A 57,671-nucleotide genomic window follows, 5' to 3' on the forward strand; every position below is an offset into this window, starting at 1 on the left:
CGGGGGTTGAGGTGACCCGGAGGGAGCGAGTCTTACGAGCGACCGTTCGCGGCCCGTCTCGCGTCCGAGTCGTCGAAGCGCATGCGACGCAGTCGCGAGTCTCGACGGCTCGGACGCGAGACACCAGGGGGCCGCGAACACGCCGCGCCGCAGGCGCGGCCAACATCACAGCCGGCGCTGTTCGAATTCCTTCTCGAATTCGGCATCATCGGCCTGCGGTTTGCGGAAGAGGAAAGCGATGACGATCCAGCCGATGATCGCGACCAGGACGAAGCTCACCAGGCGGTAGACGAAGGCGGCGGCGACGGCCTGGGAGGCGGGCAGGGCCGCACCGGCGGTCAGGCCGTAGATGAGCGTCGCATCGACGTAGACGATGCCGCCGGGTGCGAACGGGATCGAGCCGACGGCCTTGCCCACGGTGAAGGCGATCAGCAGACCGGCCAGCTTCGGATCGGCACCGACCGCATAGCAAGCCGCACCCAGACAGGCCACGTCGGCGAAGCGGTGCACCAGCGCCCAACCCGTGACCATTGCCCCGTCGCGCTTTCCGAGATCCACCGATTCCAGCTGCGTGAGCATATCGGCGAGCTTGTTCATGCCCTGCTTGGCGGGGCGTTTGCGGATCCGGTTGAGCAGCGCGAGTCCGCGGCGCAGCACGGTCTCCAGCGCGCCCGGATTCTTTGATAGATGGTTGCCCGCCCACACCAGCGTGACCACACCGGCCAGCGACAATATGAGCTTGAATGGCCCGACCCGGTCGCCGACCAGCAGTGCACCACCGACGCCGAGCAGTGCGAGTCCGGCGGTCGCGATCACACCGGACATCACCAACTGCCAGGAGGCGACGATCGGATTCGCACCCCATCGGCGGGTCTGGCGATAGGTGAAGGCGGTGGAGAACACCTGTCCGGCAGGCAGCGTCACCGACATTGCGGTGGCGCCGTAGACGACGGCGACGGATTTGTGCTGGCGGACCTCGACACCGCCCGCATGCAGCAGTTGTTTCTGTACCCGGCTGAATCCGCTCATCGACATTGCCTGCAGCCAGATACAGGCCGCGACCCAACCCCAGTGAATTTCGGTGAGCTTATTCCAGGAATCGTGTAATCGTGGCCAGAGGTAGTAACCCTCGCCGATCAGCAATGCCAGCAGGGCGATGCCCGCAACCCATTTGAGCCACCAGAATTTGCTCCGGCGACCACGTCTCGCCGGTCTGTCGGTGGGGTCGTCGGACGGCTGCGGCGCAGGCTCGCCGGCTAGTTCCCCATTGGCCGTCACTCGGTCAGCCTAACGAACCGACTGATTCGCTGTCTGCATCGACGTGCGGAGCCAGCATCTAATCGGCGGTGCTCCCGGGGCCCTCCGTGGTTACGCAGGCTGCCTCCTCCGTGCCCGTCGTCGCTCGCACCGCGGCCCCATCCTTCGGCCAGGCCAACATGGTCTTTCGTCGCCGCCCGCGCAGCTGGACTTCCTCGCCCGTCAGCCAAAACTCCTGCTCACTCTCGTCGGCGAAATACAGCGCGCTGCCCGAGGTGAGTACGCGGCCGGGTTGATCCTTGGCCAGTTCGGTCAGGCGCGACGCCTCGTTCACCGGATCGCCGATCACGGTGTATTCGAAACGGTTTGCGGCGCCGATATTTCCGGCGACGGCCAGGCCGGCCGAAACTCCGATTCCGATATCGAGTCCGGGCACCTCGCGCAGGGCTTCGCGCAGTTCGCGGGCGGCGGCCAAGGCCGCGGTCGGCGCGTCCGGGCGGTCCAGCGGTGCGCCGAAAATCGCCAGCGCGGCATCGCCGACGAATTTATTGACGAAGCCGTGATGTCGATCGATGACATCGACCACGATCCGGAAGAACTCGTTGAGCAGGCTGACCACCTCGGTCGGCGGTCGCTCCGCGGCGGTCGCGGTGGAGCCGACCATATCGACGAACAGGACGGCCACGAATCGGGTCTCGCCGCCGAGTTCGGTGCCGTAGTCGAGTGCCCGCTGCGCCACTTCCTCGCCGACATGCTGGCCGAACAGTTCCTGGAGCTGGCGGCGCTTGGCGGCTTCTTCCATCATGCGGTTGAAGCCGACCTGCAGCAGTCCGATCTCACTGCCGTCGAACACCTCGACCTGCACGTCGCGGGCGCCCTCCTGTACCCGGTCGATGGCCTGGCTGAGCTGGCGCACCGGGTCGGAGATGCTGGAGCCGGTCAGCATCGATAGCGCCAGCGCCTGCATGATCACCACGCCGCACAGCAACAGAATCGAAATGGCCAGCGATTGCGCGGAGAACTTCACATCCGAGGAGATCTGGGTGACGCACAGCAGCACGATGGCGATGGTGGGGGCGAAGGTGCCCATCCCCCAGGTCATCCCCATCCTGGTGCCGACGCCCGGCGTCAGCGTGTGGTCGAACGAGCCCTCGGTGAGGGCTTGTGCGGCGACCGGGCGCAGAATCCGCTCGCCGAGCATGTAGGTGAAACCGAAGACGATCGTCGCGGCCATACATTCGGTGACGATGACCGCGCCCGCCAGCTCGGGCGCGTCCGCGATGATGGTGGCGGCAAGAATGGCGCCGCCGATCAGCCACAGCACCAGATGCAGGATCGCCTGGCGCAGCGGCGCGTGTAGTGCCGCCATCTGTTCTTGGTGGCTCGGCGGCCCACCACGCATCTGCCAGCGCATGACCGGACGCAGCATGAGCGCCGAAGCGGCAAGGCTCAGCAAACCGCCCGTGGTGAAAACCAGACCCGGAATCAACAGGCCGGTGCGTCGCGCACCGGCCGCCTCACCCTCGGGAACCGGGAGTCCATATTGGATGAACGCCCACACCAGGACCGCGCCGAAGGCATTGGCCAACAGCATCGATGTCAGGTACAGCGGCCAGCGCGTTCGCATGGTCTGTTTGACCGCTTCCAAGGGCGCTGACACGATGACCAATCTAGCGTTCAGCTCAATCGAGCATGTCCGCGGCGCTCTGCGGCCATTAGGCTCGCGGAGGTGACCGACCAGAAGGTAAGTGCTCTCGGAAAAGCCAATGCTGCACGGTCGGCTGCTGATTCTGTGCACCCGTTCGTTCGAGTTTCCGCCGAGTGGGCGTGGCGGCTGCTGGTGATGTTCGCCGCACTGATCGCGAGCTCTATGGTGGTGCAGAAATTGGCGACGGTGGTCATCCCGCTCGCCATCGGCATGCTGGCCGCCGCATTGCTGGCGCCGCTGGTGGATTGGATGCAGCGGCTCGGGGTGCCGCGGGCGGTGGGGGTCTTCGTCGCGCTGGTCGGATCACTCGGGGTGGTCGCGGGGATCATGACCTTTGTCATCGAGCAGTTCATCGAGGGCGTACCGCAGTTGTCCGATGAAATTACGCACAGCATTCACGAAATTCAGGACTGGCTGATCAACGGTCCACCGCATCTGAGCGATGAGCAGATCCGCAGTGCGGGGGACACGATCGTCAAGACGATCCGGGAGAATCAGGACAGTCTCACCAGCGGTGCGCTGACCACCGCGACGGTCATCGGTCACCTGCTCACCGGCGCCTTCCTGACCCTGTTCATTCTCATCTTCTTTCTCTATGGCGGAGACCAGATCTGGCACTTCGTGACCCGGATCGTGCCGACCCCGCATCGGGAAAAGGTGCGCACCGCAGGGCAACTCGGCTTCGGCACGCTGGTCGGGTTCGTGCGCGCGACCGTGGTGGTGGCGCTCGTCGATGCCATCGGCATCGGTGCCGGCCTAGCCATTCTCGGGGTCCCGCTGGCATTGCCGTTGGCCTCGCTGGTGTTCATCAGCGCGTTCATCCCGATCGTCGGTGCATTCCTCGCCGGGACCATCGCGGTATTCATCGCATTGGTGACCAAGGGCTGGGTGACCGCGGTGATCGTGCTCGGCATCATCATCGCGGTGATGCAGCTGGAAAGCCATGTGCTGCAACCATTGCTGCTCGGACGGGCGGTGAGCATCCATCCGCTCGCGGTGGTGCTGGCCATTGCCGCGGGCATTGTGCTCGGCGGGATCGCGGGCGGCCTGTTGGCGGTGCCGTTTGTCGCGGTGATGAATACCGCGATTCGGTCGCTGCTGTCGGAAGGTCCGGAGGAGGCGTTCGAGGAACTGCATACCGGCGACGGTGGTCGATTTGCGGTGGAGCCGGATAAACCGGAGCCCGGCCGGTTCGATGTGGATGCGGTGCTGACCAAGGAGATGCATCGGGAGGACCGCTCGGATGACTCGACCGGTCCAGGCTGAGGTCAGGGCAGCCGAGCTGAGCGCGGCCGATGCGGCGACCGCGCCGCTGTGGCGTGCGGTGCAGGCATTGCGGCTGGTCACGCTGCTCTATGCGGTCGGCCAGCAGATTGCCTCGGTGCAGTACTACCAGAGCCGGCAGCTGAGCTGGGTACTGATCGCCGTGATGGCGGTGTGGTCGGGTGCATCCGCATTCATGTTGTCGCAGTGGCACTTTCCCGATGTGGCGCGGCTGCGGTCGTGGGTGGTGATCGGGGATCACCTGATGGTGATCGCGCTGATCGCCTCGACCCGGTTGGTCGCCGATTACGGCTGGTACCACGGGCATCAGACGCTGCCGACCACGCTGTGGGTCGCCAATGCCGTTGTCTCAGTGGCGATTCTGCGTGGACCGCTCGCCGGTGTGCTGTCCGGACTTTTGATTGCGGCGGTGATCGTGACGGTGCGGCAGCAGTGGGGTCAAGACGTGTGGGCCGATGCGACCGCGCCGGTGCTCGTCTCCATCGGGCTCGCGCTCGGGCTCGCGGCCAATACCGCGCGTCGGGCACAGGGACAGCTGGAACGGGCCGTTCGCTTGACCGCGGCGACCGAGGAGCGGGAGCGGCTGGCTCGTGAGGTGCATGACGGCGTGCTGCAGGTGCTCAGCTATATAAAGCGGCGTGGCAACGAGATCGGCGGTGCCACCGAGGAATTGGCGCAGCGGGCGGCGGAACAGGAAGTGGCGCTGCGGGTTTTGATCTCCGAGCAGGGAAGGCACGGGGATACCGGTGGCGCGGATGTCGACCTGCGGCCGCTGCTGACTGTGCATGCGACGCCATCGGTCTTCGTTTCGACGCCGGGCGAGCCGGTTCGGGTCGGGCGATGGATGGCGGGTGAGATTGCGGCGGCGGTGGCGAATGCACTGTCCAACGTCGCGCTGCATGCCGGGCCGGATGCAAAAGCCTATGTGCTGCTGGAGGATACCGGTGATGAGCTGATCGTCAGCCTGCGTGATGACGGTGTCGGGATTGCGCCGGGGCGTTTGGCGGAGGCGGAGGCCGAGGGGCGCATGGGGGTTTCGCGATCCATTATCGGTCGTATCGAGACGTTGGGGGGAACGGCGGTATTGCTGACCGAGGAGGCTGGTGGGGTTGGGTTCGGTACCGAGTGGGAGTTTCGGGTGCCGCGTTCGGGAGGGGTGGGGTGAGTGCGCGACAACATCTCGCTGGCGCAGGTTTCGTCGTGAATGACGACCGGCGTGCGGACGCTGCCGCGTGAACTCCCGCAGCGGCCAGAGGCCGGTGCATACCGGTGTTCGAGTGTGCAGGAGGACACTATGGCCAGTGGTGATGCTTCCGAAGCGATCGGGTCATCGATTGCCCCTAGCGACCAGGAGCTCGAGCGCGCAGGAGGGCCTTGTGACCAGTGGTGATGCGGCCGAGGCGATCGGGTCATCGGTTACCCCTGGCTGCCTGGGTATCCGTGTGCAAAGGAGGACCTTGTGACCAGGGACGAAGCGGCCGAGGCGATTTCGGTGATGGTGGTGGACGACCATCCCATGTGGCGCGACGGGGTTTCCCGTGATCTGGCCGAGGCCGGGTTCGTGGTTGCCGCGACTGCGGATGGGGTGGGGTCGGCTACTCGGCGGGCGGCGGCGGTGCGGCCTGCAGTGGTGTTGATGGACATGCAGTTGCCCGATGGGAATGGGGCGCAGGCCACTGCGGAGGTGCTACGGGTGTCGCCGGAGAGTCGGGTGCTGGTGTTGTCGGCCTCGGCCGAGCGCGGTGATGTGTTGGATGCGATCAAGGCGGGGGCCTCGGGGTATCTGGTGAAGAGTGCATCGGCTAGCGAGTTGATCGAGGCTGTGCGGGCCACCGCGGCTGGGCAACCGGTATTCACGCCGGGCCTGGCAGGGTTGGTGCTCGGTGAGTATCGGCGGATGGCGACCGCGCCTACCGAACCGGATGAACCGCATCGTCCCGCGCTCACCGAGCGGGAGACCGAGGTGCTGCGGATGGTGGCGAAAGGCTTGTCCGCCAAGCAGATTGCGTCGCGGCTCGGGCTCAGTCATCGAACGGTGGAAAACCATGTGCAGGCGACTTTGCGGAAGTTGCAGTTGGCCAATCGGGTTGAACTGACTCGCTATGCCATCGAGCAGGGACTGGAATAGGTGCGCAACGGTTCCCGAGTAGATGCGTAGCGGTTCTCGAAGTAGGTGGCGCAAGGTTCTCGAGCAACTGCGTAACGGTTTCGGCCACCTCGAAGGCTCCGGGTGCGGCCCGATCGTCCTGCGGGGGGATACCGAACATGTCGCGGACGGCGCGTGGGAAACATTCACCGTGCCACACCGGTTCCACTAGCGAGCCCCCACATGAGGTGCCCGGCGGAACGGTGCCGAAAACGGGAGATCGGGCCGAGGGGAGCGGGAACTCGGGGATTGCCCTGATGCGTCGGGTGCGCTGGGCTCGGTAATCTCGAATTCATGGGTGGCCCCGAATCGGTATCCAACGGTGTCGGCTCCGGTGACGTGGTCGGCGACCGTGAGTTGCGCGTTTCCGATGCCGAGCGCGAACATGTCGGTCAACTGCTGCAGCGCGCCGTCGGGCTCGGCATGCTCTCCCTCGGGGAGTTCACCGAGCGGATGGATACCGCGCTGGCCGCCAAGACCCGTGGCGAACTCAATGCCGTACTTGTCGACCTGCCGGGCGTGCGACTCATCGGTCAGCCCGCCGCACCGCCCTCGACCTTCGTGAACGCTTCGCCGGCATTCACGAAGCGGGTCTCACCGCCGCCCTCGGTCCCGACACAGGTCACGCCGGGCAATGTGATCCGCAGCCGCCTTTCCGGCGTCAATCGCCGCGGTCCCTGGCAGGTGGCGCCCGCGCTGCAGCTGAACAACTGGCTCTCCGGCGTCACCCTCGATTTCACCGAGGCGATCATGTCCACTCAGGTCGTCGAGGTGCATGTCGACGACTACCTCAGCTCACTCACCCTGATCGTCCCCGCCGAGGCCACCGTCGACCTCAACGCCGTCGACCTCATCGGCTCCAGCGTCAACAACAAGGTCCGCACCGGACCACCCCTCGGCCCACTGCACGTCGTCGTACACGGCCGAATCCGCTTCGGCTCGATCACCGCCAAGCACTCCCTGCGCGCCCAGTGGCGCAAGTTGATGGGGGGTTGATCGTGTGCACAATTGCGGCCCTCGGATGTTCACCTCGCCATCGAGGTCGTTTCTTCCGGAACGAAAACCAGGGAGCGAGTGCTTCGCCCCGCGCAGTATGCCGAAGCGGGCATCAAATGCTTCTGGCGCGTGGAGAATGAAGAGAACGCGATCGTCATCTACGTGTTCGAGCTGTTACCCGAGGGCGGATACGCGCCGACGGGGGCGTGCACCGGACCCGGGTGCAGGTCGATCGTCGTTTCCCGCTCGATATCGAACTGCCTGAAGTCACCTGGTAGTCAGCATATTTCGGAGCCGACCGGGTCAGGTGTTGACGCCGATGCGGCGGGCGAAGGTACGCAAGGGAACTCGGCGGTCGTGGTCCAGTAGTTCGGAGACGATGTGCCGGGGCAGCGACTGGTATTTGATCCAATCGGCACCGCCGACGCGTTCGGCGTCGAGCAGGGCGGCGAGGGCGCGCTTGTGCTGGCCGGTGCGGGCGAAGGCGACGGCCGTATCGGTGAGGTGCCGGGCGCGCGAGGCCTGGGGCAGACCGCAATTCGCGGGCATGTCCTGTGCGGCGGTCAGCGCCTCCGGATAGCGTTCGGAGCTGATATTCACATCGACTGTCTGCATGACGACTTGCGAAGGGCCGAAATAGGTTTCGTAGTCGTGGCGATCGGCGCCGATGCGCAGCGCGACCTCAGCCGCCGCTTGAACCAGCGACAACGCCTCGGGAACGTCCTGCGATCGACCGGCCGCGGTAGCGCCCTGCAAAATCAGCGATCCGTACGCGGACAGATGCGCCGGGGTCTCGTCACCGTCGGGCTCCAGATTCGCCGCCGCCCGCAGCGCGACCTTGCGCGACTCCTCGTAACGGCCCTGCACCAATAGCTGCCAGGCGACCGAGCCGCGAATGGTGGCCAGCAGCAGCGGATCGTTGCCGAGCTCGGCGGCGGCGAGTGCCTGGCGGATCGCGAGGAACGCCGGGTCGGTCTGCCCGAGATGGACCAGGGTGCAGCCGGTGACCCAATACATCCGTGCGAGTAGTTCGTTCGCGGATGCGACGGCGCCGTTGCGGGCGGTGTGCACCGTTGCTCGCAGCTGGATGAGCCCGGTCGGCAGGATCGAGGTGAGCAATTCGTAGTGACCGGTCCAGTAGGCGCCCCACGCGTAATCGACGGCCCGACTGCCCTCGTCGAGGCCGATCGCATCCTCGTCCGGGATCTCGCCGAGCAGATCGTCGACCGGGGTCAGTGCGCGTCGGATGGCGACGATACCGGCATCGGGATTGCCGGAGGGGATACCGTGTCGCTTGCCCACCAGGTCGGAGATGTCGACATCCAGTGCGCGCGCGAGTTTTTGCAGACTGGCGATCGACGCGGTCTGGCGGCCACCCTGTTCCAGTTTGCGCACCAGGTCAACGCTGACACCGGCTTGGTCGGCGAGTTGGCGCTGCGTGAGCGCCTTTCCGCGGAACAGTCTTATCCGCACGCCGATCGACGAATCGTCCATTTAGCCAAGTCCTTTGTTACATCCTTGTTTCAGCGTACGACGTTAAGTGATCGCGCTCACCGGAAGTGGGACATTACGTACGACTCGTTCCTGCTCAGTTGGAATACCGTTGCCTTTCTGCAACTTTGAGAATGCAAAGGGCGGCGGCAATGATCACCATGCCGAATACCACCGTGCGAGCTCTTCGCGCCGACCGCGCGCTCGAGCCGGGTGTCCAGACCAGTCGATTCGCGCGCCACACCCACCGCGTGCGCGAACAGCACGGTCCGCTACGCAGAGGGGGCTGCCCGGTCTGTGGACGAGGGGAGGCGTAGGCCATGTTCGAGCGCTGTCACTCCCCTCACGAAATCGCGCATATGCTGCGACATCGGTACGGGCTGCCGGTCCAACTGTTGGCCGGTCGCCCGATGATCACCACCGGCTCCATCCTCGGCGCCCTGGTGATGCCACCGGATCTGGGCCAGAAAGTCCTGGCCGCCCTCGACCGGACGTTCACGGCCCCGGTGGTTGCCGAACCCGGCGAACGCACCTGGACTTTCCTCGTCGCACCGCCGAGCCCGGCCGTACCGGTCGAGATCAGCGTGCGCCGTTGCCTGGCCGGACACTACGTAACCGTCACCCCACCCGGCCGCCACGTCCTGCTCCCCACCACCGACTCCCCACTCGGCTGGCACTGGGCGGGCGAACCAACCCCCGGCGTTCTGCGCATGCCACCCCGCTCCGCGGTGATCAATGCGGTCTACCAGGTCACCAACATGCGCTCCCACACCCTGTAATCAGCGCCGACCCCCGCCCTGCCACCGGCGGGCGGGGGTTGATCGGCAGGGGTGACTCAGCGATCAACTGTGGGTAATGACTACGTCGGCTTGGCCAGGCTGTTGAAGGTGGTTCGGGTGTAGCGGCCGCAGTAGCGCTGCGGCGCAGCTCGGTACTGGGTGACTGGTTCGCGCTGCTGGAATTCGAGTAGATCCCGGATGAGTACCAGTGGTTTCTACTCATGTTCCGGTGCGCTCGAGAAATCAGCATTGGGGATATGACTACGTCTATCGATCCCGCGCTGATTTCGCGGTTGTCCGGGGAGTTCGCTGCGTTGGGAACGCAGATGGGCGTCCTCGGCCGAGATTTGGATTTGTTACGAGCGCAGATCATCGCGGATTCAGTTGCGGCACCTGCGGTTTCGAAGGACTCGACCGGGTTCTCGGTTCGCGGGGAGTATCCGCTCGGTCCGATCCCGGTGCCGCTCGGCGGCAGCGGCGAGCCTGTGTCCGGACCCCCAGAGGCGGTGGGTGGCCAGCAGGTTGGTGCTCCGTTGGCTCCGACGGCCGAAGCGATCTCTGGTGACTCCGCTGCGCCTGGGACAGGTGCGGCGCCGGGTGTTCCGGCCTGGCCAGCGGGGGGTGCGGCCGTCGAGGACGCGGCCTCGGGTACTCATGGTGTGTCTGCAGAGGCTGCGGTGTCGGGTGTGCGTGCGCCGGTTGTACCTGCAGGTGGTGCGGTGCCGCGGCAGTCAGCTTCTGCGGGCGTTCCCGTTGCGCCTGGGACGGGTGGGGTACCGGGTGTTCCGGCCATGCCTCCGGCGTCGGAGGGTGCGGGATCGCCCCCGGGGACTGGTGCCATGCCCGCGGCAGGTGCGTCGGCGGCGGCGTCAGCCCAGGGGCCCGCAGCGGGTGCGGCACCGGGTGTACCTGCCGCAGGGGCGGTACCTGGCGCAGGGGCGGTGCCTGGCGCGCCGATGGCGGGTGCGGTGCCGTCGGCACCAACTCCTGGCGAGGGAGGGCGGATTCCGATGCCGCCGGTTGCGCCTTCGGGGTGGACGCGGCCGGTGCCTGGATATGGACAGGCGGGCGGTGTTGGGATGTCCGGATGGGCTGCGGCGCCGGGCGGGGTGCCCGGTGGGGTGCTAGGACCTTCGGGCGTGGGCGGTGGGTTCGTGCCGCCGCGGGCGGCTGGTGGGGCGGTTCCGCCGGGGGTGCCGCCGTGGCCGCCGCGGCGGGGTGCGGCGAAGACGCCGTGGTGGCAGCAGGAGGGGATGATCAGTCGGGTGCTGGCGGTGGCCGGGGTAGGGGTGACGCTGATCGGGGTGGTGATGCTTTTGGTGCTTGCCGCGCAGGCGGGGTTCTTCGGGCCGGTGCCGAGAGTTGTGGCTGGAGCTGTGTTCTCGGCGGCACTGGCCGGGGCCGGGGTGCGGGTGTTCGGGCGGGCGGGTGGCCGGGTTGGTGGAATTTCCTTGGCTGCCACAGGTATTGCCGGGATGTATCTGGATGTGGTTGCGGTGACGGCGATCTACGACTGGCTACAGCCGGTGGTCGGGCTCGCGGTGGCATTAGGTGTTGCGGCGGGTGGGGTCGGGTTGGCGATGCGGTGGCAGTCGCAGCCGCTTGCGGTGCTCGTGGTCGCGGGAGCGGCGTTGTTGTCGCCGTTCGTCACTTCGGAATTGGTGCTGCTCGCATTCCTGATCGTGTTGCAGTTGACATGCGTGCCGGTGCAATTGGTCCGCGATTGGCCGTTCCTGCATGTGGTGCGCACGGTGCCCGCGATATTGGCGACTTTGCTGGCGATTGCCATTGCCGCCGTGGATAATCCGGCGCCGAGCCGGGTGTACTGGCTGCTCACGGCCGCGGTGGCGATTGCGGTGATCGGGCTCGTCGGCGGTTTTCTGGTGGTGCGCAGGCGATCCGGTGATATCGTCGCCGCGCTGACTTTCGCGCTGTCCACAGTTCCGCTCTTGGCCGCACCCGTAATGTTCGAGCGGCATTCGGCGACGTTGGTCGCGGCGGCTTATGGGGCGGTGCTGCTGGCCGTGGCATCGCTGCACAGCGTGCCGAAATTGCGTGAGCTGGTGCGGATTCCGGGTTCGATCGCCTTCGTCGCCGCGATCGCCGGTTCATTCGCGCTGTTCGAAGGATGCGTCGGCGTGACGCGAGTGCAGACCCTGCCGATCGCACTGCTCCTGGTTGCGCTTTGCTACCTCGGTTCAGCCGGACAGCAGCGCTCACGCATCACCGCCGCCATCGGCGCGGCGTTCACGCTGCTCGGTTCGGTAGTGTACTTCGCCACCGTGAGTCCGGAAGCGCTTGCGACACAACGGCTTGCGCACCTGCGCTTGGGTATCTCGACCGCACTGGACGCCGTCCTCGCGCTCGCAGTGATCGTTGTGGGCGTCTGGTGCGCTCGGAGACTCCCCGGCATGACCAAGGGCGGAACCGACGAATCGACGCTGTTCGTCGTCGCGAGCATTGCGGGCCTGTATGCCATAACTGCCGCCGCGGTCTCGATCGGCATCGCGACGGGCAGCGCTGACGGCTTCATTATCGGCCACAGCGCCGCCACCATCCTGTGGATGGCCGCTGCCACCGCCGCACTGTTCTTCGGCCTGCGCAACCTGTCCCGCTCGGCCGCCGTCGCCAAATTGGCCCTCGGTTCCGGACTTCTCGTCACCGCAGCCGCTCTGGCCAAACTGTTCTTCTTCGACCTCGCCACCCTCGACGGTCTGGTCCGAGTAGCGGCCTTCCTGGTAGTCGGCGTCCTGCTGCTGCTGGCGGGTACCCGCTACGCCCGCGCCTTCGCCGAAGCCGGTGCCACAAACCCGGATTCAGCAGAATCCCGCTGACACCTGTGTTAGCGGCAACGAAAGCCACAGCCGTACAACGTATTACTCGCGATCCCGCCGCCGCAGCAACTCGTTCACGCTGACCGTCCGCCCGTCCGCGCTGTGATGGCGACCTTCGTCGGGCTTGCCGATGCGGCGCCGGTTGGACCTCAGCTCGGCCATCCAGTTTTCGATGCTGCTGCGGTTCTCTTCAGGCGCATCGTCATTCGAAGTGCCGGGCAGCTGCGGTGCCGCGTGGTGGGACGGATGGTCCGCGGTCGGGATCGGCGTCGGCTGAGCGGGCGGCGGGGGAGGCGTGGGCGTGGGTGCAGGCGGAATCGGACGAGTCGGCTCGGACGCCCCCGAAATCGTCGGAACCGGCCGCGGCCGAATGGGCTCGGGCGGCGCCGACTGGCCGAGCGGTGTGGGAGGCGCCGACTGGCCGAGCGATGCGGCATGCGCGGACGGCAACCGCGGCGCGGCTGGTGCGGATTGCCCCGATGGCGATCCCGGCGCGGACGATGCAGGAGGTCCGGATGGCGGCCCGGATGGGGGCACCGGCGGTCCAGGCGGTGGCGTATGCAACGGCGAACTCGCGCGCGGCCGAGTCGGATCATGCGGCGTGACCGGCCGCGGTGGCACCGGCGGGTCTGCCGGAATTTTCGCGAAATGCTGTGTCGGCGCCTCCGCCTCGATCTCCTCGACCGTGCGCGGCCGCCGCGGTGACCGCGACCGAGTACTGACGTTATCGGTGAGCGCGGGCATCTGCATCGTCACCGGATCGGTTATCGGCGTGGTCTTCACCAGGTCGACGACCTCGCCCCCGCCGGGACGCTCGTCGTCCAGAATCGGCTCGCCGAGCCCGACCTTCTGCTGTACCTTCTTCATCCACGCCGGCGCCCACCAGCAGTCGTCGCCGAGCAGCTTCATGGTGGCCGGGACGAGCAGCATGCGCAGAATCGTCGCGTCGATGAACAGCGCCGCGATCATGCCGTAGGCCAGATACTGCATCATGACCAGATCGGAGAACGCGAACGCGCCGGTCACCACGAGCAGGATGAGCGCGGCGGCGGTGATGATGCGCCCGGTCTGCGCGGTACCGATGCGCACCGCCTCGGTCGTCGAAGCCCCCTGCGTGCGCGCTTCGACCATGCGCGACAACAGGAATACCTCGTAGTCGGTCGAAAGACCGTAGATAACCGCGATGATCAGCACCAACACCGGCGACATGATCGGCTGCGGCGTGAAGTTCAACAGGCTCGCGCCGTGTCCATCGATGAAGATCCACGTCAAAATGCCGAGCGTGGAACCCAATCCGAGCGCGCTCATCAACGCGGCCTTGATCGGCAGCACCAGTGAGCCGAAGGTGAGGAACATCAGCAGCGTGGTGACGAACAGCACCAGTGCGATCATCAACGGCATCCGGTGCAGCAGCGCGTCGATGCTGTCCTTCTGGATCGCGGGCTGGCCGCCGACATACATCTGCACGTCGTCCGGAATTTCCAGGGAGCGCAGATAGTCGATGGTCGGATCCGCGTTCTCCGAATCCGCGAGCGTCGCGCTGGTGCGGAAAACTTCCTTGTCCGTGTTGGACTGAGCAGGCACGTCGAAGGTGCCGTTCAAGCCGGGCGCCTGCTTCGCCGCGGTCCACAACTTGCCGACGTCATTGCTGTTACCGGAGACGAAAACCAGCTGAATCGGATCGGACTTGCGTAGCGGGAAGATCGAGTCGAACTTCGCCTGTGCGAGTCGGGTCGCGTTATCCGGCGGCAGATACCGCTCGTTGATACCGCCGAAGGCCAGATTCTTGACCGGAATGATCAGCAGCAGCAACAGGATGCAGATCGGGATCGCGATCTTGAGCGGATGCTGCATCACCCAGCGGGTCGTCGTGCCCCATAGGCTGGTCTCGACTTCTTCGGCGGTCTTGGTCTTGCGGAAGCGCTTGAGCCCGAGCATATCCACCCGCGACCCGAGGATGCTCAGCATCGCGGGCAGGATGGTGATGGCGGTCAGCGCGGCCAGCGAGACGGTCGCGATGGAGCCGTACGCGATCGACTTGAGGAAGCCCTGCGGGAACAGCAGCATGCCGCCGAGGCTGGCGATGATCATGGTCGCGGAGAACACCACGGTGCGACCCGCGGTCATCACCGAGCGGCGGACGGCCGCGCGCGTGTCGTAGCCCTCGGCGAGTTCCTCACGGAACCGACTCACGATGAACAGGCCGTAGTCGATGGCCAGACCGAGACCGATCATCGAAACGACCGGCGAGACAAACGAGTTGACCTCGGTGAACTGGGTGACGAACCGGACGATGCCCCAGGCGCCGATCACCGTTAGACCACCGACGATCAGCGGCAGCGCCGCCGCGACCACACCACCGAAGATGAAGAACAGCAGCACCGCGACCGCGGGGATGGCCAGGATCTCCATCCGCTTCTGGTCGGCGGCCATGGTGTCGTTCAGCGTGCCGGCCACCGCCTGCAGACCCGCGACCTGCACGTCGATGCCCGGAATCGCGAAGACATCCTTCACTTTCCGGAAGTTGCGTACCATATCGGTGTCGTTATCGCCCTGGATGGCGATCGAGGCGAAGGTGTACTTCTTATCCTTCGAACCGAATGTCAACGGTGACGCCGGACCGGTTTCGGTCTGCCAGTAGGCGCCGTTGATCTTGGCGATCTCATCCGGATGTTCGCGCGGCAGCTTGTTGAGGCTGTCGACGATCTTCTGCCGGAATTCGGGATCATCGATCGTCGTACCGTTCGGTGCGGGGTAGAGCACGATCACATCGCTGTTGTGATCACGTCCGAACGCCTCGTCGGACAACTTGGCCGCCGTGGCCGATTGCGACGTGGGATCATCCCACCCGCTGGAGCTGAGATGGTCTTCCAGGCCTAGGCCGTAACCGCCGAGTGCCAAGAGTGCGGCCGCGACCATGCCGATGACAGCAAAGCGCAGCCGATAGACCAGATCGCCCCAGCGTGTGAACACTAAGCGACTCCTTGGGCAGGGCGAGAGGTGAGTAGCGCCGACAGCGGCCGGAACGGCTGCAGCCAAGCACCCTCGTCGGGCAGCGAGTCGAGGCTGACCCTGGGCAGTGGTTCACGGAACACGCCCGGGATGTCCTCGAGATCTACGAACTCGAGGGTATCGGATGTTACGGCCCAACTCGCATGCTCACGGAAGCCGAGTATCTGAGCGGGGATTCCGTTGGCGGCCAATCGTTCGAGCGGTTCGCGGAATGCCTGGCCATCGGCGGAGGCGACCATGATGCCCGCCAGCCCGGCGCCGCGACTGCGTAGCTCGATGTGCGCGAGCATATCCGCGTCGACATCGGAGTCCTCATCGATCTTGGGCTTGGCGAAGACCGCGTAGCCGACATTGCGCAGCGCCTCCACCCACGGCCGCACCACATCGGCGGTGCCGGGCGCGATATTGGTGAAGACGGTCGCTTCCGGTTCGACCCGGGTCGCGCTGCCCACCGATAGTTCGGCGGTGCGCGCGAGCAGCCAGCGGCCGAGTGCGTCGAAGCGCGGTCGATAGGCGGCGGTCGGGCGGCCGCCGAGGATCGCGCCGAGGCCCATGTCGAGATTCGGGGCGTCCCAGACCAATAGCACCCGACGCACATCGGGCGTAACCGCGCCGATCACCTCGGATCCGGTCCCGTGCACCTCCCCGGCAACATCCACGACCTCACGGGCCATCTCACCGACACTCATCATCCGATCTTCCCCCATATGAACTCGTTGATGGCGCTTCCGGCGCGATGTGCCTTGCCTTCGAATTTGGTGACTGGCCTTTCGAAACCGATCGGCGCGCTGTCGCGATGCTCGGCACTGACCCCGCCCGTGGTCTCGTTCAGGCCGATGAGCTGTGGTTCTGCCGCGCCGACCGCCGCGATGAACTCCGCGTAGTCGGCGTGGTCGGTCGCGACATGCAACACACCGCCGGGCCGAAGGCGATTGGCGATCAATGCGAATGTCGCGGGCTGCAGCAGCCGCCGCTTGTGGTGTCGCGCCTTCGGCCACGGGTCGGGAAAGAAGACTCGGACGCCCGTGAGCGACTGCTCAGCAATCATGTTCTCCAACACATCGACGGCGTCGCCGCGCAACAGGCGAATGTTGTCGATCTGCTCGCGCTCGATGCGCTGCACCAGTTGCGCGAGACCGGGCTGATAGACCTCGATGCCGATGAGATTCAGATGCGGTTCCGCCTGCGCCATCGCGGCGGTGGCGGTGCCTGTCCCACAACCGATCTCGATGACGAGCGGAGCGTCGCGACCGAACCAGGCGGCGGCGTCGAGTGGTTCGTCGGCCACATCGCGGCCGATCCTGGGCCAGGTGCGATCCCAGGATTGCTGCTGGGTCGCGGTGAGTGCGCCCCGACGCGAGCGGAAGCTCGTCACTCGGGGGTACAGGCGTGAGCCCGAGCCTTTTCGGGATCCACTGTCCGCCGGAGCCGAAGCTGTGGACGGCGGTCCGGGAACTGACTCGGCAGTATGGTTCGCGGCGTCGTTCACGCGCTCCATTGTCCAGCATCGCAGGATGCGGGCAGCAAGCGGTCGTAGCGGACCGCTTGCGGATCACCCGAGACGAACAGTTATGCGGCGCGTACGCGGGGGATTCGAGTCGCTGGCTCGGTCTCCTGACGCAGCGGCTTGCCCAGCGCCACCTTGAGCGCGGTGCCGAGCATTTCCCATAGCCCGCGCACGCCGGTCGGCGAGGCGGCGACCGACCACACCGTGCTGTCGCCGACATCGCGCACCGGTTTTCCGGCGAGCCGATCGCTGAGCCAGTCCAGGCTGATCGGGGTGGCCAGCGGAAGCAGCGAGAAATGCTCGCTGAGCCGGTCGCGCACGTAGGTGACCTGCGTGCCGCCCCGGCGATAGCGCTCGACCTGGCCGTCGACGCCGTCCATATGGATGATCTGGTCGTGCACCGGCTGCACCACCAGCAGTGGGCAGGTCGGGGCGGAGTGACCGAGGCGCAAGTCGTCGAGCATGGCCTGCATCTCGGGTGCGGCGAGCACCTCGGCGAGCGGACGGCTCAGATGGTGGCCGACATCTCTATTGATGAGCCCGAGAACCGCCGCGATCGGTGTGGACCGTTCTGCGTGCTCGATCAGCCGGTGGCCCTCGGCATCGCAATCGCTCTCGAAGACCGCGGCCAGCGCCGGGTAGAGCCTGCGCAGCACCGCCACCACAATCGCGGGTAATCCGGCGTAGTGCCCGCCGTTGAGCCGGGTGAAGACCTGGCCCGGATCACCAACCGGCGCACCGAGCACCGCGCCGACGATATCGAGCTCCGGCGCGTAGGTCGGCGCCATCTCCACCAGCCACGAACTGGCCATGCCACCACCGGAATAACCCCAGACCGCGATCTGGGTATCGGGATGCAGACCCAGCGGTGCGAAGCGCAGCGCGGCGCGGATTCCGTCGAGTCCGCGGTAGCCGGGCTCGCGTGGCGCACCGAAATTCCCGTGCGGGCCCTCGTGGTCGGCGATGCTCACTGCCCAACCCCGGCGCAGTGCGTTGGCCACGAGCATCCATTCGAGTTGGGTGACCGAGCCGAGCGCGTGCGAACCGCGACGCAGGGCGTAAGAGGGGGAACATCGCTCGGCGACCGCGTCCATCGCGGTCTGGAAGGCCAGCAGCGGGCGGTCCTCGTTCGGGTCGGCGTCGAGCGGCAGCAGCACCGTGGTGACCGCCGCTTCCGGCGTGCCGTGCATATCACAGCTGCGGTAGAGCAGCTGCCAGGCCGAGGCCTGCTGCGGCACAAGTCCGAACAGTGCGAGTTCGACGCGACGGCTGCGCAGGATGGTCCCGGCCGGACGAGCCGCGAAGCCTTTCGGTGGTCGGAGGAAGGGATCGCTACTGGGTAGCAGTGGCTTCCTATCGCCGGACGCGTCCGGCTCAGCACCGATGACATCGACGGTCACGGCAACCTCCTCATCGAGACCAGCGGAACGGATTCCGCCTGGTCGGCTTGCCGCCTTCGAAAAGCGAAGCTGCGCACCGTCTATGGTGCCGACCATCCCGCCAGATTAAGTGACCACGGCATCTGTGGGAACCCCGAGGTAGGGGGCTTGCTCCCGCACTAGACTGCGCGCATGAGTAGACCGACTGTGTTCATCACCGGTGCGGCGGCGGGTATCGGCCGGGCCACGGCCCTACTTTTCGCTGCACAGGGGTATCACGTCGGTGCGTACGATATCGATGAGTTGGGGCTGACCAGGCTCGCGTCCGACATCCACGCCACCGACGGCAGTGTGCGCACCGGGGTACTGGATGTGACGAACGACACTCACTGGACCGAGCGTCTCGCCGAGTTCAACGGTGACGAGAATCGGCTCGACATCCTCATCAACAATGCTGGCGTTCTGCGCGCTGGACGGTTCGAATCGATCGAGCTGGCCACGCACCAGACGATCATCGATGTCAATCTCGGCGGGGTGATAGCGGGTACGCATGCCGCGTTCAGCTATCTGCGCGATACGCCCGGCGCTCAGGTGGTGAATCTGTGCTCGGCATCGGCGATCTACGGACAGCCCGAACTCGCCAGCTACGGCGCGACCAAGTCCGCGGTCAAAAGCCTCACGGAGGCGTTGGATCTCGAGTGGGAGCGCCACGATATCCGGGTGATCGCGGTGTGGCCGCTGTTCGTATCCACCGCCATGGTGGAAGGGATGGAAACCGGCACGACCAAGTCGCTCGGCGTGCGTCTGACCGCCGAGGACGTCGCGCAGGGGATCTGGGACGTGACCCGCAAGCGCGGACGGCTGCCGCGCGTGCACTACGAAATCGGCGCGCAGGCAAAGGTACTGGCGGCCGCCGCGAAATACGCGCCGAACTGGGCCGTGCGAACCGCGAACAAATACTTCAGCGGCAGCTGATCCTTTCCAGCGACCCACAAGCAGTCGCCAGCGGCCCGTCCGCGCGGTATGTCTGCAAGAATGGCGCACCGAAAAGGGGGTGTGCAGCTTTGCCGACAACCACCGAATCCGAGGGGCCCCGGATCCGACCGGGCGGGCCCGCACGGGAACTGGACCAACTCGACCACCTGCTCGCGGTGCTGCGCTCGGGTGCTGATCCGCGGATCGTGGGCCAGGTGGGGACCGCCATCGCGCGGTGGCGTCGGCCGCCGCGCATTCAGGTGACCGGGCGGGCGCATACCGGACGGACCACGGTGCTGCATGCGCTGGCGCTGATGTCGGCGGTGGAGACGGCTCCGATCGACGAACCAGGCGTGGCCGATCCTGAACTCGACGCCGACGTCATCGTCTACGTGCTCGCCGGTGCGCCACAGCCCGCGGACCGGCGGATTCTGTCGGAATTGCCGCCGGAGCGCACCGTCGCGGTCTTGAACAAGGCCGATGCCATCGGGTCGCGGTGGGGTGATGCGGTCGCCGCCGCCGAGCAGTGCAGCGGCGGCCTCGGCACCATCACACTGCCCGTGGTCGCCTCGCTGGCCGTGCGCACCAGGGCCGGTGCGGTGAGCGAGGCCGATATGGTCACGTTGCGCCGCCTCGCCGAAACCGCAGATCCGGCGCTCACGCTCTCGCCGGACCTGTTCGTCGCGGCATCGGCAGGACCCGATGTCGCCGAGCGCGAAGAACTGCTGCAGCGCTGGGATCTGTACGGCGTGACCTGCGCGCTGTCCGCTCTGCGCCAGGACCCGGAACTCGGTCCGCACGCACTGCTGCAGATCATGCACGCGGCCAGCGGTATCGATCCGCTGCACCGCCTACTGCACCGCCGCTACGAACAGGTATCCGCACTGCGCGGCGGCGAACTCCTCGACGAACTGATCCGCCTCGCCGCCCGCGCCGTGCCCGTCGACGGCGCGAACGCACGGGACGTTTTGGAGGACTACCTCTTCGGCGACGACGCGCTCTGGCTCGGCCTCTGCGCGGGCCTCGCCTACCCGGAGGTCGCCCATCTGGCCGCCGGATATCGCGCACCCGCACCGTCCGATGCCGACGACGCCCTGGCCCGGGCCGCCCGCTGGCGCGCCGTGGTCTCCAGCGATATGTCCCCCGCCGCTCGCCGCGCCGCCCTCCGCGTCCACAACGGCTACATCCGGCTATGGGAACGGATGAGCAGTGCCGGCCTCTGAACAACCGGATTCCGCACGCGCGGAGCCGGGCTCGACTGCGCCCGAGCGTGATGAATCCGCCACTGCTCCACGCCGATCCGCGAGTGGTTCGGCGGCACAGGCATCGCCGCCCAGCGGATCGCCGACCAGCGGGGATGAATCGGCTGGACCAGCGGAGCGACCGGCCGCCGCGCAGGGGCGGTCAGCGGTTGCGTCACGCGGGGCTCCTTATGGATCGCCCGAACCCGAGAAGGGCTCGCTGGCGCCAGAGGTCGAGGCGGTCATCGCACGGTGGAATCCACAGGGGACGGCGCTGTTGCGCGCGGTACGGGGGACGGGGGTGGCGTCGGCGGTGTCGTTGATCGGGCCCGATGACGCAAATACGAGCCTGTTGCGCACCGAGCTGGCTCGGTTCGAGCCGCGGATCCCGCTCTCGGATCCGGCGCCCGATGCGAGCGCGGCCGTGGAGACCACGTCGCCGTCGGGTAATGCGCCGTCAGCGGTCGCGCTCATACTGCTGGACGCGGGTAGTGCCCTCGGTGCGGACACCCTGCATGTGGTGCAGCGCCTGCGCGCCGACGGCACCAGGATCCTGCTCGCCATGAACGGCATCCACGCCTATCAGGACTGGCGCGCGGTGCAGGCGCACAACCTCGAACTGCTCGCCGCCCAGGGCATCGACGATCTGGCGATCGTGCCGGTATCGACGCGGCTCGCGGTGGCGGGCCGGGCGGCGGGCGATGCCGGCCTGCTCGATCGCTCCGGCCTCGGCGCGCTACACGCGGAACTCGCGGCGGCGACGGCCGGCGCCGAATCCGACGACCGGATCGCCACGGTCACCACGCGCGTGTTGACCGATACCCGCAGGCGGGTCGTCGAACAGGTCGCGGTGCTGCGCTCCGGCGCGGAACCGATCCAGTGGCGCGAGGAACGCGCCGTGCTGCTCGCCGGACGTGACGGCGGCCGCGCCACCGCCATGTCCACCCTGCGCAGCCAACTGCATCTGGCCAGGGTCGATCTGATGACCGATGTCGGGGCCAGGGTCCGCGCACTGCACGCCGCCGCCCGGGGCGAACTCGACCGTTTGCGTCGCGCCGAATCCGCCGGCTATCCCGAACGCTTACAGCAGGCGGTCAACGAACTGACCAACGCCGTGGACGGGACCATCGATCAGCGGCTGTCCGAGCTCACCGATCGCATCGGCGCAGTACCGGAACACGACCGCGACACGCCACCGCGATGGCGCGATCCGGCCCTGCGCGTCGGCCCGGATCCGGAGCCGCGGCATCGAGGTGTCGAAGATCACCTCATGATCGCGCTCGGCGCCTCCGCGGGGGTCGGCATCGGCCGTCTACTGGTCGCCCCGTTCTCGGTCGTGCAGGCCCTTGATTTCGCGACCGTACCGGTGACGCTGCTGCTCGGAGCCGGTGCGGCGGCTTGGGTGGTGCGCGCCCGCGGTCAGGTCGCCGACCGCGCGCACCTCCGTCAATGGGTCGCGGACGCTTTGGTGAATGTGAAGGCCCAGTTGGAGCAGCGGGTCGCCACCGCACTGGTGGAATCGGAGACCGCGCTATCGGACCGCGTCATCCGCGCGAGCACCGAGCGAATCGTCGAAATCGACCGTCAGGTGGCCGAATTGGAGGCCAGACTGCGCCGCGCAGCGGCCGAGCAACCTGGTCAGCTCGCCGCCTGCGAACGCGATATCGCCATCCTCGATCGGTATCGCAGTTCTTTTGATTAGGTAACTTAGTGGGTACTCCTGCAGGAACCCGATTCCGTACTGGTCGTCACATCGCGTTAACCTCTTAAGCAGGAACCTGGGCGTCCGCTTCGTCCTTGTACGCGGTCCAGCCATGACGCGCTTTCGACTGGTCGTAGCGGGTGCCTTCCCGCCAACGGTGGCGCTCGGTGTATTCGCGCTGGTCATGGGCATTACCGCAGCGACTGCTCGCAGGTCGCTCGAAATGGTCAGCCTAGGCGGCTACACCGTGAACCGCCCATCTCAGGAGAGTTTTCATGACCTCAGCGACCATTCCTGGTCTTCGCGATTCCGACGGCAAGCAGCCGACCGAGCACAGCGAACTACTCGCCTGGGTACAGGACGTCGCAGAACTCACTCAACCAGAGCGAGTGGTCTGGGCGGACGGTTCCGACGAAGAGTGGGAACGGCTGACCACCCAACTCGTTGCGGCGGGCACCTTCAAAAAACTCAACGAGGACAAGAAGCCGAACTCCTTCCTCGCCCTCTCCGACCCCTCCGATGTGGCGCGTGTCGAATCCCGCACCTACATCTGTTCGAAGACCGAGGCCGACGCGGGCCCGACCAACAACTGGGTCGACCCCACCGAGATGCGCGCCACCATGACCGAGCTGTACCGCGGCTCGATGAAGGGCCGCACCATGTACGTGGTGCCATTCTGCATGGGCCCGCTCGGTGCCGAGGACCCCAAGCTGGGCGTGGAGATCACCGACTCCGAATACGTCGTGGTCTCGATGCGCGTGATGACCCGCATGGGCGCCGCCGCGCTGGAGAAGCTCGGCGCCGACAAGCCGTTCGTGAAGGCATTGCACTCCGTCGGCGCTCCGCTGGCCGAGGGCGAGGCCGATGTGCCGTGGCCGTGCAACGACACCAAGTACATCACCCACTTCCCCGAGGACCGCGAGATCTGGAGCTACGGCTCCGGATACGGCGGCAACGCGCTGCTCGGCAAGAAGTGCTACTCCCTACGCATCGCCTCGGCAATGGCCCACGACGAGGGCTGGCTGGCCGAGCACATGCTGATCCTCAAGCTGATCTCCCCTGAGAACAAGGCGTACTACATCGCCGCGGCCTTCCCGAGCGCCTGCGGTAAAACCAACCTCGCGATGATCCAGCCGACGATTCCCGGCTGGCGCGCGGAGACCCTCGGCGATGACATCGCCTGGATGCGTTTCGGCAAGGACGGCCGCCTGTACGCGGTTAACCCCGAATACGGCTTCTTCGGTGTCGCACCGGGCACGAACTACAGCTCCAACCCGAACGCCATGGCCACAATGGAGGCGGGCAACACCGTCTACACCAACGTCGCGCTGACCGACCACAATGACGTCTGGTGGGAGGGCCTGGAGGGCGAGCCCGATCACCTGATCGACTGGAAGGGTAACGACTGGTACCTGCGGGAGACCGAAACCCTTGCCGCGCACCCGAACTCGCGCTACTGCACGCCGATGTCACAGTGCCCGATCCTGGCTCCCGAATGGGACGACCCGCAGGGTGTGCCGATCTCGGCCATTCTGTTCGGCGGCCGCCGCAAGACCACCGTCCCGTTGGTGACCGAATCCTTCGACTGGCAGCACGGCGTCTTCATGGGCGCGACCCTGTCGTCGGAGCAGACCGCCGCCGCCGAAGGCAAGGTCGGCACCGTGCGCCGCGACCCGATGGCGATGCTGCCGTTCATGGGCTACCACGTCGGTGACTACCTGAACCACTGGATCAATGTCGGCAAGAACGCGGATGCGAACAAGCTGCCGAAGATCTTCTACGTCAACTGGTTCCGTCGCGGCGGCGACGGCCGGTTCCTGTGGCCCGGATTCGGTGAGAACTCCCGCGTACTGGAGTGGATCGTCGGCCGCATCGAGGGTTCGGCGCAGGCCGAGCCGACCGCGATCGGCAATGTGCCCACCGCCGCTCAGATGGACCTCGAGGGTCTGAAGGTGGACCCCGTAGATGTCGATGAGGCACTCGCCGTCGATGCAGACGAATGGCGCAAGGAGATCCCGCTCATCGAGGAGTGGTTCGAATTCGTCGGCGACAAGCTGCCTTCCGGGGTGCGCGACGAGTTCGAGGCGCTGAAGGAGCGTCTGGGCTCTGCCTGATTTGCAGCGCCTGCGGCGCTGCGTGTTCGCGGCCCCCTAGTGTCTCGCGGCCGAGCGGCCGAGACTGGCGACTTCGTCGCATGCGCTTCGGCCGCGAGACGGGCCCCGAACGGTCGCTCGTAAGACTCGCTCCGTGGTGGCTGAGTAGTGGCGAAACTCGCGGACTTCGTCGCGTGTGCTGTGGTCGCTCGGCTGCGAGCGGGTCGCTCGTGAGACTTGCTGTGTGGCTGAGTTGTGGTGAAACTCGTGGCACCGCTCGCACCATCTTTCACGATGGTGCGAGCGGTTTCGTTTGTGGTGGAGGTCTATTCGGAGAAGGGTGCGCGGCCGATCAGTTGACGGAAGCCCGCGGTGCGCATGAGCCATCGAGTGCGTCCGTCCGGCACCGCGGACGCCTCGTTCGTCAGCGCTTCCGTCATGTGCTTTTTGAAGTCGTGTCGCGGATGACGGCGCAGCAGTTCCTCGACCCAGCGCGGATCGAGATCGGACATTCGAGCTCCGAACACGTCCACGGCAGCACCGGCGGAAACAAAGCCGAGATCGTCGACCTTATCGGCGACCCCGATGGTGAGATGCGCGGCGATCGCGGCACCGACCGTCTCCGCCTGCTCCGGTGTGGCACCTGCGCCGAGGACGAATCCGACGGCGCGCTCCGCCCCGGTCACCGCGAAACACCTTCCGGGCGTTGGATGTTCGAGCTGCAAATCGTGCAGCAGGCAGGAGACGTAGGCCAGCTCGTCGTCGTATTTCGTGCCATCGAATTCAGCGAGCGCGCGCCCGAAGAAATAGCTCCGATACGAGTGTTCCGATACGTGCACCGAAAGGCATTCCCGCGCTTCCTCTTCGGCGGCCTTGGCCAGCTTCGAATCGGGCAGTCGGAGTTCCGCGAAATCCACCCGCCCGCTGCCGCCTCTCCCGAGTGCCAAGGCGGCCTGCCCGGCAACGAGCCGGGGCACGCCCGCAACGAGCTTGGCGGTCAGCTGCCTGCGCTGACTACTGGAAAGCGCCCCACCGGTACGCCTCGCCCATTCCCAATCCATCCCCGCAGGCGCACCCACGTCGATCTCCTTCTCCTCGAACACGTCTCGCTCTCAGTGAAGCCCCCCAGTCCCACACCGACGAGTGGCGCAAATGCCAGTAACCCTCGGATTCCCGCCAATCGCGCGCCCCACCACATTCGCTGAACCACCGCAGCCCGGTCGTCTCCGACATACCGACAGCCGCCCCGGCTGCCGACGGCCCCAACCAACGCCCAGAACCAGCGCACCACCACCCGGCTCGGACCCAACGACTACATCCAACAACCCCTTCGATCACCCGACGGTGCTGTTGCAATCACCCCTCGAGCCCAAGCGAGAAGCCTCAGCCAGTTCCACCTGATCTCGATCGGTCAGCGGAAGTCGAGAGCGTGATCTTGTGCCCACTGGGCGAAGGTGTGGGCGGGGCGGCCGGTGAGGTCTTGGACGATCGTTGATACCTGCGGCGGGTCGGTAACTCCGGCCTTCCATCCGGCCAGGACGGCCTCGACGCCGATTTCCGGCATGGTCTTGCGCATCTCCACACGGGCCTGCTCGTCGGAGATGACTTCGAAGGCGATTTCGCGATCGATGGCCGCGCCGATCTGCTGCACTTGCTCGCGCAGCGTCAGTGACTCGGGACCCCAAACGGTGTAGGCCTGGCCTTCATGACCAGGTTCGGTCAGCGCGGTGACCGCGAGCTCCGCCAAATCTTTCTCGTGGATAGGTGCGGTCCGGGCATCGGGATACGGCAGCCGGACGACACCCTCGTCACGGATGGAATGCTGCCACCACCACAGCGCGTTCGTGGCGAACATGCCGGGGCGGATGAAGGTCCAATTCAGACCGGACTTCTCGATCGCGGACTCGATAACGCTGTGCATCAAGGCAATTGGATTGCTCGACGCATTGCTCTGCAGCACGGCGCCCGACGATAGGAACACCACGTGCTGGATCCCGGCGGCTTCGGCGGCTGCCACGAAACCGTCGATCCCCTCGGGCTTGGCGTAGAGGAATACGCGCTGCGCGCCTTCGAGCGCGGCGGGCAGCGTTTCGGGCTGCTCGAGATCGGCCGCGACGACCGTCGCGCCCGGCGGGAAGCCCGCGACGGAGGGTTCCCTGCTCGTCGAACGGACCTGTTCCCCTCTCGAAATCAGGCCCGCCACCACGTGGCGACCGACATTGCCTCTGGCTCCGAAAACAACTGTGACCATGGCGGCAGCGTAGGCCGGCAGGCTTACCTATGGTAAGGACATACCTTCAGGTAAGCTCCAGAGATGGCGGTACGTCCGCAGGTCCAGCCCACTACCTGGCAGGGCATGAGTGACGCATTCAACAGCGAGTGTCCGGCGCGCGAGGTGCTCGACCACATCACGAGCCGCTGGGGCATGCTGATCCTGACCGCGTTGACCGATGGCCCGCACCGGTTTTCGGAGCTGCACACCAAAATCGGTGGCATCAGCGAGAAAATGCTGTCGCAGACGTTGCGCACGCTCGGGCGCGACGGGCTGATCGCGCGCACCGTCGAGCCCAGCACGCCACCGCGGGTCAGCTACGAACTCACCGAACTCGGCCAGGGACTCACCGAGTCGCTGCATCAGTTCCTCGGCTGGATCCGTGAGCACACGGTCGAGGTGATGGCCGCCCAGAGCCGCCACGACCGTCGGATCAGCCCCACAACATAGAGCCGCTCCGCGAGGGGCCGCCGCAGTGCTGAAGACGAGGGCCAGCGGTGCACAGCAGGTGGCAGGAGTTACGTTGACACTCGGATTCATGCCAGACTGAGAGTGTGAAGCAGGTAGTCGCGCTGGCGCTGGATGGCGTCATGACCTACGACCTGGCATGTGCGGTGCAGGCATTTCGCCACGGGCCGGGCAAGACCGGGGAACCGGTGGGGTTGGAGATGCGGACCTGCGGCGTGCGGCCGGGGCCGGTGTGGACGCCGAATGGTTTCGAACTGCGGGTCGACGAAGGGCTAGAGGCGCTGGCGAGCGCCGACATCGTGGTGGTTCCGGGCATCGCATTGCCCACGCTGCCACCGGCCTACGAGGTGCTCGATGCACTCCGGGCCGCATCGGCGCGTGGCGCGACCATGGTGAGCATTTGCGTCGGCGCATTCATCCTGGCGCGGGCCGGAGTCCTCGACGGACGGCCTGCCACCACCCATTGGGCGTATTGCGATGAGTTCGCTGCGTTGTTCCCAGCGGTCAAGCTCGACCCCGCCGCACTGTATGTGGACGACGGCGATGTGCTCACCTCGGCGGGATTGTCCGCGGGAATGGACCTATGCCTGCATATCGTGCGTCGTGAACTGGGCGCGGGTGTGGCGGCCGATCTGGCCCGCTGGAATGTGACACCACCGCACCGTGAGGGTGGTCAGGCGCAATACATTCCGGATGCTTTGGGCGGCAATGAGTTTCCCGGCGCCCTGGCCGCGACCATGGCCTGGGCGGCGGCGAATCCGGCGGCGGCGCCGGATGTTTCAGCGCTTGCTGGACATGCGCTGATGAGTGAGCGCACGTTTATCCGTCGATTCAAAGCTGAGGTGGGCACCACGCCGCGGCGCTGGTTGGACGGGCAGCGAACGGCGCGTGCCAGGGAATTGCTGGAGGTCACCGAACTGCCCGTCGAAGTTGTTGCGGCACAGTCCGGATTCGGCAGCGTCACCGCGCTGCGGGTGCATTTGCGCGCCGCTACCGGGACGACGCCCGCCGGTTATCGCCGGTCGCTGCGCCGCTAGCGGATCTTGTCGGCGAATGCGCGTGCCGCGTGGTATCGATCTGCCGATGTTCTCGGATTGTCGGACCTGCGGCCGCAGGTGCGCTACCGTTGATTTGCCCGGACGTGCTTCGTACTGAAAGAAGGCCGGTCCGGCAGGGGTTTATGCTTTGCGTGTTCTTCGTCTCATGACCGAACAGTTCGATTGCTAATTATTAACTGTATGACCTATATCGACTGAACTACTTCCCTTTCGACTCGCGAATCCGCCTACCAGCGGCCAGCGATGAGATCGACGCATGAGAGGTGGTTGGAGCATGACCGATCTCGAAATCGGCCGGTTGGCGCCGCAGGTCGCCGGTATCGAGCCAGCGCCGGCGAGCACCCCGCTACGGCGCGCTGCCGGACGTTTGCAGGAGGTGCTGCCAACGGGTTGGCAGGTCGAAATCGTCGACGCCGGTGCGCCGAGCATCGTCGACGCACCGGGCCGTCAGCCGGTAGTCCGGGTGGTTATGCCGGGGGCTTGACTACTCCGTCCACCCCATCGGCATGAGCAGGGACTTCTGCTCGCAGAATGCGTCCAGACCCTCCGGTCCGTTCTCCCGGCCGAGGCCGGAGTTCTTGTATCCGCCGAACGGCGAACTCGGGTCGAACGCATACCAATTGATCGCGTAGGTTCCGGTGCGCACCCGCGCCGCGATTTCCGCGCCGTGCTCGATATCCGCGGTCCAGACCGAGCCGGCCAGGCCGTATACGGAATCGTTCGCGATGGCCACCGCTTCGTCCTCGGTCTCGTACGGGATGACCGACAGGACCGGGCCGAAAATCTCCTCCTGCGCGATCGTCGACTTGTTGTCGACATCGGCGAAGATGGTCGGCTCGACGAACCAACCGCGGTCCACATCCGCCGGGCGACCGCCACCGAGTACCAGTCGCGCACCCTCTTCCTTGCCCATGGCGATATAGCCCTCGACACGGTCACGCTGACGTTCGGAGATCAGTGGGCCGAAGGTCGTCGCTGGATCGGTGGGATCGCCGGTCTTCAGCGTCTGCACGTGCTCGACCAGCGCGTCCAGGATCTCGTCGTAGCGGCTGCGTGGCGCGAGAATGCGGGTCTGCGCGACGCAACCCTGGCCGCTGTTCATCAGACCGGAGAACGCGAGCACCGGAATATTGGCGATATCCATATCAGGCAACAGGATTGCCGCCGATTTGCCGCCGAGCTCGAGCGAGACGCTCTTGAGCTGTCCGGTCGCAATGGCGCCGATCTTGCGACCGACCGCGGTGCTGCCGGTGAAGGTGACCTTGTCGACACCCGGATGCGAGACCAGGTACTCCGCGGCATCCGCCTCGGCGGGCAGGATCGACAGCACGCCCTCGGGCAGGCCCGCCTCGGTGAAGATTTCCCCGATCTTGTTGGCGGTCAACGGAGTCAGCGGCGCGGGCTTGAGCACCATCGTGCATCCGGCGAGCAATGCGGGCGCGATTTTATTGACCGCGAGGAACAGCGGGACATTCCATGCCGTGACGGCCGCGACCACCCCGCGCGGTTCCCGCGAGACTCGCGCGGTGCCGAACAGGCCGGTGCGGGTTTCGTTCCAGGGGAAGGATTCGGCCAGTCCGGCGTACGCGTCGAGCGCGGCCACCGCCGGAATCTGGTTGAGCGTCATGGCGATCATCTGCGGTGCGCCCATTTCCGCGGTGAGCGTGGCGAGCAGATCGGCCGAACGCTCCTCGATCAGGCGGGCGGCGCGTGTCAACACCTGGGCGCGCTCCGCGGGCGGTGTGGAGGGCCAGGGACCGTTGTCGAAGGCGTGCCGGGCGGCGGCGACGGCTGCGTCGACATCGGCGCGACCAACCACCGGGACGCTGCCCACCGGCTCGACCGTCGCGGGCGAGATGACCTGAAGGCGCTCGGTGCCGGCGGGCGCGGTCCAGCGGCCGCCGATGAACAGGCTGTCGTAATGCATGAGAACACGTTACAGTTTTGTCGCCCGATTGTCTGTAACGTGTTTCAGTTTCCCGTGTGGTCGACCTTCTGAACAGCGCGAATTCCAACCTGTCGGTTCGCTTTTCAGAGAACGCACTATTGCGTTCTGTTAATGCACCGGTCATGCTGTAGCTACTGATCAGCTCGCTCGATTCATGAACCGATTACGCAATTGGGGAGTCAGAGCCATGGCGGTGCAAGTGATCGGCCGGTCGCTGATGACCAGCGACCAGACCGAGCATCAAGCTAAAAGCGTCGGCGCAGGTGGGTGGGTAGTTTCCTTCCTACCGGGCCGGACGCTGACCATCGAGCAGGCTACGGCCGCGATGCAGGCCGCCGAGGCGGTCGCCGTCGTCGGAATGCTGGCTGATCAGGTCGGCCTGACCACCCTCGAGACGGTTGGCCTGGCCATTCAGGAATCCCCCTGGGCGGCCAGGATCAACGCATGTGGGCGCAGGAACTGGCGCCGGGGCTGGCTGGAGAAGTAGCCCTACGGCTTGGTGGCCACAACCACCAGATTGCTCACCAATAACTCTCGCAATACGGGTACGCGAACCACCCACCAGGCCCAGCGTGGGTGGTAGCGGGGGAAAACGATGCGCACATCTGCGGAAGTGCCTGCCGCCCAACGCAACCCGTCGGCGGCACGGACCGCGAACAGCGATTTGCCGAAGCGGTTCTTCGGTTCCCGGCCGGTCTTGCGACGGTATCGGCGCGCTGCGAACTCGCCACCGAGGTAGTGCCACGGTCCCGTTTCGTGGCCGCCGAACGGGCCGTGCCACACCGTGTACGACAGCACGATCAAACCGCCAGGACGGGTCACGCGGACCATTTCGTCGGCCATGACCCACGGCTGCGGCACGTGCTCGGCAACGTTCGAGGAGAAGCAGATGTCGACAGCGTTGTCGCGGAACGGCAATGCCATACCGGACCCGCGCACCGCGCCGGCCACCGAAAGTCCGGCGGCGTGCATCTCCGATGGGTCGGGCTCGACGGGAATGTAGCGTGCACCGGTCTTCACGAATTCGTCCGCGAAGTAGCCGGGGCCGCCGCCGACATCCAGGATGGTCGCGCCATCGAGGCCGTGGCCGCTGACGTCTCTGTAGAAATCGCCGATCATCGCCCCGCTGTCGGCGGCCAGACCGCCGTAGAACAGTGCGGGATCGGTCTGCTCGAACCGGAAACTGCCGAGCAGCCGCAACGACCGGCGCAGGGTCGCCCGCCGCGCGAACCGGGACATGGCTCGTCCGCTCCGTGGGGCGTGCGCCACCACGGCCTCGGCTGGCTCGGTTTCAGCTGTCGGCACGGCGCAGAGTCTCGCATAGTGCGGGCGATGCACCGCAGTCCCGCCTGCCTGGGGTGGGAATTCCCGCGCGGTGCGGACTGGCCGGTTGGTGGCGCGGGTTAGGGTGTACGGCGATATCCGTGACCCTGCTGACCGAGAGAAGCTCCACCGTGCGCGAAGTCCTCCTGCTGTGCTGGCGAGACACCGGGCACCCGCAGGGCGGCGGCAGCGAACGGTACCTGGAACAGGTCGGTGCGCAGCTCGCCGCGCGGGGGGTCAAGGTCACCCTGCGCACAGCGCGGTATCCGGGCGCAGCGAAGCGGGAGCGTATCGACGGCATCGATATCAGCCGGGCGGGCGGGCGCTTCTCCGTTTACCCGCGGGCGCTGGCCGCGATCGCACTCGGACGGCTCGGCATCGGTCCGCTGCGGGGCCTGCGGCCCGATGCGGTGATCGATACGCAAAACGGGATCCCATTTTTCGCGGGTGCGGCGACCAAGGCGCCGTCGGTCGTACTGGTGCATCACGGGCATCGGGAGCAGTGGCCGGTCGCCGGACGGTTCGTCGGCTGGATCGGCTGGTGGATCGAATCGCGGCTCTCGCCCCGGGTGCATCGGCACAACCAATACCTGACCGTTTCGTTGCCCTCGGCCGAGGAACTGGCCACGCTGGGAGTGGACGGTTCCCGGATCGCGGTGGTCCGCAATGGCGCTGAACCCGTTCCTGTGGATGCGCCCACCGGCTGCACCGAGACACGCGCCGAAGAACCGCGCATCGTTGTGCTCTCGCGGCTGGTGCCGCACAAGCAGATCGAAGACGCATTGGCGGTTGTCGCCCGGCTACGGAGTCGGATACCCGGCCTGCGGCTCGATGTGATCGGTGACGGTTGGTGGGCGGACAACCTGAAGGCCGATGCCCGCGAACTCGGCATCGCCGATGCGGTCACCTTCCACGGCCACGTCGACGAGCGGCGCAAACACGAATTGCTAGCGCGCGCTTGGGTACATGTGCTGCCGTCGCGCAAGGAGGGCTGGGGCCTGGCGGTCATCGAGGCGGCGCAACACGGCGTACCGACGATCGGTTACCGCAGCTCGCGCGGCCTCACCGATTCCATTGTCGACGGAGTGACCGGGATGCTCGTCGACGATGTGAGCCAGCTCTGCGAGTCCGTCGGTGAGCTCATCGGTGACACCGAAGCGTGCGCTGTCATGGGTGAGAAGGCCCGGGCCCGTGCCCGTGAGTTCTCTTGGGAGCAAACCGGGAACGGCGTGTACGAGGTGCTCGCGGCTGCGGCTCGAGGGGAGCACACCTCGGGGCTCATCCCGCCTGGGCCCTGATCGCTCACGCCTGCTGTCGGGCGACGAATTCGTCGGTGACGGTGCGTCGTTGGGAGGTCGTGGCCGGTGTATCCGATCGGGGAGTCGGTGCGTGGTGCGGCCCAGGTGTGAACGCCGTCAACGGTTTTCACATGGTGGGGCGTGGGCGCAAGGTGGCCGCCAGCAGCAGGCCCCCGACCAGGAGGGCGGCCCAGAGGAGGTGGGCGGCGTAGGTGATCACACGGTGTGCCGACTGTGATTCTGCGTGATGGTCGGGGGTGTCGGGGACGCGGTACAGCGCCAGTTGGGGGTCGGCGTAGACCGACTCCAGCTGGGCGAGTGTCGTTTTCGACTCGCCGAGCGGTCCGGGTGTGGTGCGTTCGACGAGGACCCAGCCGACCCCGAGCTCAGCCAACCGCCGCGCCGAATCACCGTGCAGCAGTGCGGTTTCCACCTCCCGCGCCCTGGCGCCCTCACCGGCCACGGTGCGCCCGTGTACCGGTAGCTCACCGGTTTGCAGCACATCGCGCGGCAGCATCCGCGGCGCCGGATCCAAAACCGCCACCTTGCCGCTGTACGGAAACTTCCGAAACATCCCGCCGGGCAACACCGCAACATCCCCGGGCCCGTCGATCCGCTCCGCAACCCGCTGCCAGCCGACCGGATAATGCACCGGCTTCAGCGCCCCACCGACGCCCCAAGCCATATCGAACAGCGGCAGCACCAGCAGTGCGATGAATACCATTGCGGTCGATGCCATTCCGGGCGAGCGGGCAGGCTGCTTCGCCGCGAAGCGCACGGCGACCGCTCGGCACCCAGCGGCGGCGCACAGCGCATACGCGGGCATGGCAAGCGCCACATACTTCTGCGTATCCCGCAATAACCCCGCCCCCGGGACATGAGTAACAAGCCACTCCATACCGCTCATACCCCACGACGTCGCCCCGAGTGCAGGCAGCACGACGGCGAAAGCCGCCAGTACCAGCAGCCGGCGACGAACTCGCAAGCTCTCACGATGGATGCAGTCGCCAGCGGGTGCAGCGTTGTCTCCGCTGGTCGCGAGAGTGGTATGCCCGACCTCGGGATGCTTCGACGGGGTTGTCGCGGTGCCGGTGTTGGACTCATCGATACGTGCAGTGCTGGTCGGGGGTGTGGACTGAGCAGCGGCATGGCCGTTTGTGCTCGTCTTGATCCCGGCGGTGCTGCGGAGACCAATGGCTACGAGGATCAGGAGTAGGGCGGTGGCGATCAGGGCGAGGGGGGTGGTGCGGGAGGCGGGTACCGAGTCGGCGTTCCAGATTCCGCCCAGTCCGGCCAGGGAGCCGAGTGTGCCGAGGGCGGGTTCGGCGCGGGCTGCGAAGGCGACGATTCCGGCCGGGTCCGAGGGCGCGGTCCCGGCACCCGACAAAGCCGCCGCCGCCAACCAGGGAGCGGACGCCGCCGATAGTAGAACCAGCGCCCCGAGCACACTTCGACGCCCGACCAGCACCAGCGCGATGCTGCCCGCCAGTAGAGCGCCGGTCGGCGTCAGCCCCGCCGCCGCAAAACACCCGGCCAGGGCACCCCAGGAACCGACCGCGCCCGTGCGTGCCCCCGCGTCGGAGCCGCTCGCCCGTCGCCCCCGGATGCGAATTCGATAGGCGGCCAGTGCGGTCCAGGGCAGTGCCGCGTATCCGGTCAGCAGGCTCCAATGCCCTTGGAGCACACGTTCGGCCACGTAGGGGTTCCAGAGCGCGACGGTCACGGCGACCAATTGCGGCCCAATCGATACCCGCAGCAGTTCCCTGGCCAGCACCGCCGCCCCATACCCGGCCGCCCACAGCGCCACGAGCAGGATCGTCTTGACGATCAACCCGCCGTCGACGATCGGCGACAGCGTGGCCAGCATCGCATCCTGGGGAACCGCTCGCGGAGCGGCGTCACCGAGCCCGAGCGCAGAGTCCGTCAGATACGACCGGGGTGTGCTCACCGCATCTCGCAAAAGCAGATAGCCCGGCCCCAACAGTGGCCCAGCGATCACCACCGCCAGCGATCCGCTGTAACCGGCGGGGACGAAGCTTGCCCACCGGTTGCGTCGAGTCAGGCCGCTGCCACTCACGCCTGTGCACCTTACGTACCGACGAGCAAACCACCACCTTCCGGTACCCAGCGCCTGCTACCGGCTGGGCGACCTCAATGCCGCCCTTGCAGAGCCGCACGACGTTCGACCGCCCGCACTGCGGGAAAGTCGGCGGCGAAGCCGCGCAACAGTCGCAGCGTCTCGTCGACGGGTTGACCCGTGGTCGCCGTGTCGATCGCGCCGTACAAGCGCTCCTCCACCCGCGCCACCTCCGCGGCGAGGCGGCCTCCGGCGGGGGTGAGGCCGAGGGTGATCTGGCGTCGGTCGGTGGAGCCGGTCTGCTTATCGATCAGGTCCATGGCGACGAGTCGGTCGACGAGTCGGCTCGGGCTGCCACCGGTCTCACAAACCAGCAGGTCGCCGAGCCCGGCCAAAGTCAGCGGCTGATGGTCGGCAAGTACGCGCAGCACCTCGGCCTGGGATGGAGTCAGTCCTAATGGCCGTAACTCGGACGACAGTTTTCGGTTTCCCTCCCGCTGAATGGCGAGGATGAGATAGCGCAGTTCCTCAGCCGGCCGCACGGGTTTGCACCTGTCGAGCGCCGTCGAATGAGCGGGTGGACGTCATGGGCTACCACTTTAGATGTCGTGTAACGGGCTGACGCGGTGCATAGGCAGCTGGCTGCTGAGCTCCTCGTCACGGAGGAACTCGGCGATGGTGTTCGCGTAGGTGTGCGGGTGGGAGAAGCGGAACATGTGGCCGGTGCGTTCCAGGATGACTTCCCTGGCGTCGGGGATGCCCTCACGTAGCACCGTCGCCGCCGCTTCGCCGATCAAGACGTCATGTGAGGGCGTAAGGATAAGCGTGGGCACCGCCACTTGCCCGAGTTTGCCTGTGTAGTCGGCGTTCAGTGCCGCGATCGCCCGGGCGCCGAAGGATTGGGCGGGGGTGTTGTCGAGGAACAGGTTACGGCTGTCGGCCTTACTCCATGGGATCTGCCCCTCGTGATCATGCGGCGAGGCCAGATTGTGGGCGTGGGCGCGCAGGGCTACCTGACGGTAGAGCGGTCCGCGCATCCGCCCCATGGCGCGCATCGCGGTTTTCAGGACTGGCGAAGAGATCGGATTGGCGGCGAATCCGCCCGACAACACCAGGCCTTTCAACCCGCGCGGTCGGCGGACGGCCAGCGCCAGCGCGATATTCGCGCCGAAGGAATCGCCGATCAGCACGAACTCCTTCAGATCCGCGACTACATCGGCCACGGCATCGGCATAGGCCTCTATATCGGCGACGGCTTCGGGGAGCCGCATCGTGCGCATGGGGTGGGCGGCCAGTGGCGTGAGCTGCTCGATATCCCACGGGGCGCCGGAGAAGCAGGGAACAAGTACGAGAGTTGGTTCGGTCATGTATTTAGATTACACGACATACATGTCGTGTAATCTAAATAGTGGCGCAGGTCACGATGGCGGGCGCTTGCGGGGCGTGGAGTGATGGGGTGGGACGATTGCCGCGTGCCTGCAGTGCGTCGCCTCCCCGTCGTGGCGGATCTGACGTTGGTCACCGCCGGGGCGATGACGGCCAATGTGGCGGGATATCTGCTGCAGATGCTGGCCAGCCGTTGGTTGGGGGTCACCGGATACAGCGAATTCGCCAGCTTGCTCGCGGTGCAGCTGTTATGTGCGGTACCCGCACTGGCGTTGCAGAACGTGGTGGCCAGGGAACTGGTGCGCGGTGCGCGTGTCGCGGCGCTGCGCGGGTTGCAGTGGCGGTGTGCGGTGATCGTCGCGGTAGTCGCCGCGGTGCTGGTACCGGTTGTGACCGCAGTACTGGACGTCGGCGTACTCGCCAGTGCAGCCGCCCTCGGCGCGGCCCCCGCGTTGGTCCTGCTATCCGGTGAACAGGGAATCCTGCAGGGCAGCAGACGCTTCCGGGCCCTGGCCGTAGTCCTGGGCGCGGCCGGAGTAGCGCGCGTGGTGCCGGCATTGGTCGTCCTCGCAGCGGGTGGCGGCACAGCTCCCGCATTGTGGGCCGCCGCGACAGGAATCGTCGTCGCCGCCGCATTCGCCCGCTCCGCCGCAGGCTCGCCCGCATCACGCATTCGCCCCGCTATTGCCCCCGCGACGGAACGGTCGCAAGGGCCGCCGGATGCCGCGGCCGCCGACGGACCGATGCCCGGCGCAGCGCGGCCGCCATCTCCGGGACGCGATGTTTTCGAGGATGAGGCTGCGCGATCTCGATGCGAAGATGCAGCAGATCCTGCGGCTGAGCAATCGCGGCTCGGGGGTGCGGCCGAGGGGAGCGCAGCGGGAGGGCGGACTCGCGGGACATCGGGCGAGGCCGCACAGGGTGTGCGTTCGGTCGGCGTGTTGCCGGTGTTGCGGGCGGCGCAGGTGCAGGCGGCGTTGATGGCATTGTCGTCGGCGGATTTGATCGTTGCGCGAATAGTTTTGGACGAGGCGGATGCGAGCCGCTACGCGCTCGGGGCGATCGCGGCGAAGATCGCGTTCTGGCTGCCGCAGGCCGTGGGAGTCGTGCTGTATCCGCGGATGGCGCAGCCGACGCATTCGGCGCGTGCGATTCGGGATGCACTGGCAGTGCTGTCGGGCATCGGAATCGTGGCGGTATTGGGCGCTGCCCTGGCGGCGCCGGTCGCGCCATTGTTCGCGGGACAGGATTACGCGCCGATCCAAGGCTTGCTGTGGTTGTTCGCTCTGCAAGGAGCCATACTCGCGGTGCTACAGGGTGCACTGCTTTCGGCGATCGCGGTGGACCGCACCGCACTCGCCGCGGTGACCTGGCTCGGGCTGGGGATCGAGGTGGTCCTCATGACCTGCTTCGCCCGCTCGATACCGACGCTGATCACCACCGCCGTCGGTGTCGCTGCCGCTACCACCATGTTCGTTGCCGTGATCGTATTGCGTACCGCGGACCGCTCCGGCACGGGCGAGCCGCGCGTATCCGGCTGAACACGCGCTATCCGAGGCATAACCGACTCGGCGGGCCGACAGAACAGCCGTCGCGGAGCCCTCCGCTCACCTAGCATCACCAGCATGATCACCGCTGTGCACACACTGGTCTACGCGGAGGATCCGGACGCGGCCCGCGCCTTCTTCCGTGACGTTCTCGGCTGGCCGAACGTCGACGCCCACGACGGCTGGCTCATATTCGGGACCGGGCCGAGTGAGCTCGGAGTGCATCCCGCGGATGGGCCGCCGCGCCACGAGATTTCGCTGATGTGCGATGACATCGAGCAGACGATGGCGGAATTGGGCGGACGTGGGGCGCAATTCGTGGGTGAGATCGCCGAGCGGAGTTTCGGGCGCTGCATCGATATGAAGATTCCTGGCGCGGGGGTGATGCTGCTGTATCAGCCGTCGCATCCCGTTGCCTACGCGCTGGGTTCGTCCACGCCCTAACCAACGCCGAACGAACTCGGCTCCCCGACATAACGTCGGGGAGCCGAGCTGTCGGACTAACTATCAGAGATTCTTCTGGATCCTGATCTGCTCGGTCGGAGCATCATCCCCACCACGACCCGGCCCACGCCGACCTGCACCGGCCGGGGCAGCTCCGTCGCGGATCCCGAGGAAAACACCGCCGACCACGGCGATGACACCCAGCACGCCGAGCACGATCGGCATGATCCGGCCGTACAGCGACAGCTTGTCGATGTTCTCCTTGGCCACCGAGATCTGCGATTCGACGGTGTTCTCGTCGAAGACGAGGTGCGACTTCAGCGCGGTGACATCCGGGTGGTCGCCGCTGCGTGCGTAGTACAGGTGGATCTGCTCGCCACCCTTGATCACGGTGCCGGTCCGCGGCTCGACCCACAGGTCGCGGGTGTCGGTGTAGAAGCGGGTCATGGTGACCGGGTCGTCACCCTCGAGTCCCCACTTCGAGGCGGGCAGGCTCAACTTGTTGGTCGGCGACTGGATCACGTCCCACATGTTGGTTACCGGCACCGACATCTGGAAGCGGTAGACCTTCATGTCGTTGATCTCGGACTCTTCGATGAACTTGGCGTCGTAGGACTTACGCGCATTGACATCGAAGTACGGGTAGCTCTTCTTCTCGGTGCCGATCGGGAAGCGGTACTGCAATCCGGTGTGCTGAACCGGGTCGGCAATGCTCTGCATGTCCTTGTTCACCGTGACGGCGATGGAGCCGTTGGGGTCCTTGGCCACCGGGTCGCCGGACTTGCGGTCGATGGTGACCCGGTCGACGGTCGCGGTGAGCAGGCCGGTGTCGCCCTGCTTATCGATGCGCCGCAGAGTCTGACCGGCCTGCACGGTCATCTCGGTGGCGTCGGAGGGCTCTTCGACGGTGAGGAACCGCTGCGAGATCAGCGGCACGTTCGTGTCGATCTTGGCCGCGCCTTCCGGTGCGGTGAGCGACTTGGAGTCCAGGACCAGGCTGTCCTCGCCCGGCTGGTTCGTCGCGATGGTGGTGATCTCGAGATCGAGTGGAGTTTTCGCCAGTTTGCTGACGGTGTAGGTCGGGATCATCACCGCGGCGACGATCAACAACGCGCCCAGACCCACGAGCAGGCAGGCCACCGTCCTTCTGGTTCCGGCACTCAGTGCCATGCAAACTCTCCTCGTCGTAGAACACAGGTCTGTACGGCGAGTACTGCGGGCGCGCCGCTGCACTCGTGAGCCCCGACACTAACAGCCCGATGTCGTACCATGCGGTGCCGAGGCCGGATTCGACCCAGAAATCGCCCGAGTCTAGCGTGAAATCTGAAACGTTGGGTTACCAGCTGGTAGGAGATTCCCGTAGCGACTGCTTGCAGGTCGCTCGAAAAGGCCTGCAGACTGGAGTTCGATGACCGCCACCCTACCCGCACCGACCACCGACGCTCCCACGCGCGCACGCGGTTTCGTGCCCGCTCTGGAAGGTATGCGCGGCATGGCGGCACTCGGTGTGCTGCTGACCCACGTGGCATTCCAGACCGGCGCCGCGAGTACCCCTGTGCTGGGGCGGATTTGGGAACGGTTCGATATGGCGGTCGCGGTGTTCTTCGCGCTGTCGGGTTTCCTGCTGTGGCGTCCGCACGCGCAGGTGGCGCGCGGACTTGGGACCGCGCCGTCGGTCGGCTATTACCTGCGGCATCGGGCGGCGCGCATTCTGCCCGCGTATTGGGCTGTGGTCGCCGCGGTGCTGATCCTGGTGCCGAGTGCGGCCGATACCGCCGGCCTGCGGGTATGGGCGTCGAATCTGGCGTTGACGCAGGTCTTCGTGCCGCTCACGCTCACCGACGGACTCACCCAGATGTGGAGTCTGTCGGTCGAGGTGGCCTTCTATGTTGTGCTGCCGCTGCTGGCATTCGCGGCGGTGCGGCTGCGTGGCGATGCCGCGCGCTGGCGCATTCCGGCGATCCTCGCGCTCGCGGTGGTGAGCCTGGGCTGGAACTTCATTCCGGTGCCGACTCCCGATGCCATTCACGCCGACAATTGGCTGCCCGGATATCTGCCGTGGTTCGCGGGCGGCATGTTGCTCGCCGAGCTCGTCGAAAATAGCGACCAGCTATCGCCACGGCTTCGGATGCTCGCCAATCAGCCGGTGATGTGGAGTATCGCGCTGGTCGCCTTCCTGATCTCCGCCACCGATCTGGGCGGTCCCGCCGGTCTGACGCGCGCCGAGCCATGGCAATACGCGGCCAAGATGGGTTTCGGCGCGATCATCGGTTTCGCGCTGCTCGCACCGCTGGTGCTGCGCCCGCCCGGCGCCCGTCCGCATCGCTGGTTGGAATCAGGGGTCGCCGCGATGATCGGCCGCTGGTCCTACGGCATCTTCCTCTGGCACCTCGCGGTGCTTTCGGTGGTGTTCCCGGTTTTCGGAATCCTGCCGTTCGGCGGCAATTTCGGGAAGGTGCTCATCCTGACGATCGCGATCACCGTCCCGATCGCCGCGGCCAGCTATGCCCTCGTCGAGGAACCGGCGCGTCGGTTCGCGCGTGATCGGGATCGTGCCAGGGCGGCGCGGCGGGCCGAGGTGAGCTGAGCGCCAGCTGTCGGGCAGATGGTGTTCAACGATGCTCGCGTCGCGTGGGCAGTGCGGCCACGCCGACGGCGATCACGGCGATCAGTGCGGGCAGTTGGACCCAGAGCGAGCCGCCCATATATCCATTTGCCGCGCGCCATGGTCCGGTGGACAGGGCCGCCGCGGCCGCTGCGGTACCGAGACCGGCAACGGCCGCGAGGACTTTCGATGTCACCTGTGCGGCGAATCGGCTCGCGGCGAGAGCGGCGACGGTGAGGGCGGTGCCGACGGGTCCGGCGATAACCGTTGCGACAGCGGCGATTCCGAATGCGCCGAGGATGCGGGTGCCCCAGGTTATCGAGGGTGAGTCGGCCGCGTCATCCGGCGCGATGGTGTCGAAACCACCGCTTCGCGTGAGAGTTATCGGAATTCGGCGGGGGCGTGCCGGCCGGGGGATCGCGAGTAGGGCCAGCGGGACGAGGAGAAGTAGGCCGCCGAAGATGCTGAGGCGGTACCAGCGGTCGATGGGGAATGAGACGGTGATGGGATTCGAAGGGGCGGCGTAGTTGTCCGGCAGCAGCCAGCCTTGCTGCCAGCCGTTGACCACGACGGGCTCGAGTTCTTTGCCGTCGGCGGTGCGCGCCTGCCAACCGACATTGGTGCTCAGTGGCAGGACGAGGAGCGGTCGCGATGGCGTTGGCGCGGCGGCAGCGTCGAAATCCGTGCGGTTCAGGCGAAGTCGGTCGACGAAGAACAGATCCGTCGGTGCGACCGTCACGTCCGTTCGCCCTGCGGCCAACGCGATCTCGCCGGTGGCGCCCCGACCGTCGGCCAGCTCGGCAGGAAGCTCCGAATCGGCGCACACGCTTGCGGGAACCGGTGCACCAGAGCGCAATTCATCAGCAGTCGCGGTGACCGACGTATGCACGAAATGTCCACCGAGCGCAATCGTCGGGCCCTGCGCACACGGCACGGTGATCGGCCGATCCCCTGGGGCGGGTGCGGGATAATCGGGCCCGAGCACCGACACCTCGGCGATACCGGGCGGCTGCGCCTGGGCGAAACCGAGGGCGGTGCGGTCGAGTACCGGCTTCCAGGTCTGGATGCTCAGTTCGATGCGGTCGGTCACGGTGGGCTGCAATGAGATTCGGGTCGATTCGCCCGGTTCGACTTCGCGAACCTGTGGGCCGTCGCCGAGATTCACCGCCACCGATGTCGGTGCTGCGGGCAGCCCACCGAGCGACGGTGTCACCTCCAGACCTGTCACCAGCGCGGGTTGGGGCAATTCCAGCGTCAGAGTCGGTTTGCCGCCCGCCAGATTTCGCACCGAATCCTCCGGTGCCGTCCAACTTGTCCGCGGATCCCCATCGGTCGCCGCAAAGGCGGATCCTCGCAGGTCACCGACATCGGCCTTACCCCGGGCAACGGGATGGGTGTGGTCGGTGAGGAGCGCCTCGAGCGCCGGACCCTGCCGAGTTCGCACGGTCAACTGTGGCGTCACGCTCGCCGGTTCCGGTACCGACAGCGTGCGTTCGAATGTGCCGGGCTCCTCGGGTGCCAGCGCGAGTCCCTTACTGCACCGCACCCGGTCCGGTGCATCGAAACACGCACTACGTCCGGGAAATTCCTGACCGAGATCCCAGCCCCGCACCTGCGCGCCCGCCGGGGTTGGTGGCAGTACGGTCCGATGCCGGATATCGACCCGCACCGGCGCACTGCGGTCGGTGTAGTCGTCCAGAGTCAGCTCGCTGATCCCGAATTGTCCACCGCGCGTGCCGTCCTCGGTGCGGATGGCGGTGATGGTGAGCCAGTCCGTCTTGCCCGCAGGCAGCGAAATGGACACCGGCATACCAGGTTCGGGAATCCGCGCGGACACGCTGCCGTTCGTGGTCCGCACCTCGACCCATTTCACCGGATCGCCGATCGCGGCCGCGCTGGTGGTCAACTGCAGTAGCCCGGAGCTGATCGGATGGTCTAGATCGAGCCGAAGCCATTGCCCCAGTGAGTGTTCGGCGCCATTGCTGATCCAGGCGGTCGACGGATCACCATCCACAACCGCGGCGGTCGAACTGCCCGGCGCGGATCCGCCCAACTGGGTGGCGTCGGCGGCGGAACTGGATGCGGTGACCGTCGCCCCCGACCATTCACCGCGCACCAATTCCGCACCGGGAACCGGATAGTCGGGCACCAGATTGTGCGTGCGGCGCGCATCGTCCGGCGCGCGCAGTGCCGAATTGTGATTGTCCACCCGACCGAAGTCGGCCTCGCGATCCATCGGCGTATCCGTCACGGTCAACGGCCCGAGCGGCAGTCCGGCCGCCGCCGCATCAGATGCGAGAAGTGCCGGCGCGGTTCCGGAATCACGGCGCATCCGTTCCAGCACTTCGGGCCCGCCCTGAACCGTCCCGACCGAGGTCATGGGCACCGTATAGGCGCCGGGGAACGATGTCGGCGCGCCTGCGCCGCTGTGGATTTCGATCGGAGTGCCCGCAGCCCTCGCCTCGACGCGATAGATCTCTACCGCCGGATACACGGGCCGCAGATCACCATCGGCGACCAGACCATCGGGTCTGACAGCCTCGATCGGATCGCCGAATTCGGCGACCTTGTGCAATCCCGGCGACCCGTCGATCGCCTGATGCGCCAACATCGGCCGGGTCGAACGCGACGTCTCCGGATCGAGGTCATTGCGCAACACCAGAATTCCGATGCCCTGCTCCGTCAGCGTCGCGGCCAGGCCGGTCGACGGCCTACCGTCGGCGATCAACCGCTGCACCGAATCCATGGCCCGGATGGTGCCCGGCGGATTCAGCGGCACCGCATCCCGGATCGCCCACGGCGTACTCGCCAGCGCCTGCAGCGGTTCGTCACGGGTGAGCCCCCACACCTGACTGCCGAAGGGCGCGCCGGGCACAACCAGCGCCCGGGTCTCGGCGGCATTGTGGGATAACCATTGCGCCGTCTGCTTCCAGTATCCGGGCACCTCGTCGTAGGCGCCGCGCGGTGCGAGCTTCCCGGACCAGGCCAAGGATGTGGACAGCGCGAGCGCGGTGAGGATCAAGGCGGCGACGGCGACCGACTTATCGCGTTCGGGATGTGCGAAGGCTTTGCGCCACATCGGCATCGGAACGGACGCGGGTAATGGCACCCTGCTCAACAGATGAGCCAGGCCCAGTACCAATGGGATTCGGATCAGCGGTTCCAGCTTGTGCACATTGCGCAGCGGCGCGCCCCCGGCATCCAGGAACACGCGCACCGAATCCGCGAACGGTCCGCTCAATTCACCGACGAATCCGGCACAGATCCCGACCAGCCCGACCAGCAGGATCAGCGCGAGCCGCCCGCGATGCGGCATGGACCGCATCGCCAATCCGGCCATACCCGCCGCCGCGAGCAGTCCGGTGGCCAGCACCGCGGCCGGCTGGGTCACCAGCACCGCGCCCGCGATCCGCTCTGGCGAGACGAACGGCGTCCAACTGTCGGTGCCGCGCAGCACTTCGCCAAGGGACGCCCACTGCGTGGTCACCCCCGAGGATTCGATGTAGTCCAGGAACGGCGGACTCACTTTGCCGAGCAGCAGCAACGGCACCGCCCACCAAAATGTGGCCAGCACCAGCAGCGGAATCCAGGCCCGGGTGAACCGCCACCACCGCCGGTTCGGCCGATACGACGCCCACCACAGCGCGGCGGGTAGAAATGCGGCGACCGTCGCCACCGCATTGACCGCACCCATCAGCGCCAATGCCAGCGCGCTACCCGCGGGCGAGGCCGCACCGCCGCGCCGCTTCCGGTAGGCGGTGGTGCCCAGTGCGGCGGGCGCGATCAGCACCCACGGCGCGAGCACCATCGGCAGCGTCTCCGAGGAGATCGAACCGAGCGTGGTCAGCACCCGCGGTGACAGCGCGAATGCGGCCGCCGCCACGATCCGCGACCCGCGCGAGCCGATACCGAGCGTTTCGCAGAGCCGCACGATGCCCCAGAACCCGGCGAGCAGCAGCAACGCCCACCAGATTCGCTGCGTCGCCCACGCGGGCAGACCGAGCACATGTCCGGCCGAGAAGAACGCGCCGTGTGGAAAGAAGTATCCGTAGGCCTGGTTCTGCACCTGCCCCATCGGGGCCTGACTGCTCCACATATGGGCGGCGCGTTCGAGGAAGCCCACCGGATTCTGCGCCAGGTCGTATTTGGTGTCGGCGACCGTCAAGCCGGGCGCCTGGAGAAAGGTGAGCAGGAACGCCGCGACCACGGTCCCGACGAACCAGCCTCTGCCCAGCGGGGCGCTGTCATGCTGATGCGCCGCGCCGGAGGTTCCGAACGAATCGGAAAGTGGGGCGGGAGGCTGTATTGAATCTGCGGTGCTCACCGGCCCTCCGTGGTTACGCGGGCTGCCGCCTACGGGCCTATCGCTCGCACCGCCGGGGATCAGCGGCTGCCGTACTCAACGTTGTTGAGTAGCGAAGAGGTGGAGTCGCTGCGCTCGATGTCGGGCCGCGTGTTCTGCTGAACTGCCATCGTGATGACGAACACCGCGATCGCGCCCAACACGGCGCCGGCGACCGCACTCGCAACACCAGGGACAGCAAACTTCATCGCGGCACTCCAATACATCGATGCAGGCACATTCTGGGCCAACCTAGCAGGGCCGCGCGCGATCACCTACGTTCAGGCCACCGATAGCGGAACCGAATAGCGGGGCGCGGGTCCTTCAGCTCGGGATGGCGCAGTGCAAACTGCCGAGCAATGTGCGCAACTTGGCGGTGGTCTCGTCCAATTCGGCGTGCGGATCCGAAGCCGCCACAATGCCACCGCCCGCGAAGGCGCGGATCGAACGCCCGTCGGCGGCGATTTCCGCGCTGCGAATCGCGACCACCCATTCACCGTCGCCGTACGCATCGCACCAGCCGACCGCGCCGCCGTAGAAGCCGCGTTCCTCTTCTATGTGCGCGATGGTGTCGAGGGCGAGATCGGTCGGCGTGCCACAGACCGCCGGGGTGGGGTGCAGTCGGATCGCCAGGTCGAGCGCGGTCGTCGCGGGATCGCGTAGGCGGCCGGTGATCGGGGTGGCGAGATGCCAGACCTCATGGGTATTGATCAGCCGCGGGCTGTCCGGAATGGTGAGTTCCGCGCAGACCGGCGCGAGCACCTCTCGGATCCAATCGATGACGAACGCATGCTCATCACGATTCTTGGTGCTGGCCAACAACTCTTGCGCCTGCGCGGCATCGGCGTCCGGATCGGCGAGGCGCGGCAGTGTCCCCGCTAGCGGATGCAACGTGACGGTCGCGCCGTGCCGTGCGACCAGCACCTCCGGCGTGGCGCCGACCAGCGTCGCACCCGGCCGATCCGCCGCCGTCAGGTCGACCGCGAAAACATTCGCATGCGGATGTCTGGTCAGCAGATGTCCCGCGACCAACTCCGGTTCCAACGCGCTATCGGCCTCGGCCAGCACCGATCGAGCGGCCACGACCTTGCGCAACGGCTGCGCCGGATCGTTCAACTGCTCGACCAATTTCGTCACCCGCGCGACATGCTCTGCCGGACTCGGCATTTCGGCAATAACCCGAACGGCGGGCAAGTCCGGAAGTGCTGCGGGCCGCCATGACCCGACCGTGCGTTGCGCCTGCTCAGGAACGCACAGCGCGGCCGAATGCCGGGGATCGAACGGCAGGGCCCCCACGATCAGCTCGGCGGTCCCGTCCCGCAGCGCCGCCACCGCCCGCGCCGCCTCATCGAAGGCGACCCGGGTCCCGGACGCGCGGATCACCCCACCGGGCTGAGCGAGCAAGAAACCGTTCATGATTCCTCGACCATAACCCCGCAAACCCGGAGCAGAGCCACCTGAGCGACCCAAATCTCAGCGACGCGGTTCCTTACCAGGCGGCACCATCAGCACCGGGCGGTGGCAATGCTTGAGCACGGCGTCGGCGACGCTGCTGTGCATCAGCGCTCGAATACCGGTGGCGCCGCGCGTGCCTGCCACGATGATGTCGACGTCCAGGTCGTCGGCGGTTTCGACAATGGCGTTCCAGATCGTCGACGTGCATTCCGCCGTGCGCGCCTCGGCGTTCAGACCAGCGAGTTTGGCCAGGCGGACGCCCTCGATATTGGTATTGCGGGCATCGACATAGGCGACGTCCTCGATCTCCTCGTCGGGCACCCATTCCGGCTGCATCACACCGGAGAGTCCGGACAGCCGAGCGGCCTGACGCACCATCGGTTCCCAGGCGGTGAGCACCACCGCTCTGTTGGCCGCGAGAAACCGACCGGCGTATTCGACGGCCCGCTTGGCATTTTCGGACCCGTCATAGGCAATGAGCATGAGATCGCACGGCACGATGACCTCCAGTTGGGAGTCATTTGGCTACGCCACAAGATTACTCCGGACAACCTCGCCTCGCGGTATTGCCGCGCGCGGATAATTTGCTGTGGGAAAGGATTGCACAGAAAAATCGACTGGGCGACACGGACCAGGAGCGGATATGCCCGATGCGAACGAACTGGTGTTCTTCGGCAGGCACGAGATCGACCCGCGGACGCTGCTGTTCTATGAATGGCGGCAGCGGCTCGAATCGGGCTATCCGGTAGCCGAGTTCGAGTCCGAGGTGCGCGCATTGGTCGCCGCCGATCATGCGGAACCGGCCGAATGCTGGGCGGTTTTCGATCGACTCGAAAGCACCGAACACGATCCCGACTGGGGTTATGACGAATCCGAAACCGCGGCACCGCAGTCGGTAATGCGGCCGGTCGCGGCGATACCCGAGCTTTTCGAGCGGATCCACGGCGGCTGGCTCGGGCGCTGCGTCGGCTGCACGCTCGGTAAGCCGCTGGAAAACGGATTCGTCTGGACGCCCGCGCGAATCCGCGCCTATCTCGAGCGCGCCGATGCCTATCCACTGACCGACTATGTGCCCGCATTATTGCCGCCGGCAGCGGAATATCCGTTGAATCCGACCTGGCCGGTATCGGCGAAGGGCCGAATCGACGGCGCACCGCGCGATGACGATGTCGATTACACCGTGCTGGGACTGCACCTATTGGAAACGTGCGGAACGAATTTCACGCAGTCCGATGTCGCGGACGCCTGGTTGGCACATCTGCCATTTCTGCAGACCTACACCGCGGAGCGGGTCGCTTACCGCAATCTGATCGCCGGTCGGAAACCGCCGCAGGTGGCCAGGTATCGGAATCCGTACCGTGAGTGGATAGGCGCGATGATCCGCGCGGATATCTACGGTTACGTCAACCCGGGTAATCCGGTACGTGCCGCTGAACTCGCCGCCCGCGATGCCGGACTTTCCCATATCGGCAACGGTGTGTACGCGGCGATGTGGGCGGCCGCATTGGTGGCCGCGGCTTTCACCGCCGACGGCATTTCGGATGCGCTCTCGGTTGCCCAACAATGCATTCCGGAACGTTCGAGGATGCGCGTCGCGGTTGCCGAAGTGTTCGCGGACCATGGCAGCGGCATGCCATGGGAGCAGGCTCTCGAAGCCATCCATCGCCGCCACGACCACTACAACTGGGTGCACGCCATTCCGAACGCATGCCTCGTCGCCGCTGGATTACTTTGGGGCGCAGGCGATTTCACCCGCACCATCGCGCTCACGGTACAGGGCGGTTGCGATACCGACTCCAACGGCGCGACCGCGGGTTCGGTCGCCGGAATCCGCGTCGGCGACCGTGGTATCCCGACCCACTGGACCGACCCGTTCCACGACAAACTGCACAGCGCGGTCTTCGGCCATGACGGCAGCCGGATCGGCGACCTGGCCCGCCGGACGCAGCGACTGGCCGCTAGCCGTACCTGAGTCGGACCAGCCGGAGCGCGCCGATTACCGTGGACTCTCATGCGGAAGACGCCTCTCGTCCTGCTCGCAATCCTGGCCGCCGTCGCGACGGCGTGCTCGAACGGTGACTCCGGCCCCGCGCCGTCGAAATCCGCGACTCCCGCCGTGGCGACCGGTTCCGCGGCTCCCGCCACCACCACCGCCAAAGGCGACTGCGGCGCCGACTACCTCGCGAAACTCACCCTGCGCGAGAAGCTGGGGCAGCTGCTGACCGTCGGTGTCACCGGTGCCGACGACGCCACGAATGTGGTGCGCAATTCGCAGGTCGGCGGTATTTTCGTCGGCGGCTGGACCGATAAATCGCTGCTGGCCGATGGCCTGATCAAACAGGTCAAAGCCGCCGCGAAGGTGCCGCTGATGGTGACCATCGATGAGGAGGGCGGCCGGGTCTCCCGGGTCAAGGATCTGATCGGTCCGGCCCCATCGGCCCGGGTGACCGCCCAGACCATGACCGCCGAGCAGTTCCACGACGCCACCGTGACCCGCGGCCGCGCGCTGAAGGATCTGGGCGTCACGGTGGACTTCGCGCCGGACGTCGATGTGAGCAGTCAGCCCGACGAGTCCGTCATCGGTGACCGGTCCTTCTCCGACGATCCCGCGGTGGTCACCGAATTCGCCGACGCCTACATCCGCGCCATGAACGAGGTCGGCGTCGGTACGGTGATGAAGCACTTTCCGGGCCACGGCTCCGGATCGGGCGATTCGCACACGGGTGCCGTCCGCACCCCGCCGTTGACGCAGCTGCAGAGTGTCGACCTCGTGCCGTTCCGCAATCTGGTCGACTCCGGTGCCGCCGCCATGGTCGGTCACCTCGACGTACCCGGTCTGACCACCGCCGATGTCCCTGCCAGCATCAGTCCGCAGGCCATGGCGTTGCTGCGCGATGGGACCGGCTACGGCGCGGCCCCGTTCCAGGGTCCGATCTTCACCGACGACCTCGGCGGCATGGCCGCGATCACCAGCCGGATGAGCATCGAGGACGCGGTCGAGGCGGCGCTGATCGCCGGGGCCGACAATGCCCTGTGGATCACCACCGATGCGGTGCCGCAGGTGCTGGACCGCCTCGAGCAGGCGGTATCGAGCGGACGCCTTTCGGCGGACCGGGTCGACGCGTCGGTGCTGCGGATGGCTCGATACAAGGGCGCGCTACCGTCCTGCTGAAACCCGGCTCTCGTATGTTGTACAGCTGCCTTATCGCCGGACAGCCGTAGTATTCCTCTGCTGGTCAGCTGAACAGCTGCGCCCGCGAATCCAAGGACATCGCGGTCCGCAGGATGGGAGCCGAGTGCCGATAGTTCGCCGAACTTACGAACGCGCAATCCGACCCGCCGAACTTACCTTGGAGTAATATAAGAGCTCAACATGCGGTAGGAGAGTGATGGCGGGCGGAACGAAGCGACTTCCTCGGGCGGTTCGTGAGCAGCAGATGCTCGACGCCGCGGTCGAGGTGTTCTCGCGTAAGGGGTTCCACGACACCTCGATGGACGCGATCGCCGCGGAGGCGAAAATCTCCAAGCCAATGCTGTACCTCTACTACGGCTCCAAGGATGAATTGTTCCGCGCCTGCATCCAGCGCGAGGGACTGCGCTTCATCGAATCGGTAGCGCCTGCGGGCAATCCGCAACTTTCCCCGCACGAACAGGTCCGCACGGCCCTCGAGGGTTTCCTCGGATTCGTCGACAGCAACCGCAACTCCTGGCAGGTGCTCTACCGCCAGGCGATCGGTCAGCAAGCCTTCGCCTCGGAAATCGAAAACGCCCGCGAACGCGTCATCGAACTGACCGCCAAACTCCTCGAATCCAGCGCCAAGCACGCCGAACCCGGCACCAACTTCGACGTCGTCGCGGTGGCTGTCATCGGGGCGGGCGAGGCCATCGCCGACCGTGTGGCCAGCGGCCGCATCGAAGTCTCCGAGGCGGTCGACCTGCTGGACGATCTCGCCTGGCGCGGTCTCGCGGGGCGCAAGAAGGCGGAGTAACTCCCTGCCCCGGTGGCAGTGCACCTCTATTCGCAGTTGTACACCTTGTCCACGGGGTGATGCGGTCTGTGCGCATGTGTTGATCGCGGCTCGGCTTGCGGCGGCGTTAACGGACTGCCAGAGTGCGGGAGATCAAGAGAGTGGACCGGCGTAGTGGTCGGGGAACGGGGGCGGAATTGTTCGGGATGTTGCGGCCGTGTTCGCAGGGGGCCGAGAAGTACGGCATCGATGCGAGCACGTGGCGCACACATATGTGTGGGCTGTGTCTGGGGCTGCGGGATGGGCACGGGCAGTTGGCGCGGGCGGCGACCAATACCGATGCGATCGTCCTGAGCGTGCTGACCGAGGCGCAGATGTCCGGCTCGATAGGGCGAACGACGGCGGGGCCGTGCGCACTTCGGGGGATGCGTCGCGCGGAGGTGGCGAGTGCGGATTCGCCGGGCGTACTGCTGGCCGCCACGGCGTCACTGTTATTGGGATCGGCCAAGATTCGCGATCACCTCGACGATGGTGACAGTTCGCTACTCACCCGGCGTCCGATGACGAAGGTATCGAGCCGCTGGGCTGACCACGCGCGCTCGCAGGCATCCCTGATCGGCCTAGATGTGGAACCGCTTGTCGCCGCGATAAATTCGCAGTCGCGGCTGGAAGCTCTCGCCTCGGTCGATGCCAACCGCTCCGCAGCGGACGCATTGCTCGATGAAGCGTCGGCCTCTCGCACAATCTCTCTCGATGATCTGACCGCGCCGACGCAGGTCTGCGGCGCGGAATTTTTCGCTCACACCGCCGTGCTGGCCGACCGCCCGGAAAACGTTGCCGCTTTGCGCGAGGCGGGCAGGCATTTCGGACGCATCGCGCATCTCGCCGATGCGGTCGAGGACTTCGACGACGACCGAACCCGCGGCCGCTTCAACCCGCTCGCGGCCACCGCGACCACCATCCCCGAAGCCTACGAACTACTGCGGCAATCGGATTCGCACCTGCGCGAGGCGGTCGCGGAGGCGAAACTGGACCAGGTCCCCACCATCCGCTGGATGCTGCTCGACCCGCTGCACGCCCTGGTGCGCAGATTCGGCCGCGGCCTCGGCGCAACCGCTCACGCCTGCAGTACATCTCGGCACACCGCGACAATGCAGTACCCGATGCCGCCGGGAACGGGATTCGATAGGCCGCCGCGTCGCCCCGGCATCGGCGAGGCGCTGGCATTGGTCCTCGGCGTCTACTGCACCGGCTACGCCTGCTGCGCCGACCACACCAACCCGTGCAGCGGCAAGCGCGAGGACGCCTGGATCAAGAACTGTGACTGCGGCGACTGCTGTGACTGCGGCAATTGCTGCGATGGCTGTAATTGCTGCGATTGTGACGGCTGTTGCTGCGACGGTTGCGGCTGCGACTGCTGAGTGAGTCCCACCACCAGCAGATGCTGCGCAGGTTCTGTCACGCCGCGCAGCGAATCGGGTGATTCACTGCGCGGGAGGCGAATTGGTACGCGGCAACCGAATCGGCCTGATGAGTCGGGAGACAGCGAAGCCGCACCCCTATCCGGGGTGCGGCTTCGGTCGAGATCCGAAATCAGCGCAGGGTGGCCGTCAGATGCGGATACCCCTTCTTCGGGTTCAGCAGCGCCAGATCCCAACCACCGTCGACCTGGTCGGCATACACATTCACCGTGGACGGCAGCAGAATCGGCTTACCGAATTTGACTGCGTAGCTGGCCTTTTCGGGAATCCGCCCCTCGACATTCGAGAGGATATTCGCGGCCGACCACATGCCGTGCGCGATCGCCTTCGGGAAGCCGAATGCCTTGGCGCCCAATGCCGAGGTGTGGATCGGGTTGTGGTCACCGGAGGCAGCCGCATAACGGGTGATCGTCTTCTGGTCCACCCGAACAGTGCGCATCGGCGGCGGCGGAACCTCTTCCGGCTTCGGCTCACCCTTCGGTTCGCCCGAGAGCGAGGTGCGCTGTTGGTGCAGGAAGGTGGTGACCTGGCGCCACACCAATTCCCGGCCGACATTCACCTCGGTGACCGCATCCACCAGCAGCCCCTTCGGGTGCTCACGCAAATTCTCGATATGCGTGGTGAAGTCCAGCGGCTCGCTAACCGAGATCTCGCGACCGCGCTCGATCAGATTCTGCGCGTGCACCGCACCCACCGCGACGAACGGAAAGTCGCGTGCCACAACCAGTTGCATCGCCAGCGGGAAACTGAGGATGAACGGGTAGGTCAGCGGCAGTGAGTCGCCGAACCGCAGTCCGGTCGCCCGGCAGTACGCGGCCAGGTGATCCGGATCCACGCGCAGGCCCGCCAACCGGACCACGCGGTCGGGCAGCGTCGATTTGCGCGCCGAGACCAGCGGCACCGGCACCGCACCGAGCGCGGCCTTGACGAAAAGGCTGCTGTTCTTGGGAGGTTCGGTGAGCGTGATGGTTTCGGTCATCATGCTCCGATCAGGCTCTGACCGCAGACCCGAACCACATTGCCGCTCACCGCATTCGACGCCGGGCTGGCGAAGTAGGCGATGGTCTCGGCGACGTCGATGGTCTGTCCGCCCTGCAGTAGCGAGCTCATCAGTCGACCGGCTTCACGGGTGGGCAGCGGAATGGCGGCGGTCATGGCGGTTTCGATGAATCCGGGCGCGACGGCGTTGATGGTGATGCCCTTTTCGGCCAACTTCGGCGCCTCTGCATTGACCATGCCGATGACACCGGCCTTGGACGCGCCGTAGTTGGTCTGGCCGCGGTTACCCGCGATGCCGGCGATGGAGGACACGTCGATCACGCGACCGCCCTCCTTCAGCGCGCCACGCGCCACCAGACCCGCGGTAATGCGGTGCGGTGCGGCGAGATTCACGTTGATGACCGAATTCCAACGGCCCTCGTCCATATTCGCGAGCAGCTTGTCGCGGGTGATACCGGCGTTGTGCACGACGATATCGATGCCGCCGAAGCGCTCGGTGGCGAATTCGGCCAACTTCTCGGCAGCGTCGGGTGCGGTCACGTCGAGCGCGAGCGCGGTGCCGCCGACCTTGTTGGCGGTGGCCGAAAGGGCCTCACCGGCGGCCGGGATATCGGCGACGATCACGGTCGCGCCGTCGCGGGCGAATACCTCGGCGATGGTCGCGCCGATACCGCGCGCTGCGCCGGTGACCACGGCGACCTTGCCGTCGAGCGGCTTGTCCCAGGCGGCCGGGGCGACCGCGTCGGCCTTGCCGACCCGGATGACCTGACCGTCGACGAAGGCCGACTTGGCCGAAAGTAGAAAGCGCAGTGTGGATTCCAGACCGGACGCGGTGGCGGAGGCCTCCGGGTGCAGGTAGACCAGCTGGGCGGTGGCGCCGCGCAGCAGTTCCTTGGCGACGCTGCGGGTGAAGCCCTCGAGTGCGCGCTGGGCGATCTGCTCGTCCACGCCCGCGGTCAGCTCGGGGGTGGTGCCGATGACGACGATGCGACCGGATGCCGCGACGCTGCGCATGGCCGGCTGGAAGAACTCGAACAGCTGCGAGAGATCCTCGACCGTGCCGATGCCGGTCGCGTCGAATACCAGCGCGCCGTACTTCTGACCCGAGGCGGGCGCGTCGGCGAAAGTGTAGTCCGAAAGCAGGGTACGCACCGGTTCGGCCACGCGGCCCTTGCCGCCGAGCAGCACCGGACCGGGCAGCGGCGGCTCACCGGCCTGGTAGCGACGCAGGTTCTGCGGCTGCGGCAGGCCCAACTTGCTCGCCAGGAACTGGCCGGGAGCGGAGTGTACGAACGATCCGTAGAGGTTGGGAGCACCCTTGCTCTTGCTGGCTACCACTGTTTCTCCCTTTTCTGTCTCGTGAGTCGTGGTTTTCGGCACGCCGGTGGCTGCGTTGCCGAATGGTCTGCTCGCGTACTACATGCCCCGGCGCGAATTTACGCACACTTGCGGGGTACGGTCTCGACAACAAACTTACTCCAGAGTAAGTTTAAAGTAAACCAACCGCGACGGGGCGCCGATCTGCGCGGACATGTCCGTGTCGAACGGCCCACCGGGCACCCGACGAGACCTTGGAGACTCGAGTGACAACCAAAGCCCGTTCAGCGAAGAGCACGGCAAAGAAGGGCCCACGCCCGGTTGCGATCGTGGGCGGTAACCGGATTCCGTTCGCCCGCTCCGATAAGGCCTATGCCCACGCCTCCAACCAGGACATGTTCACCGCCGCACTGGATGGTCTGGTGAGCCGGTTCGGGCTGCAGGGCGAACGTCTCGGCATGGTCGTCGGTGGCGCGGTGCTCAAGCGCGTCGGCGAGCACGGCATGGTCCGCGAGAGCGTGCTCGGCAGCAAGCTCAGCCCCTACACCCCGGCCCACGACCTGCAATTGGCCTGCGGCACCGGCCTGCAGGCGATCGTCACCGTGGGTGACGCGATCGCCGCCGGTCGCATCGATGCGGGTGTCGGCGGTGGTACCGACACCACCAGCGATGCTCCGATCGGGGTCAGCGAGTCCATGCGCGAGTGGATGCTCGACGCCAACCGCGCCAAGAACAATAAGGACCGTCTCAAGCTGGTCGGTCAGCTGCGTCCGGCCATGCTCGGCATCGAAATCCCGCGCAATGCCGAACCGCGCACCGGTCTGTCCATGGGGGAGCACGCCGCCATTACCGCCAAGGAATTCGGCATCGCGCGCGCGGCCCAGGACGAACTGGCCTACCTGTCGCACAAGAATATGGCTGCCGCCTACGACCGCGGTTTCTTCGACGATCTGATCACCCCGTTCCTCGGCCTGACCCGCGACGACAATTTGCGTCCCGGTTCGACCATCGAGAAGTTGGCCACCCTGAAGCCGGTCTTCGGCACCAAATTGGGCGATGCCACCATGACCGCCGGTAACTCCACCCCGCTCACCGACGGCGCCTCCGCGGTGCTGCTGTCCAGCGAGGAATGGGCCACCGAGCGCAACCTGCCGGTGCTCGCGCATCTGGTCGATTCCGAGGTCGCCGCGGTCGATTACATCCACGGCCCCGACGGCCTGTTGATGGCGCCCACCTACGCGGTGCCGCGTCTGCTGGCCCGAAATGGCCTGACCCTGCAGGACTTCGACTATTACGAGATCCACGAGGCCTTCGCCTCGGTGGTGCTGGCCACCCTGCAGGCGTGGGAGTCGGATCAGTACTGCAAGGAGCGTCTGGGGCTGGACGGCGCGCTCGGTTCGATCGATCGCAGCAAGCTGAACGTCAACGGTTCCTCGCTCGCCGCGGGGCATCCGTTCGCCGCGACCGGCGGCCGCATCGTCGCATCCACCGCGAAGATGTTGGCGGAGAAGGGATCCGGCCGCGCGTTGATCTCCATCTGTGCCGCGGGCGGCCAGGGCGTCGTCGCGATCCTGGAGCGCTAGACAGCCGACAGGAGGTGGCGTCCGACTCGGCCGACGCCGCCTCCTGTTTGTGGCCGCACTTGCGAGTTCTATTCGACACCAACGGATTTCGCGGCGATATTTGCGAACTCCGGTATCCGCTCGGCTGACCGGGTAGGTTCCGTTCGGAACCGTTGTCCGAGACCGCTACGGGTGCAGGAGCGATGGATGCCGACCGCGAGGACCCTGGCCGAAGCGCAGACCTACTTGGGCCTGCTCGCCGCAGCCGATGAGACAGCCGATGCGAGCCCGCCCCAGACTTCGCTGACCGAAGGTGAGCACGCATGGACGGTGCACTCGACGTTCGGTGATATCGAGGTCCCGTACGACTCCGAGGCGGCGTGCCGGCGTCTCGGCGTGTGGTTCGGTCTCGGCGTCTCCCCGCTGGTCGACGCCGGGCAGTGGATCATGATCGCGGGCACCTACGCTCGCCGTGCGCTCGACGCGGACCTGGTCTACCAGGGCAGACCCGAACAGGACCGCAATACCGTCGAGCTGAACTGGCAGTTCGCCGCCGAGGCGATCGGCGAGGCGATCAAATTCCTGCCGGAGGGTGCGGACCGCCTCCCGGCTGCCGCATTCTGGTCCGAACTGGGTGAACAGCTACGGCGCGACGAGCCCGAGCAGATCACGCGTGCCAAGCTCGCCGACGACCTGGAGTACTACACCGGCACACTCGAGGACTTCCGCGCGCTCTACGGCGAGGCCCCCTGAGGACTCACTCGCGGGCGAGTGCCGCACGATCCTCGACGAGTCCGCGAGTGATCTCCGCGAGCCGTTGCGCCGGAACCTCCACGGCGCCTTCGGCATTGATGACGACCACGGTCGGATAGATGCCGCGGGTGAGATCCGGGCCACCGGTGGCGGTGTCGTCCTCGGCGGCATCGAAGAGCGATTCGACGGTGATGCGTAGCGCCTGGCCCTCATCGATGCCGCGGCTGTAGGTTTTCTTCAGCGAGGACTTCGCGAACAGCGAACCGGAACCGACCGCGGTGTAGCCGAAGCGCTCCTCACTGCGACCGCCGACGACATCGTAGGAGAAGATCCGCCCGACCTTCTCCGGATCGGTGGCGCTCAGGTCGTAGCCGACAAGTACCGGGACCACCGCCATATCCTGTAGCGCGGCAGGCAGATTGTCGCGCACCATCTTCGATAGCTTGTTGGCCTTGCCCTCGAAGGTCAGCCCGACGCCTTCGATCTTCTCGTAGTGTTCGAGCTCGACCGCGAACAACCGGATCATCTCGATCGCCATGCCGACGGTGCCCGCAAAACCCGCCGCCGAATAGGTATCGGTAATGAACACCTTCTCCATATCCCGGCTGGCCAGCAGATTTCCCATGGTGCCGCGCCGGTCACCGGCGAGCAGCACCCCGCCGCGGTAGGCGACGGCCACGATCGTGGTGCCGTGCGGCGCGATGTCCTGCCCGCGCACTGTGGCATCGCCGAAATCGCTGCCGGGCAGGAGTTCTGGGGCATATCGGCGCAGGTTCTCGGAGAAGGAAGACGTCGCGTACTCCATATCTCCCACCGTAACGACTCCCGCACCCGGCGTCAGCGCACCAGCCTTCCGCGGGCGGCGGCGAATCGGACCGGGCCGGGCGCGAGCTGCCCGAACATGTACTGCGCGCGAGCCTGCGAAGTCACCGGGACGATCTCCTTGTTCTTACGAATGGAACGC

The 57,671-nt window shown here is 66.4% G+C and carries 48 protein-coding genes (1 of these 48 running past the window's edge); 25 read left to right on the forward strand and 23 right to left on the reverse strand.

Features of this window, described 5'->3' with window-relative positions; genetic code table 11:
* Window positions 1-165: 165 nt before the first annotated feature.
* Together ACIBI6_RS36240 and ACIBI6_RS36245 are read right to left on the reverse strand one after the other, a co-directional pair.
* Window positions 166-1,278 carry a YbhN family protein gene (locus tag ACIBI6_RS36240; protein ID WP_364359422.1) on the reverse strand — a complete coding sequence of 371 codons (1,113 nt, stop codon included), beginning with the start codon at window positions 1,276-1,278 and terminating at the stop codon, window positions 166-168.
* Between the two features lie 58 nt (window positions 1,279-1,336).
* Window positions 1,337-2,884, reverse strand: a complete 1,548-nt coding sequence (locus ACIBI6_RS36245; RefSeq protein ID WP_364359470.1) for an adenylate/guanylate cyclase domain-containing protein — start codon at window positions 2,882-2,884, stop codon at window positions 1,337-1,339.
* Window positions 2,885-2,986: 102 nt separating this feature from the next.
* Here ACIBI6_RS36245 and ACIBI6_RS36250 point away from each other — a divergent pair, with 102 nt between their 5' ends.
* From ACIBI6_RS36250 to ACIBI6_RS36270, 5 genes are all read left to right on the forward strand, one after another.
* Window positions 2,987-4,231 carry an AI-2E family transporter gene (locus ACIBI6_RS36250; protein ID WP_364359425.1) on the forward strand — a complete coding sequence of 415 codons (1,245 nt, stop codon included), beginning with the start codon at window positions 2,987-2,989 and terminating at the stop codon, window positions 4,229-4,231.
* Entirely contained in the window at window positions 4,209-5,414 is a 1,206-nt protein-coding gene (gene macS, locus ACIBI6_RS36255; protein WP_396959458.1) for a MacS family sensor histidine kinase, read from the forward strand. The genes ACIBI6_RS36250 and macS overlap by 23 nt, the downstream gene beginning before the upstream one ends.
* A 330-nt stretch (window positions 5,415-5,744) precedes the next feature.
* Complete coding sequence (locus tag ACIBI6_RS36260) at window positions 5,745-6,377, forward strand: response regulator transcription factor (RefSeq protein WP_364359473.1); 633 nt, start codon at window positions 5,745-5,747, stop codon at window positions 6,375-6,377.
* 312 nt (window positions 6,378-6,689) lie between these two features.
* Complete coding sequence (locus tag ACIBI6_RS36265; protein ID WP_364359431.1) at window positions 6,690-7,391, forward strand: DUF1707 domain-containing protein; 702 nt, start codon at window positions 6,690-6,692, stop codon at window positions 7,389-7,391.
* A gap of 12 nt (window positions 7,392-7,403) precedes the next feature.
* Window positions 7,404-7,760 (forward strand): Uma2 family endonuclease, encoded by a 357-nt coding sequence (locus ACIBI6_RS36270; protein WP_396959460.1) that lies wholly within the window; start codon window positions 7,404-7,406, stop codon window positions 7,758-7,760.
* Here the strand turns inward: ACIBI6_RS36270 and ACIBI6_RS36275 are convergent.
* The gene (locus ACIBI6_RS36275) at window positions 7,695-8,885 is read right to left on the reverse strand and encodes a helix-turn-helix domain-containing protein (protein WP_364359437.1); all 1,191 of its coding nucleotides are present in this window, start codon (window positions 8,883-8,885) and stop codon (window positions 7,695-7,697) included. The two genes, ACIBI6_RS36270 and ACIBI6_RS36275, sit on opposite strands and share 66 nt — an antisense overlap.
* A 356-nt stretch (window positions 8,886-9,241) precedes the next feature.
* Here ACIBI6_RS36275 and ACIBI6_RS36280 point away from each other — a divergent pair, with 356 nt between their 5' ends.
* Both ACIBI6_RS36280 and ACIBI6_RS36285 read left to right on the forward strand, forming a co-directional pair.
* The gene (locus ACIBI6_RS36280; RefSeq protein ID WP_396959463.1) at window positions 9,242-9,661 is read left to right on the forward strand and encodes a hypothetical protein; all 420 of its coding nucleotides are present in this window, start codon (window positions 9,242-9,244) and stop codon (window positions 9,659-9,661) included.
* A 1,079-nt stretch (window positions 9,662-10,740) separates the two neighbouring features.
* Window positions 10,741-12,495 carry a DUF2339 domain-containing protein gene (locus ACIBI6_RS36285; RefSeq protein WP_396959465.1) on the forward strand — a complete coding sequence of 585 codons (1,755 nt, stop codon included), beginning with the start codon at window positions 10,741-10,743 and terminating at the stop codon, window positions 12,493-12,495.
* A 42-nt stretch (window positions 12,496-12,537) separates the two neighbouring features.
* Here the strand turns inward: ACIBI6_RS36285 and ACIBI6_RS36290 are convergent, their stop codons facing one another.
* From ACIBI6_RS36290 to ACIBI6_RS36305, 4 genes are all read right to left on the reverse strand, one after another.
* Window positions 12,538-15,468, reverse strand: coding sequence for an MMPL family transporter (locus ACIBI6_RS36290; protein WP_364359446.1), 2,931 nt, complete (start codon window positions 15,466-15,468; stop codon window positions 12,538-12,540).
* Window positions 15,468-16,196 (reverse strand): NYN domain-containing protein, encoded by a 729-nt coding sequence (locus tag ACIBI6_RS36295; RefSeq protein ID WP_364359449.1) that lies wholly within the window; start codon window positions 16,194-16,196, stop codon window positions 15,468-15,470. Before ACIBI6_RS36295 ends, ACIBI6_RS36290 begins: the two co-directional genes overlap by 1 nt.
* Window positions 16,196-17,005 (reverse strand): tRNA (guanosine(46)-N7)-methyltransferase TrmB, encoded by an 810-nt coding sequence (gene trmB, locus ACIBI6_RS36300; protein WP_396959468.1) that lies wholly within the window; start codon window positions 17,003-17,005, stop codon window positions 16,196-16,198. Before trmB ends, ACIBI6_RS36295 begins: the two co-directional genes overlap by 1 nt.
* Window positions 17,006-17,076: 71 nt before the next feature.
* A complete protein-coding gene (locus ACIBI6_RS36305; protein ID WP_396959470.1) occupies window positions 17,077-18,414 on the reverse strand; it encodes a lipase family protein in 1,338 nt (445 codons plus the stop codon).
* A gap of 171 nt (window positions 18,415-18,585) precedes the next feature.
* On the opposite strand from ACIBI6_RS36305, the gene ACIBI6_RS36310 reads away from it, so the two are divergent.
* The 4 genes from ACIBI6_RS36310 (at window position 18,586) to ACIBI6_RS36325 (ending at window position 24,425) form a co-directional block, all read left to right on the forward strand.
* Window positions 18,586-19,368, forward strand: a complete 783-nt coding sequence (locus tag ACIBI6_RS36310; RefSeq protein ID WP_364359458.1) for an SDR family oxidoreductase — start codon at window positions 18,586-18,588, stop codon at window positions 19,366-19,368.
* An 89-nt stretch (window positions 19,369-19,457) separates the two neighbouring features.
* Complete coding sequence (locus ACIBI6_RS36315) at window positions 19,458-20,591, forward strand: hypothetical protein (protein WP_396959472.1); 1,134 nt, start codon at window positions 19,458-19,460, stop codon at window positions 20,589-20,591.
* 331 nt (window positions 20,592-20,922) lie between these two features.
* The gene (locus ACIBI6_RS36320; RefSeq protein WP_396959474.1) at window positions 20,923-22,311 is read left to right on the forward strand and encodes a hypothetical protein; all 1,389 of its coding nucleotides are present in this window, start codon (window positions 20,923-20,925) and stop codon (window positions 22,309-22,311) included.
* Window positions 22,312-22,586: 275 nt separating this feature from the next.
* A complete protein-coding gene (locus ACIBI6_RS36325) occupies window positions 22,587-24,425 on the forward strand; it encodes a phosphoenolpyruvate carboxykinase (GTP) (protein ID WP_364359467.1) in 1,839 nt (612 codons plus the stop codon).
* A gap of 305 nt (window positions 24,426-24,730) precedes the next feature.
* Here ACIBI6_RS36325 and ACIBI6_RS36330 read toward each other — a convergent pair whose 3' ends face one another.
* Together ACIBI6_RS36330 and ACIBI6_RS36335 are read right to left on the reverse strand one after the other, a co-directional pair.
* On the reverse strand, window positions 24,731-25,465 hold the full coding sequence (locus ACIBI6_RS36330) for a phosphohydrolase (protein WP_396959560.1): 735 nt from the start codon (window positions 25,463-25,465) through the stop codon (window positions 24,731-24,733).
* A 350-nt stretch (window positions 25,466-25,815) separates the two neighbouring features.
* Window positions 25,816-26,655: an NAD(P)H-binding protein gene (locus ACIBI6_RS36335; RefSeq protein WP_396959477.1), complete on the reverse strand. Its 840-nt coding sequence runs from the start codon at window positions 26,653-26,655 to the stop codon at window positions 25,816-25,818.
* A 63-nt stretch (window positions 26,656-26,718) separates the two neighbouring features.
* Between ACIBI6_RS36335 and ACIBI6_RS36340 the strand changes: the two genes are divergently transcribed.
* The 3 genes from ACIBI6_RS36340 (at window position 26,719) to ACIBI6_RS36350 (ending at window position 28,686) form a co-directional block, all read left to right on the forward strand.
* On the forward strand, window positions 26,719-27,126 hold the full coding sequence (locus ACIBI6_RS36340; protein WP_396959479.1) for a winged helix-turn-helix transcriptional regulator: 408 nt from the start codon (window positions 26,719-26,721) through the stop codon (window positions 27,124-27,126).
* A 104-nt stretch (window positions 27,127-27,230) separates the two neighbouring features.
* A complete protein-coding gene (locus tag ACIBI6_RS36345) occupies window positions 27,231-28,181 on the forward strand; it encodes a helix-turn-helix domain-containing protein (protein ID WP_364356088.1) in 951 nt (316 codons plus the stop codon).
* Window positions 28,182-28,476: 295 nt separating this feature from the next.
* The gene (locus tag ACIBI6_RS36350; RefSeq protein WP_364356085.1) at window positions 28,477-28,686 is read left to right on the forward strand and encodes a hypothetical protein; all 210 of its coding nucleotides are present in this window, start codon (window positions 28,477-28,479) and stop codon (window positions 28,684-28,686) included.
* Here ACIBI6_RS36350 and ACIBI6_RS36355 read toward each other — a convergent pair whose 3' ends face one another.
* A complete protein-coding gene (locus ACIBI6_RS36355) occupies window positions 28,687-30,129 on the reverse strand; it encodes an aldehyde dehydrogenase (protein WP_364356082.1) in 1,443 nt (480 codons plus the stop codon). It abuts the gene before it with no gap.
* A 208-nt stretch (window positions 30,130-30,337) separates the two neighbouring features.
* Between ACIBI6_RS36355 and ACIBI6_RS36360 the strand changes: the two genes are divergently transcribed.
* Complete coding sequence (locus tag ACIBI6_RS36360) at window positions 30,338-30,637, forward strand: hypothetical protein (protein ID WP_364356079.1); 300 nt, start codon at window positions 30,338-30,340, stop codon at window positions 30,635-30,637.
* Window positions 30,638-30,639: 2 nt separating this feature from the next.
* On the opposite strand, the gene ACIBI6_RS36365 is transcribed toward ACIBI6_RS36360, so the two are convergent.
* The gene (locus tag ACIBI6_RS36365) at window positions 30,640-31,389 is read right to left on the reverse strand and encodes a class I SAM-dependent methyltransferase (protein WP_364356121.1); all 750 of its coding nucleotides are present in this window, start codon (window positions 31,387-31,389) and stop codon (window positions 30,640-30,642) included.
* A gap of 215 nt (window positions 31,390-31,604) precedes the next feature.
* On the opposite strand from ACIBI6_RS36365, the gene ACIBI6_RS36370 reads away from it, so the two are divergent.
* On the forward strand, window positions 31,605-32,771 hold the full coding sequence (locus tag ACIBI6_RS36370) for a glycosyltransferase family 4 protein (RefSeq protein WP_396959562.1): 1,167 nt from the start codon (window positions 31,605-31,607) through the stop codon (window positions 32,769-32,771).
* Window positions 32,772-32,898: 127 nt separating this feature from the next.
* On the opposite strand, the gene ACIBI6_RS36375 is transcribed toward ACIBI6_RS36370, so the two are convergent.
* The 3 genes from ACIBI6_RS36375 to ACIBI6_RS36385 form a co-directional block, all read right to left on the reverse strand.
* A complete protein-coding gene (locus ACIBI6_RS36375) occupies window positions 32,899-34,833 on the reverse strand; it encodes a hypothetical protein (protein ID WP_396959564.1) in 1,935 nt (644 codons plus the stop codon).
* Window positions 34,834-34,922: 89 nt separating this feature from the next.
* The gene (locus ACIBI6_RS36380) at window positions 34,923-35,390 is read right to left on the reverse strand and encodes a MarR family winged helix-turn-helix transcriptional regulator (RefSeq protein ID WP_396959483.1); all 468 of its coding nucleotides are present in this window, start codon (window positions 35,388-35,390) and stop codon (window positions 34,923-34,925) included.
* A 57-nt stretch (window positions 35,391-35,447) separates the two neighbouring features.
* The gene (locus ACIBI6_RS36385; protein WP_364356070.1) at window positions 35,448-36,215 is read right to left on the reverse strand and encodes an alpha/beta hydrolase; all 768 of its coding nucleotides are present in this window, start codon (window positions 36,213-36,215) and stop codon (window positions 35,448-35,450) included.
* Between the two features lie 165 nt (window positions 36,216-36,380).
* On the opposite strand from ACIBI6_RS36385, the gene ACIBI6_RS36390 reads away from it, so the two are divergent.
* Both ACIBI6_RS36390 and ACIBI6_RS36395 read left to right on the forward strand, forming a co-directional pair.
* Window positions 36,381-37,775: a polysaccharide biosynthesis protein gene (locus tag ACIBI6_RS36390; RefSeq protein ID WP_396959566.1), complete on the forward strand. Its 1,395-nt coding sequence runs from the start codon at window positions 36,381-36,383 to the stop codon at window positions 37,773-37,775.
* An 84-nt stretch (window positions 37,776-37,859) separates the two neighbouring features.
* On the forward strand, window positions 37,860-38,225 hold the full coding sequence (locus tag ACIBI6_RS36395) for a VOC family protein (RefSeq protein ID WP_364356067.1): 366 nt from the start codon (window positions 37,860-37,862) through the stop codon (window positions 38,223-38,225).
* A gap of 63 nt (window positions 38,226-38,288) precedes the next feature.
* Here ACIBI6_RS36395 and ACIBI6_RS36400 read toward each other — a convergent pair whose 3' ends face one another.
* A complete protein-coding gene (locus tag ACIBI6_RS36400) occupies window positions 38,289-39,395 on the reverse strand; it encodes a DUF3068 domain-containing protein (RefSeq protein ID WP_364356064.1) in 1,107 nt (368 codons plus the stop codon).
* Between the two features lie 238 nt (window positions 39,396-39,633).
* Here ACIBI6_RS36400 and ACIBI6_RS36405 point away from each other — a divergent pair, with 238 nt between their 5' ends.
* Entirely contained in the window at window positions 39,634-40,812 is a 1,179-nt protein-coding gene (locus ACIBI6_RS36405; RefSeq protein WP_396959486.1) for an acyltransferase family protein, read from the forward strand.
* Window positions 40,813-40,837: 25 nt separating this feature from the next.
* On the opposite strand, the gene ACIBI6_RS36410 is transcribed toward ACIBI6_RS36405, so the two are convergent.
* The 4 genes from ACIBI6_RS36410 to ACIBI6_RS36425 all read right to left on the reverse strand — a co-directional run bounded on the left by ACIBI6_RS36410 (window position 40,838) and on the right by ACIBI6_RS36425 (window position 47,125).
* On the reverse strand, window positions 40,838-45,064 hold the full coding sequence (locus ACIBI6_RS36410; RefSeq protein WP_396959568.1) for an alpha-(1->3)-arabinofuranosyltransferase family protein: 4,227 nt from the start codon (window positions 45,062-45,064) through the stop codon (window positions 40,838-40,840).
* A 149-nt stretch (window positions 45,065-45,213) separates the two neighbouring features.
* Window positions 45,214-45,381, reverse strand: coding sequence for a DUF2613 domain-containing protein (locus tag ACIBI6_RS36415; RefSeq protein WP_364356109.1), 168 nt, complete (start codon window positions 45,379-45,381; stop codon window positions 45,214-45,216).
* A 115-nt stretch (window positions 45,382-45,496) separates the two neighbouring features.
* Complete coding sequence (locus ACIBI6_RS36420; protein WP_396959488.1) at window positions 45,497-46,588, reverse strand: isochorismate synthase MenF; 1,092 nt, start codon at window positions 46,586-46,588, stop codon at window positions 45,497-45,499.
* Between the two features lie 57 nt (window positions 46,589-46,645).
* Window positions 46,646-47,125, reverse strand: a complete 480-nt coding sequence (locus ACIBI6_RS36425) for a universal stress protein (RefSeq protein WP_396959490.1) — start codon at window positions 47,123-47,125, stop codon at window positions 46,646-46,648.
* A gap of 145 nt (window positions 47,126-47,270) precedes the next feature.
* On the opposite strand from ACIBI6_RS36425, the gene ACIBI6_RS36430 reads away from it, so the two are divergent.
* From ACIBI6_RS36430 to ACIBI6_RS36445, 4 genes are all read left to right on the forward strand, one after another.
* Window positions 47,271-48,599 (forward strand): ADP-ribosylglycohydrolase family protein, encoded by a 1,329-nt coding sequence (locus ACIBI6_RS36430; RefSeq protein ID WP_396959492.1) that lies wholly within the window; start codon window positions 47,271-47,273, stop codon window positions 48,597-48,599.
* A gap of 39 nt (window positions 48,600-48,638) precedes the next feature.
* Window positions 48,639-49,799, forward strand: a complete 1,161-nt coding sequence (locus ACIBI6_RS36435; RefSeq protein ID WP_396959494.1) for a glycoside hydrolase family 3 N-terminal domain-containing protein — start codon at window positions 48,639-48,641, stop codon at window positions 49,797-49,799.
* A gap of 217 nt (window positions 49,800-50,016) precedes the next feature.
* The gene (locus ACIBI6_RS36440; protein WP_364356049.1) at window positions 50,017-50,616 is read left to right on the forward strand and encodes a TetR/AcrR family transcriptional regulator; all 600 of its coding nucleotides are present in this window, start codon (window positions 50,017-50,019) and stop codon (window positions 50,614-50,616) included.
* Between the two features lie 122 nt (window positions 50,617-50,738).
* A complete protein-coding gene (locus ACIBI6_RS36445; RefSeq protein WP_396959497.1) occupies window positions 50,739-52,016 on the forward strand; it encodes a DUF5685 family protein in 1,278 nt (425 codons plus the stop codon).
* A gap of 172 nt (window positions 52,017-52,188) precedes the next feature.
* Here ACIBI6_RS36445 and ACIBI6_RS36450 read toward each other — a convergent pair whose 3' ends face one another.
* Both ACIBI6_RS36450 and ACIBI6_RS36455 read right to left on the reverse strand, forming a co-directional pair.
* Window positions 52,189-53,055 (reverse strand): MaoC/PaaZ C-terminal domain-containing protein, encoded by an 867-nt coding sequence (locus ACIBI6_RS36450; RefSeq protein ID WP_364356043.1) that lies wholly within the window; start codon window positions 53,053-53,055, stop codon window positions 52,189-52,191.
* Window positions 53,055-54,413 carry a 3-oxoacyl-ACP reductase gene (locus ACIBI6_RS36455; protein WP_364356040.1) on the reverse strand — a complete coding sequence of 453 codons (1,359 nt, stop codon included), beginning with the start codon at window positions 54,411-54,413 and terminating at the stop codon, window positions 53,055-53,057. Before ACIBI6_RS36455 ends, ACIBI6_RS36450 begins: the two co-directional genes overlap by 1 nt.
* A gap of 245 nt (window positions 54,414-54,658) precedes the next feature.
* Between ACIBI6_RS36455 and ACIBI6_RS36460 the strand changes: the two genes are divergently transcribed.
* Window positions 54,659-55,975: an acetyl-CoA C-acetyltransferase gene (locus tag ACIBI6_RS36460; protein WP_364356037.1), complete on the forward strand. Its 1,317-nt coding sequence runs from the start codon at window positions 54,659-54,661 to the stop codon at window positions 55,973-55,975.
* Between the two features lie 186 nt (window positions 55,976-56,161).
* On the forward strand, window positions 56,162-56,707 hold the full coding sequence (locus ACIBI6_RS36465) for a hypothetical protein (protein WP_327095059.1): 546 nt from the start codon (window positions 56,162-56,164) through the stop codon (window positions 56,705-56,707).
* A 4-nt stretch (window positions 56,708-56,711) separates the two neighbouring features.
* Here ACIBI6_RS36465 and prcB read toward each other — a convergent pair whose 3' ends face one another.
* Entirely contained in the window at window positions 56,712-57,512 is an 801-nt protein-coding gene (gene prcB, locus ACIBI6_RS36470) for a proteasome subunit beta (protein ID WP_364356033.1), read from the reverse strand.
* Between the two features lie 32 nt (window positions 57,513-57,544).
* Window positions 57,545-57,671, reverse strand: the 3' portion of a protein-coding gene (locus ACIBI6_RS36475) for a hypothetical protein (protein WP_396959501.1). 2 nt of this gene lie beyond the right edge of the window; the window shows 127 of its 129 coding nt (coding positions 3-129); its start codon straddles the right edge of the window (only 1 of its three bases is visible, at window position 57,671); the stop codon is at window positions 57,545-57,547.

The organism is Nocardia sp. NPDC050412 (genome assembly GCF_044458825.1).
Classification (GTDB): Bacteria; Actinomycetota; Actinomycetes; order Mycobacteriales; family Mycobacteriaceae; genus Nocardia.

Bases quoted from the DNA above. Each gene is read 5' to 3' on its own strand.
- ACIBI6_RS36335 (WP_396959477.1), bottom strand. From the start codon at position 26,655: ATGGTCACAGTTGTTTTCGGAGCCAGAGGCAATGTCGGTCGCCACGTG.
- ACIBI6_RS36450 (WP_364356043.1), bottom strand. From the start codon at position 53,055: ATGACCGAAACCATCACGCTCACCGAACCTCCCAAGAACAGCAGCCTT.
- ACIBI6_RS36440 (WP_364356049.1), top strand. From the start codon at position 50,017: ATGGCGGGCGGAACGAAGCGACTTCCTCGGGCGGTTCGTGAGCAGCAG.
- ACIBI6_RS36420 (WP_396959488.1), bottom strand. From the start codon at position 46,588: ATGAACGGTTTCTTGCTCGCTCAGCCCGGTGGGGTGATCCGCGCGTCC.
- ACIBI6_RS36430 (WP_396959492.1), top strand. From the start codon at position 47,271: ATGCCCGATGCGAACGAACTGGTGTTCTTCGGCAGGCACGAGATCGAC.
- ACIBI6_RS36415 (WP_364356109.1), bottom strand. From the start codon at position 45,381: ATGAAGTTTGCTGTCCCTGGTGTTGCGAGTGCGGTCGCCGGCGCCGTG.
- trmB (WP_396959468.1), bottom strand. From the start codon at position 17,005: ATGGAGCGCGTGAACGACGCCGCGAACCATACTGCCGAGTCAGTTCCC.
- ACIBI6_RS36245 (WP_364359470.1), bottom strand. From the start codon at position 2,884: ATGCGAACGCGCTGGCCGCTGTACCTGACATCGATGCTGTTGGCCAAT.
- ACIBI6_RS36280 (WP_396959463.1), top strand. From the start codon at position 9,242: ATGCTGCGACATCGGTACGGGCTGCCGGTCCAACTGTTGGCCGGTCGC.
- ACIBI6_RS36275 (WP_364359437.1), bottom strand. From the start codon at position 8,885: ATGGACGATTCGTCGATCGGCGTGCGGATAAGACTGTTCCGCGGAAAG.
- ACIBI6_RS36265 (WP_364359431.1), top strand. From the start codon at position 6,690: ATGGGTGGCCCCGAATCGGTATCCAACGGTGTCGGCTCCGGTGACGTG.
- ACIBI6_RS36310 (WP_364359458.1), top strand. From the start codon at position 18,586: ATGAGTAGACCGACTGTGTTCATCACCGGTGCGGCGGCGGGTATCGGC.
- ACIBI6_RS36385 (WP_364356070.1), bottom strand. From the start codon at position 36,215: ATGACCGAACCAACTCTCGTACTTGTTCCCTGCTTCTCCGGCGCCCCG.
- ACIBI6_RS36350 (WP_364356085.1), top strand. From the start codon at position 28,477: ATGACCGATCTCGAAATCGGCCGGTTGGCGCCGCAGGTCGCCGGTATC.
- ACIBI6_RS36365 (WP_364356121.1), bottom strand. From the start codon at position 31,389: ATGTCCCGGTTCGCGCGGCGGGCGACCCTGCGCCGGTCGTTGCGGCTG.
- ACIBI6_RS36260 (WP_364359473.1), top strand. From the start codon at position 5,745: ATGGTGGTGGACGACCATCCCATGTGGCGCGACGGGGTTTCCCGTGAT.
- ACIBI6_RS36395 (WP_364356067.1), top strand. From the start codon at position 37,860: ATGATCACCGCTGTGCACACACTGGTCTACGCGGAGGATCCGGACGCG.
- ACIBI6_RS36435 (WP_396959494.1), top strand. From the start codon at position 48,639: ATGCGGAAGACGCCTCTCGTCCTGCTCGCAATCCTGGCCGCCGTCGCG.
- ACIBI6_RS36400 (WP_364356064.1), bottom strand. From the start codon at position 39,395: ATGGCACTGAGTGCCGGAACCAGAAGGACGGTGGCCTGCCTGCTCGTG.
- ACIBI6_RS36295 (WP_364359449.1), bottom strand. From the start codon at position 16,196: ATGAGTGTCGGTGAGATGGCCCGTGAGGTCGTGGATGTTGCCGGGGAG.
- ACIBI6_RS36285 (WP_396959465.1), top strand. From the start codon at position 10,741: ATGTCCGGATGGGCTGCGGCGCCGGGCGGGGTGCCCGGTGGGGTGCTA.
- ACIBI6_RS36340 (WP_396959479.1), top strand. From the start codon at position 26,719: ATGGCGGTACGTCCGCAGGTCCAGCCCACTACCTGGCAGGGCATGAGT.
- ACIBI6_RS36390 (WP_396959566.1), top strand. From the start codon at position 36,381: ATGACGGCCAATGTGGCGGGATATCTGCTGCAGATGCTGGCCAGCCGT.
- ACIBI6_RS36330 (WP_396959560.1), bottom strand. From the start codon at position 25,465: ATGGATTGGGAATGGGCGAGGCGTACCGGTGGGGCGCTTTCCAGTAGT.
- ACIBI6_RS36465 (WP_327095059.1), top strand. From the start codon at position 56,162: ATGCCGACCGCGAGGACCCTGGCCGAAGCGCAGACCTACTTGGGCCTG.
- ACIBI6_RS36360 (WP_364356079.1), top strand. From the start codon at position 30,338: ATGGCGGTGCAAGTGATCGGCCGGTCGCTGATGACCAGCGACCAGACC.
- prcB (WP_364356033.1), bottom strand. From the start codon at position 57,512: ATGGAGTACGCGACGTCTTCCTTCTCCGAGAACCTGCGCCGATATGCC.
- macS (WP_396959458.1), top strand. From the start codon at position 4,209: ATGACTCGACCGGTCCAGGCTGAGGTCAGGGCAGCCGAGCTGAGCGCG.
- ACIBI6_RS36325 (WP_364359467.1), top strand. From the start codon at position 22,587: ATGACCTCAGCGACCATTCCTGGTCTTCGCGATTCCGACGGCAAGCAG.
- ACIBI6_RS36405 (WP_396959486.1), top strand. From the start codon at position 39,634: ATGACCGCCACCCTACCCGCACCGACCACCGACGCTCCCACGCGCGCA.
- ACIBI6_RS36355 (WP_364356082.1), bottom strand. From the start codon at position 30,129: ATGCATTACGACAGCCTGTTCATCGGCGGCCGCTGGACCGCGCCCGCC.